The sequence below is a fragment of the Paenibacillus sp. MER 99-2 genome, from assembly GCF_023714095.1.
Taxonomy (GTDB): Bacteria; Bacillota; Bacilli; order Paenibacillales; family Paenibacillaceae; genus Paenibacillus.
Genome location: NZ_JAMAUZ010000006.1, coordinates 230,686 through 272,634, shown reverse-complemented (window position 1 = coordinate 272,634; position 41,949 = coordinate 230,686). Strand labels below are relative to the sequence as shown.

At 43.5% G+C, this 41,949-nt stretch carries 36 protein-coding genes (1 of these 36 only partly in view); 6 read left to right on the top strand and 30 right to left on the bottom strand.

Annotated features, from left to right (window positions below; all coding sequences use genetic code 11):
- From M3636_RS22630 to M3636_RS22560, 15 genes are all read right to left on the bottom strand, one after another.
- Positions 1–1,897 (bottom strand): Ig-like domain-containing protein (locus M3636_RS22630; RefSeq protein WP_251384109.1); only part of this gene is annotated, 1,897 nt, incomplete at its 3' end.
- Between the two features lie 64 nt (positions 1,898–1,961).
- A complete protein-coding gene (locus M3636_RS22625) occupies positions 1,962–2,489 on the bottom strand; it encodes a phage tail protein (protein ID WP_251384108.1) in 528 nt (175 codons plus the stop codon).
- A 14-nt stretch (positions 2,490–2,503) separates the two neighbouring features.
- The gene (locus M3636_RS22620) at positions 2,504–3,010 is read right to left on the bottom strand and encodes a phage tail protein (RefSeq protein WP_251384107.1); all 507 of its coding nucleotides are present in this window, start codon (positions 3,008–3,010) and stop codon (positions 2,504–2,506) included.
- Positions 3,011–3,035: 25 nt separating this feature from the next.
- Positions 3,036–3,566: a phage tail protein gene (locus tag M3636_RS22615; protein ID WP_251384106.1), complete on the bottom strand. Its 531-nt coding sequence runs from the start codon at positions 3,564–3,566 to the stop codon at positions 3,036–3,038.
- Positions 3,567–3,778: 212 nt separating this feature from the next.
- On the bottom strand, positions 3,779–6,883 hold the full coding sequence (locus tag M3636_RS22610) for a hypothetical protein (RefSeq protein ID WP_251384105.1): 3,105 nt from the start codon (positions 6,881–6,883) through the stop codon (positions 3,779–3,781).
- Positions 6,884–7,285: 402 nt separating this feature from the next.
- On the bottom strand, positions 7,286–7,813 hold the full coding sequence (locus M3636_RS22605) for a hypothetical protein (RefSeq protein WP_251384104.1): 528 nt from the start codon (positions 7,811–7,813) through the stop codon (positions 7,286–7,288).
- Between the two features lie 95 nt (positions 7,814–7,908).
- Positions 7,909–8,358 carry a hypothetical protein gene (locus M3636_RS22600; protein WP_251384103.1) on the bottom strand — a complete coding sequence of 150 codons (450 nt, stop codon included), beginning with the start codon at positions 8,356–8,358 and terminating at the stop codon, positions 7,909–7,911.
- Positions 8,359–8,717: 359 nt separating this feature from the next.
- Entirely contained in the window at positions 8,718–9,086 is a 369-nt protein-coding gene (locus tag M3636_RS22595) for a VOC family protein (protein WP_251384102.1), read from the bottom strand.
- A 350-nt stretch (positions 9,087–9,436) separates the two neighbouring features.
- A complete protein-coding gene (locus M3636_RS22590; protein WP_251384101.1) occupies positions 9,437–9,811 on the bottom strand; it encodes a hypothetical protein in 375 nt (124 codons plus the stop codon).
- Between the two features lie 92 nt (positions 9,812–9,903).
- Entirely contained in the window at positions 9,904–10,386 is a 483-nt protein-coding gene (locus M3636_RS22585; protein WP_251384100.1) for a hypothetical protein, read from the bottom strand.
- Between the two features lie 355 nt (positions 10,387–10,741).
- Complete coding sequence (locus M3636_RS22580; RefSeq protein ID WP_128100429.1) at positions 10,742–11,098, bottom strand: hypothetical protein; 357 nt, start codon at positions 11,096–11,098, stop codon at positions 10,742–10,744.
- A 23-nt stretch (positions 11,099–11,121) separates the two neighbouring features.
- A complete protein-coding gene (locus tag M3636_RS22575) occupies positions 11,122–12,474 on the bottom strand; it encodes a WXG100 family type VII secretion target (RefSeq protein ID WP_251384099.1) in 1,353 nt (450 codons plus the stop codon).
- A gap of 194 nt (positions 12,475–12,668) precedes the next feature.
- The gene (locus tag M3636_RS22570) at positions 12,669–13,058 is read right to left on the bottom strand and encodes a hypothetical protein (RefSeq protein ID WP_251384098.1); all 390 of its coding nucleotides are present in this window, start codon (positions 13,056–13,058) and stop codon (positions 12,669–12,671) included.
- 185 nt (positions 13,059–13,243) lie between these two features.
- Positions 13,244–14,542 (bottom strand): amino acid permease, encoded by a 1,299-nt coding sequence (locus M3636_RS22565; RefSeq protein ID WP_251384119.1) that lies wholly within the window; start codon positions 14,540–14,542, stop codon positions 13,244–13,246.
- Between the two features lie 575 nt (positions 14,543–15,117).
- Positions 15,118–15,573, bottom strand: a complete 456-nt coding sequence (locus M3636_RS22560) for a GNAT family N-acetyltransferase (RefSeq protein WP_128100426.1) — start codon at positions 15,571–15,573, stop codon at positions 15,118–15,120.
- A 256-nt stretch (positions 15,574–15,829) separates the two neighbouring features.
- On the opposite strand from M3636_RS22560, the gene M3636_RS22555 reads away from it, so the two are divergent.
- Positions 15,830–16,393 (top strand): GNAT family N-acetyltransferase, encoded by a 564-nt coding sequence (locus tag M3636_RS22555; protein WP_128100425.1) that lies wholly within the window; start codon positions 15,830–15,832, stop codon positions 16,391–16,393.
- 191 nt (positions 16,394–16,584) lie between these two features.
- Here the strand turns inward: M3636_RS22555 and M3636_RS22550 are convergent, their stop codons facing one another.
- From M3636_RS22550 to M3636_RS22515, 8 genes are all read right to left on the bottom strand, one after another.
- Entirely contained in the window at positions 16,585–17,889 is a 1,305-nt protein-coding gene (locus M3636_RS22550) for a DUF1963 domain-containing protein (RefSeq protein WP_251384097.1), read from the bottom strand.
- A gap of 29 nt (positions 17,890–17,918) precedes the next feature.
- On the bottom strand, positions 17,919–19,097 hold the full coding sequence (locus tag M3636_RS22545) for an alanyl-tRNA editing protein (protein WP_251384096.1): 1,179 nt from the start codon (positions 19,095–19,097) through the stop codon (positions 17,919–17,921).
- A gap of 171 nt (positions 19,098–19,268) precedes the next feature.
- Positions 19,269–20,021 carry an iron ABC transporter ATP-binding protein gene (locus M3636_RS22540; RefSeq protein ID WP_251384095.1) on the bottom strand — a complete coding sequence of 251 codons (753 nt, stop codon included), beginning with the start codon at positions 20,019–20,021 and terminating at the stop codon, positions 19,269–19,271.
- Positions 20,018–21,082 (bottom strand): iron chelate uptake ABC transporter family permease subunit, encoded by a 1,065-nt coding sequence (locus M3636_RS22535; protein WP_145409695.1) that lies wholly within the window; start codon positions 21,080–21,082, stop codon positions 20,018–20,020. Before M3636_RS22535 ends, M3636_RS22540 begins: the two co-directional genes overlap by 4 nt.
- Positions 21,079–22,089, bottom strand: a complete 1,011-nt coding sequence (locus tag M3636_RS22530; RefSeq protein WP_251384118.1) for an ABC transporter permease — start codon at positions 22,087–22,089, stop codon at positions 21,079–21,081. Before M3636_RS22530 ends, M3636_RS22535 begins: the two co-directional genes overlap by 4 nt.
- A gap of 33 nt (positions 22,090–22,122) precedes the next feature.
- Positions 22,123–23,172 carry a siderophore ABC transporter substrate-binding protein gene (locus M3636_RS22525; protein WP_251384094.1) on the bottom strand — a complete coding sequence of 350 codons (1,050 nt, stop codon included), beginning with the start codon at positions 23,170–23,172 and terminating at the stop codon, positions 22,123–22,125.
- A 343-nt stretch (positions 23,173–23,515) separates the two neighbouring features.
- On the bottom strand, positions 23,516–25,285 hold the full coding sequence (gene dhaK, locus M3636_RS22520) for a dihydroxyacetone kinase subunit DhaK (protein ID WP_251384093.1): 1,770 nt from the start codon (positions 25,283–25,285) through the stop codon (positions 23,516–23,518).
- Positions 25,285–26,424, bottom strand: a complete 1,140-nt coding sequence (locus M3636_RS22515) for a glycerol dehydrogenase (RefSeq protein WP_056695150.1) — start codon at positions 26,422–26,424, stop codon at positions 25,285–25,287. The genes dhaK and M3636_RS22515 overlap by 1 nt, the downstream gene beginning before the upstream one ends.
- A gap of 359 nt (positions 26,425–26,783) precedes the next feature.
- Here M3636_RS22515 and M3636_RS22510 point away from each other — a divergent pair, with 359 nt between their 5' ends.
- The gene (locus tag M3636_RS22510) at positions 26,784–27,815 is read left to right on the top strand and encodes a PocR ligand-binding domain-containing protein (protein WP_145409691.1); all 1,032 of its coding nucleotides are present in this window, start codon (positions 26,784–26,786) and stop codon (positions 27,813–27,815) included.
- A 101-nt stretch (positions 27,816–27,916) separates the two neighbouring features.
- Here the strand turns inward: M3636_RS22510 and M3636_RS22505 are convergent, their stop codons facing one another.
- The 3 genes from M3636_RS22505 to M3636_RS22495 all read right to left on the bottom strand — a co-directional run bounded on the left by M3636_RS22505 (position 27,917) and on the right by M3636_RS22495 (position 30,465).
- Positions 27,917–28,390, bottom strand: a complete 474-nt coding sequence (locus tag M3636_RS22505) for an SMI1/KNR4 family protein (protein ID WP_251384092.1) — start codon at positions 28,388–28,390, stop codon at positions 27,917–27,919.
- Positions 28,391–28,468: 78 nt separating this feature from the next.
- On the bottom strand, positions 28,469–29,566 hold the full coding sequence (locus tag M3636_RS22500) for a threonine aldolase family protein (RefSeq protein ID WP_251384091.1): 1,098 nt from the start codon (positions 29,564–29,566) through the stop codon (positions 28,469–28,471).
- Entirely contained in the window at positions 29,551–30,465 is a 915-nt protein-coding gene (locus M3636_RS22495; protein WP_251384090.1) for a LysR family transcriptional regulator, read from the bottom strand. The genes M3636_RS22500 and M3636_RS22495 overlap by 16 nt, the downstream gene beginning before the upstream one ends.
- A 138-nt stretch (positions 30,466–30,603) precedes the next feature.
- Here M3636_RS22495 and M3636_RS22490 point away from each other — a divergent pair, with 138 nt between their 5' ends.
- The 3 genes from M3636_RS22490 to M3636_RS22480 all read left to right on the top strand — a co-directional run bounded on the left by M3636_RS22490 (position 30,604) and on the right by M3636_RS22480 (position 32,303).
- Positions 30,604–31,593, top strand: coding sequence for a quinone oxidoreductase family protein (locus M3636_RS22490; RefSeq protein ID WP_251384089.1), 990 nt, complete (start codon positions 30,604–30,606; stop codon positions 31,591–31,593).
- A gap of 67 nt (positions 31,594–31,660) precedes the next feature.
- The gene (locus M3636_RS22485; protein WP_251384088.1) at positions 31,661–31,891 is read left to right on the top strand and encodes a hypothetical protein; all 231 of its coding nucleotides are present in this window, start codon (positions 31,661–31,663) and stop codon (positions 31,889–31,891) included.
- Positions 31,892–31,913: 22 nt separating this feature from the next.
- A complete protein-coding gene (locus tag M3636_RS22480; protein WP_128100411.1) occupies positions 31,914–32,303 on the top strand; it encodes a hypothetical protein in 390 nt (129 codons plus the stop codon).
- Between the two features lie 116 nt (positions 32,304–32,419).
- On the opposite strand, the gene M3636_RS22475 is transcribed toward M3636_RS22480, so the two are convergent.
- Together M3636_RS22475 and M3636_RS22470 are read right to left on the bottom strand one after the other, a co-directional pair.
- A complete protein-coding gene (locus tag M3636_RS22475; RefSeq protein ID WP_251384087.1) occupies positions 32,420–36,505 on the bottom strand; it encodes an S-layer homology domain-containing protein in 4,086 nt (1,361 codons plus the stop codon).
- 33 nt (positions 36,506–36,538) lie between these two features.
- Entirely contained in the window at positions 36,539–39,004 is a 2,466-nt protein-coding gene (locus M3636_RS22470) for an S-layer homology domain-containing protein (RefSeq protein WP_251384086.1), read from the bottom strand.
- Between the two features lie 318 nt (positions 39,005–39,322).
- Between M3636_RS22470 and M3636_RS22465 the strand changes: the two genes are divergently transcribed.
- Entirely contained in the window at positions 39,323–40,111 is a 789-nt protein-coding gene (locus M3636_RS22465) for a formate/nitrite transporter family protein (protein ID WP_128100408.1), read from the top strand.
- 161 nt (positions 40,112–40,272) lie between these two features.
- Here the strand turns inward: M3636_RS22465 and M3636_RS22460 are convergent, their stop codons facing one another.
- A complete protein-coding gene (locus M3636_RS22460; protein WP_251384085.1) occupies positions 40,273–40,713 on the bottom strand; it encodes an acetyltransferase in 441 nt (146 codons plus the stop codon).
- 110 nt (positions 40,714–40,823) lie between these two features.
- Positions 40,824–41,949, bottom strand: the 3' portion of a protein-coding gene (locus M3636_RS22455; protein WP_251384084.1) for a glycoside hydrolase family 30 protein. Its footprint extends 401 nt past the window's final position; the window shows 1,126 of its 1,527 coding nt (coding positions 402–1,527); its start codon lies beyond the right edge, outside the window; its stop codon occupies positions 40,824–40,826.

Genomic DNA, 41,949 nt, shown 5'->3' with positions numbered 1-41,949 from the left:
GCGTTACCTCGGCGCTACTTGGTGCTACCGTAACACTCGTAACTGCTGGCGTTACTGGGATTACTGGTGCTGCGGTTACCGTAATCGTCGCGGTATTGCTCTTCGTCTCATCTTCTGTCGAAGTCGCTGTGATCGTGTACACTTTCGGCTCAGCGTCCAACGCCACGCTCACTAGACCATTCTCATCCACCGTGACCTTGTTGGTTGTATCGTCGCTGCTCCAATCCACCGTTTGCGCGGCTCCACCCACAACTTCAACATCCGCCGTCAGCTGACGCTGTGTACCTTGCGTTACCTCGGCGCTACTTGGTGCTACCGTAACACTCGTAACTGCTGGCGTTACTGGGATTACTGGTGCTGCGGTTACCGTAATCGTCGCGGTATTGCTCTTCGTCTCATCTTCTGTCGAAGTCGCGGTGATTGTGTATGCTTTAGGTTCAGCATCCAACTCGACGCTCACTAGACCGTTCTGATCCACGGTGACCTTGTTGGTTGTATCGTCGCTGCTCCAATTCACCGTTTGCGCGGCTCCGCCCACCACGACAACATCGGCCGTCAGCTGACGTTGGGTGCCTTGCATTACATCAGCGCTACTTGGTGTTACCGTGACGCTCGTAACTGCTGGCGTTACTGGTGCTGCAGTTACCGTAATGGTCGCGTTGTTACTTTTTGTCACATCTTCTGTCGAAGTCGCTGTGATCGTGTACGCTTTCGGCTCAGCGTCCAACGCCACACTCACTAGACCATTCTCATCAACTGTGACCTTGTTAGTTGTATCGTTGCTGCTCCAATTCACCGTTTGCGCGGCTCCGCCCACCACGACAACATCGGCCGTCAGCTGACGTTGGGTGCCTTGCATTACATCAGCGCTACTTGGTGTTACCGTGACGCTCGTAACTGCTGGTGTTACTGGTGCTGCGGTTACCGTAATGGTCGCGGTGTTGCTTTTTGTCACATCTTCTGTCGAAGTCGCGGTGATCGTGTACGCTTTCGGCTCAGCGTCCAACGCCACACTCACTAGACCGTTCTCGTCCACTGTGACCTTGTTAGTTGTATCGTCGCTGCTCCAATTCACCGTTTGCGCGGCTCCGCCAATCACAGTTACATTTGCGGAAAGCTGTTGGTTCCCTCCCTGCATAACTTCTGCAGTAGTCGGAGTCACAGAAACACTTGTAACTGCTGGAACATCTGGATCGTTAATACCAACACTACCAGGACCATTTACATCAAAGTAAACACTACCTGTGTCTCCATTACCAAAACCGGTCATAACCATGTAATAAGTTACACCAACATCCAAATATACATCCTTTATATGAGATAAATAATTATCATTAACTGCTGAAATATCATCATTACTAACTAATAGATTGTGTAAAGGATGGATTGGATCAAAGCTACCTTTATATAAGTATAGTACCGTATCATCTAACGTTGTTTGAGGAGTAACTGTTATACTATATACTCCTGCCTTAGATGGAGTTATAGCTCTATAAAAATAGTTACGAACATAAGACTGTCCTGCGGGATCCTCAGCTCTAACCGTAGTCATATAAGGGTTACCTGTTCCCGTAAAAATCGGTGTATCAAACCAGATACCGCAATTAATGTAATTTCCTCCACCACAAGTTGCGCTATTTTCTCCTTCCTGGAAATACCATATTTTTTCTAATAACGCTTGATCATAACCATTCGTATCATTGTCATACGAAACATCACCAGGCATCTGAGGTCTAACAAATATTGAATTAACATCCAAAGTACCATTAAAGCTAGTAACTACACCTTCATTTGCTGCATAAACACGCATTGTTCCTGATAACAATGATCCAAAAGTAAGAGCAAAGACTAATAATATTATTCCGCTAAATTGGCTGTTACGATAGAGTTTCTGCATCTTTCCGATCCTTTCATGTTGGATTTCAAAGAAAGAATTGAAGATTTTAAATATTCTATACCTTTTATTGTTTTGCTGGATATACTCCTTGGAGTGCAATAATAAAATTAAGTTCTGTATAAGGCTGTATGTTGTTATGAGGCTGTGATCCCCCTGTAGCTTCAATGGCTAACAAATTCATAGATACAGATGGGGTTTTTGAATAAACACTTGGACCAAGCTTCTTTCCATCCTTGGGAGTTGTTGCCCAAATTGCTCCCTGAGGGTTTACTGTATTACCCGTGGACTGGGCACTTGTTGTATGTGTATGGTTAGGCATTTGAGTCTCTAATAACGCAACCTTATCTAGGCCGCCTGACTTCCCTAGTACCTGAGGAGTTAAGCCTGCACCCTCGCCCCAATGCATAGGAACGCGTCCACGTAAATCAGGAAGCTGAAAATTTAACTGTCCGTCCCCCCCATACTTATTCCCAATAACACTAAACAACAAGCTATTTTCAGTCACCATTAGCATCTGTCCGTGACAAAACGCCCAATCTAATGGGGCATATTTTCCTGCATATAAACGGATTTCACCTACATACGGATCCATATTAGTCCCCTCCTTTAGAGATTCATTTGTGGAAAGATACCCTCTACAGCTATACAATAATTAAGTACAAGATATGGTTGCATGTTGGAGTGTGCTGTACTTCCTCCTGCTTCATGCAAAGCGTTACTAGACATGGCTGCATTAGACACACTCTCATAGGAAGCTATACTAGTATTATTTCCCCAGATTGAATCTACAGGAATGTTAGTCGCTGCATCATTACCGCCAGTAGCATAATGTGTATGCTGTGGCATTTCGTTTATCGTTAGTGTGTGTGTTTCCTCACCACCATAAGGGGATGCGGATGCAGGATTTGTTGATCCTAAGGGAACACGACCTTGTAGATCGGGCAACGCAAATGTTGTTTTTCCATCTCCACCAAAACGATTTCCCAAAATTGCAAACAACGCATTATTTTGTTTAATTTGAAGTATTTGACCATTGCAGGCCGCCCAGCCTATTGGAGGGTTTCCATACGCGAATGCAAATAAACGAATTTCTCCAAGAAATGGTTCTGCCATCTTTTCGTCCTCCTAAAAAGAAAAATCAACCTTGTGAAGGGTACATGCCTTGAATAGCGATAATAAAGGTTAACGGGAGAAAAGGCATCATATTGGAATGCTCTTTACTTCCACCAACCGATGAAATTGCTTGATTATTCATAATTCCATTAGAATTAAGATTAGAGTACTGTTTAGCTGTGCTTGTCGCCCAAATATTATTTGCAGGAGTTGTAGAGGTTCCGGCGGCAGTATGGGCTTTAACAAGATGGGTATGCTTAGGAAGCTGCGCTTCTGTAAGGGTAACTGTTTCTGTTCCACCCGTTTGTCCTACAGTATAGGTTGAAATATTTTTTCCCTCACGATCCTTGCTTGTGCCGTAATGAAGTGGTAGACGCCCCCTTAAATCAGGCAGTTTAAAATTATCTGTTCCATTTCCTCCATACATTACTCCAATAACAGAATATAGTGCTTCATATCCGTTGATTTGGAGTGTCTGACCATTGCAAAATTCCCATCCTACAGGTGCATATTCTCCAGCAAACATACGAATCTCGCCAACATATTGATCACTCATGGATAAACCCCTTCCATCTTTGTTTCACATTACATCCTGCCTATCTTAGAGGTATAACCTTAAATTTTGTACACATCTTATAAATGGAAAAAAGAATAAGAATTATGCATAAGCGATATACTTGGAAACTCGCTCATGCTTCAGAGTGAATTCCCAAGTATGCCTACGGAAAATTACATATTTAGTCTAAGATGCTAAGAATAATTAGTCATCTAAAGCTCAATAACAATTGAATCTGCTTGAATCGTTTCGGATTCACCACTTGGCACCCCAAACATCTCATGATCTGCAAACTTCTCAGAAATAGATGCTTTGGCTGCAAATGCAGCAAGTTTCTGATTAGCTGGTGACTTAGCAGCATACGCCTCTGCCTTACCTTGCAGAGTCATAACAATCTTTTTGACCTGACTTAGATCTACACCCTCATTAAGGTTATATCCGCTTCGATCTGTTACTGGCACCTCAATTGACCAGACAGATAATAACCCGGGCATAATTCTACTGATTCCGTCACCTACAGCTCCACCCGATTCATTACGGATGCTCTCATTCGGCTCTAAATCTCCAACTGCACCTTGTTGAGGAGTTACTTCATACTCATAGAATCCAAGGCTTTTGTTATGGACAAAGTCATATCGTTCTCCGTACGTATCCAAGAACGTTGAATGTCCAGAATGCGAATATTCGATATGAATGTTACCTGCTGAATGACGAGCGCCTGGCAATTGAATGTGGCAGTCACTAACCATCATATGAGCTTTACCTGCAATTTTTTGCCGAATAAGATCGTTATTTAGTGTTAATGGAAAGAATGCAGTGCCATGTTCTCTTAATGCTTCAAATTGTTCAGGGAAAGTCGCTTCGTTAAAAATAAACGTGACATTCTTGAACGGCTGCATCGGATTCTCTGATGCGTTTAGTGCATCTTTCAATTTAATAGTTATCTCAGCATGAATGCGACTGAGTTCAGCAACATGACTGTCACGAACAAATGGGAAGAGCTCTTGACTAAGGATGATATAACGATAAGCTTGATATTCTTGGTATAAAAAATCGGTTAGAGCAAGCTTTAAACTGTTGTACAGATCAAACACATACGTATGGAAGAATGGTAAGCCTGCATCAATATCTTCTCCCATCATTTGCTTGATTCGTTCTTGATCTGCGCGACGCTGCTCCAATTCAGCTATTAATTTCACTTCTTCTAAATCTTTAGTAATCACCATTTGTTTTCTACTCTGGTATTCTTCTACAACATCAAGATACTGGGTAAATGCCTTGCGATATCCATTCACTTTATCCTTTGGCATGGTATCATAGACCGGGCTTAACATTTCTTTGAACTGTTCACGAGTCATCGCGAGCATAGATGTAGAACTTCCATAGGTATCGCGTGCTGAACTCATTTGGTCTAACAAATTATAAATTTCTATTCCATCTTTTATAATTGCAATACTAGATGAAGCGACTGTAGTCACACTTTTAATAGATTTAGATAGTTCTGCTTCTTTTTTCTTTTTTTCTTTTTCCACGGTTTCTTTATTCTTGAATGTATCGTCAATAACTATGGTTTTGCCTGAATCCAAATAGTTACTAACTGCTGAAGCTATAGCTCCACCTGTTTTAATCGCCGTTAGTGCAGGAGTGACATTTGTGACAAGTGCTACACCATTCACTACTAGATCGAAGGTTGCCTTCAGAGTTTTCATAGCGAGCTTTTGACGCAAAGCTTCTACAAACTCCTCTGCCACTTTTTGGAGCGATTTCTCTTTTGAAAGAATATCCTTGTATAACTTGTCCGCTTCCGATTCCAAGCGTGCCCGCTCTTTAATGGACTTTTGTCTTTGTTCTTCTGCATCGTTAATTCGATTCACTTGAACCGAAATAGCATCTTTTAACACCCTTAAACGACCTTGCTGATCATTTGCGGCGTTAATATAATTATGATATAGTGTCTCCGCTTGTTGAGCCGCGTTAATAAGATTGCTACCTAAATCCTGATACTTGTCTAACGGCATCAGTGGCACCCAGTTCCAAGGATGTCCAAAAAAATCTAGTCCTTGCCCCAACTGTGAAATGAGGACTATAGACTTGTTGCGAAGTGTTATCCACTGTATTGAAGTATCTAACATTTCATTTTGAAATTCAGAACTGGAACTCTGAGCCCGTAATTGATCAAACCAGGATTCATCTGGTGTTGTCAGTTGTAGCCAGTTCAATAGATGGGCAGCTTCTTCGAGTTTTTCTATACTTCCTGCCCGATAGGCTAGTCCCGCTTTATGTAATGTTAACGTCTGACGTTCGAGCGAGGCACTTAGAGCTGATTGCAAGACAACCGGACTAAATCTGTCGTATAGTTCTGAACTGAGCGTTTTGGATCCATAAAATTGTTCGAAAGAAATTTGCACCATTGTAGATTGAGCAGGCTTTCCGTCAACAGGATCGATAGCACTACGTCCAATCTCGCCATCTTTGCCATCCTTACCATTATCTGCTCTTTTTGTTCTACTACGCATAGTAACAACATTCCTAGGCCCAACCACACGCGTTTCTAGCTGAAATCCACCAATCCCCCCCGGTGTTCCCAGTCCGGCTTTTCCGGGTGAAGTAGCATCTGCTCCTAGGCCTGCTTGATTTTGTATAACGATTCTATGCTCTCCACTAGGAACTACATATCCGACGAAAATATGTCCAGCATCTCCCCCATTACCGGAACGCCCAGCATCACCACCATTACCTCCGTCGCCTCCATCGCTACCTTTTGTCGCTTGATCATTCGAATAGAAAAAATGTGTTTCCCCATCTCTTCCATCTTCTCCCTTCCGACCATCCGCACCGTTTCCTCCGTCCTGACCCCGACCACCATTGCTACCATTTGCTGAGAGTCTGAGCTCCCCTTTTAGATCAAATCTTTCCGCAGCCAGCACCAAATGTCCAGCTGACATTCCATCATCTCCACTTAAACCATCCTTGCCATCTCCACCACGGTCGCCACTTTTAATTGCTTGTATGCCTGTACCGGCCTTAGGTTCCTGTGAGTAGTCATTTTCCTTAGGAACTTGTGCCCCGGATGTGCTAATAGACAAGTCACCATCTGAAAAAATCACTCTGGCATTAAGCGTAAGATTACGCCCTGGCAAACTAAGAGATTCAGTAAGATGAACCGTATCTGCTTGAATCCAATAATGTAACGTTGGATCTGAAAAATAATCCTGATTCAAAACTAAATCAATTGCTGTGATATAGATGTGGCCTTCCTTCTTGCCTTGCTGAACATCAGTATACAAAGATCGCTTAGTACTTTCCGTTACTCCCATCCGCGGCCCCTCCTTAGGTCTTATGAAAATAGTGACAAACACTATAAAGTAATCCAAAAGTTCTATTTCAAATGACTTCAAGTGTGATATTTGTCACTTTATTCCTGATTATAAGACAATTTTATCCAATAATACAGTCTTTTTTTGAGGTTTTCCGACAATATTTTCTTCGCATTTGCGCAATCATTTATACGAACAAGGATTGAGTGGGTTGATTTGAAACTTTGGTCATATTTAGTATTTATTTTTAATATAGAAAATTGTTAAGTCTACGACTAACTAACTGAATGAGCATAAAAAAAGCCGCTTAATTAAGCGACTCTGTACAACATTTTTTTTGTATGTGTGCTTCATTGGCCCTATCTTTAGAGGGAGTTGTCATTAACAAGGTTTACCGACACCCTACTTTTTAACTTTAGATAAGGCTGTACCATCAAAACTGTTGCCCCAACCTCTATTTTCATTTATGGAGTATTTCAGGAAGGAATCCACATCTGGCAATGGGAATCTATGTTGCAGCATGTAATTAGCTATTCTATTTACCAGTACTAAACTCCGCTCTCCATGTCCTTCGATGACAGAATACGCATGACTGATGCCCAGTTCATAAATATCTCGAAGTAAGATACCAATAGATTCCTCCGTCGATTGATATAGTTGAGATAGAGAAACAAATTCGTCACGGCTCAGTCTTTCAAACTCCTGCTCTTCGTATGTATTGAACTCCATTAGATTTTCCGGTATTAGTTCAACGATAAGCTCATTCCAATCATCTAAATATGGAATACTAGTAAATTGCCATAGGTAGTTCAGAACGTTTCTCCAATCATTCAGATCATATTCTAAGGTAATCAGCACATTCTCAAAACAACAGATCCCATATGCAACTCTACCTCTAAGGGAAATCTGTTTCATCTGTTCTAATTTCATTAATAACTACCTCCTTTATAACTACACTGAAATACCCATTAATCTCTACAATCTCATTATTTTTGATTGGGTTAATTATTGAGCTACTTAGCCAATTATCCATTATATCTTGGATCTTTGTAGCACCAATTGTAATTATCCATATCCGTAGTCTCTAAGTCTTCGAAAGTGTAAAACCATTCGTCCTCAACCCATAACTTGGATTTAGGATAGATCCTAAGTATTGCGCGAAAAAATCGAAATAATAGATCTTCATTATCGTAAAAGTCATCAGATACCACCGCTTTAAAATATTCATGATTGGTATCATCCCATTCAAAACTAACCACCTGAGATTCGTATGGTTCATCATAGATGCTAAAACAAAGGGTTCTTGAATAGTTCTCTCTAAATGGGACGTCACTAACATATATTCTTGTGTATATTAGTTTCTCTCCAATAAAAGCTTTCTCATCACAATCAAAGTAAAGCTTCTCCTTTTTACATATTTTATTAATACGCATCAATATATCAATTGCTGGAATGCTCTCTTCACGTTTAAACAATAAAATAGATTACGTTCCCACGATCTCAATACTCCCCTTAACTCTTCTCACAGTTTCATATATATATAAATCCTTTACATATTCTTAGTATAAACATACAGACATTATTAGAAGATTTTCCGTCTTCATTTTATGCTCAATTGGATGGGAAGAAATGTTTCCAATCAGTTCAAGTTACACTTTACTGGACAATTTACTGATAAGAAAAAATCCCCTCATAGTAACAGGATCTACTATTTCACCTGTATACCATATGGGGAGTATATCACTTTTATTAAACAGCCTTGAAAAGGTAACCACTCAGCCTGCTCGACTGAATGAAGTTAACATTACCCTCACTAAGCTGACCTAATTACGGTTTAGGCTTTACTGTGAAGGGTAACTAAGTAACCGTCTGGATCAGCAAATGTAAAGGTTCGCCCAAATGGTCCATCGATTGGTGAAGATGTGATCTTTACGCCTGCAGCAACAAGTTTGTCGTGGATTTCTTGCGCATCAGGGGCTTGAAGCCACAGAGCAACACCAAGTCCAGGCTGACTAGCCGAGCTGAGCTCTACTCCCGGGAGTAAGTCACGAAGAGCAAATGCAATAGGCTTCGTATCAAAGACCACAGCATGAGGTGGACCTGCCTGTGAGCGAACCAATCCTAAATAGTTTTGATAGAATTCTGCAGAGCTTTCCAGATTGCTTACTTGAAGTGAAATGAAGTCGGGTCCGATTACTGACATAATGTTATGTCCTCCTTAGTATATGGGTGGTTGTGTTATATGCTTGATTATATAAGCCCCCTATTGCCAACAGTATGTCAGTAGCGTTTTTCGTTTTTTTCTTTTACTGAGATCAAAAGCTACTTCATTTCAGAACCAGCACATCACGCTAGACCATTCTTATATTTTCTCTGAGAAGTCTGCTAATTTCGATTGAATTTGAGAACAATAAAAAAACAGGTAATTACGGCTCTTTCTGACAATAATCGACCTGTTCAAAGTATTAGTTCAGCTTTATTAGTTAGTTACAGTACGATTAAATAATGAATTCCTCATACGGATGTGGATGGGTCATTTTCCTTTTAAAATTTTTAACCTCTTATCAAGTCATTTAATATTACAATTGCCTTTTCTATCCTTTGTATATCTACTTCTTTTAGATTCTCTAGGGTTACATGATATGCTTTAAAAGAATCAGAGGTATTCAAGATTGATAATGTTGCCATTGCAAAATGTCCAACTCCAATCCCCTCTGCAAATGTATAGCGTGCGCCCATATATTGAGTTAAATATTGAAGCTTTTCAATCACTAATATATTTTTTATTTTTAGTTCTACGACTCTAATCATCGTATTACTGATGATATATATTTGTTTTGAATCCAGAAATTCAATTAATTCTCGTATGGATAATTCATTTTGCCTAATATGGCGAACTTTATCATTGAGTTCATTTTTGCTATTCATATAAATCACTCCATGAACCATACTTTTTAATCACGTAAATACGCTCGAGTTTATGTAAGTAACATACCAATCAGCGAAAACTATTTTTAGATTTATAAGTTTTCTATATCGTACGATGGCTTATTCAAAAATCTCTCATACCATCCTCCTAGAGGGAAATGACCAACCCCAATTATCTCTAGTTCATTCACTCTAAATACAAATGCCCCTTTCCGTTCTAGTATTCTTAACAACGGTTCATATACATGAATATACTCAGAGTATTCCGGATGATCATCTATATAGCTAGCTAATTTCAGATAAAAATTACAAAACAATTCTATACCAGAAAACTTATTCATGTATTCTATGGTTTCTTGACTATAAATCGTTGTAATATCTACTAGCTCTTTTTCACCACCTAATAAACGAGCAATATCAGCAAATTTAGGTGAAACAGGTACTAGATTTTCTTTTTGAAGAAATGAAGCCATTCTCCTAAAAAACTCATATGCCAATCTCTCATTCTCTGGTGAGACTACCGTCCCTACTAAACTCCAATCAATATTATTGCTTCGAGATACCGCTTCTCTCAAGTACATTACCTTCACCTCAACCTGGAAGCTATTTTGTTATTAAACAGATCCTTTACGACAAATTCGAGAATGGGTACAGAGTATTTGAATCGGGCGGAGCACCTTTCTATGGTTCATTCGAAACCCTTGATCTTGTCAAAGAAACAATGGGGTCTGTGGATAGGCAGACACATAGCCTCTTTTTAATTTCCCAAATTATTCCTAAACTTTTGTCCTTTAATCGCAATAAAAAAAACAAAATGCCTCCTAAAATTTCATTGGAAAAACCCTAGGTTTAGCCAATGTCTACTTTATGGGGTGCATTTTATATAAGTAGTGTTCCTTCATTTTTTTTATTTACTGGTAAGCCCTAGCTCTATATTTTATAAGATTCTGATTTGATAAAATTATCTACTAAATATTTATCATTATCACTCAGTCTCTCAAAAAGTTCGTTAAACTTAATTTTTGCATCCTCATTTTCTAGAAGAGATAGCGTAGCTATAGCAACATGTCCGAATTGCCATGGTCCAATAAATTTATTATCTGTTAAAAGTTCTCCAAGTTCAGATAGTCTATCTACAATGCTAATATTACAGTAATTTCTTTCAATTAACTTGAACATTGCCATAGCAACAACCCTTAAATTTCTTGCTTCTAAACATACTATTAAATCTTCGTTTTTTATCTTATCAGTTTTAATCTCTTCTGCTAATTCAGCTATTGAAGCCATAGTAAATCTTCCCTTTCCAATTTTTATTCGATTATAGGACCGTATCTATCTAGAATGTACTGCTTCTCCGCTTCAAAGTTCTTTTGAAGTTGTTCTGCAATATTATCTAATCCTAACCTTTTTGCTTCTTTAATTTCAATTGTGTATGCTTTGAGCTCATCTGCAATTCTCCCTTCCCAATTTTGATATGATTCAGCAGCTGATGGGAAACCATTTGATTTAGCTTCCACATAATGACTATACTCATGTCTTAAAGAACTCATGGATGCTTCAGGATCTATCAAAATCTGACCCGGTTCTCCTTTTCTCAACGGTCCATACCCCAATGCACCTTCTCGATAGACCACCTCAACTCCATTTTCCTCCATAACCTTGATTAGTTTATGCCATTCTTCTGGATGCGATTTTAAACCAGCACCAAATGCATCTCTAAATGGGTCTGCTGGGTTATCAAAATGAGTAATTTTTTTTGCGTTTTCTATAGCGATATTATTTTCAGCTTTTGGGGTGCCCTTCCCAATCTCCTTTTCCTTCTCCACAAACTCAGAGAATTTAGAAGACTCTCTCGCCTTTTTACTTTCGGCAATGTTCTCGGTGACTCGCATGCGTTGGTCTTGAAAACCGTTAAAGCCACCTGTCATATTGCCTGTACCAGGACGAGTTGACGGATTGATCTTGGGGCCACCGCCTGTAAATAGATTGTGAGGCTTCATCATCGAAGACGCATACCCACCGCCCAGCATCAATCCACCTACGCCAAAAATATTCGCCCAGTGCTCACTAGACCAGGCATTCGTTGGAAACGTGGCTTCACGAATCGTACCATGTATACCGAATGTAATCCAATTGGCTGCATCATTAGGTGAGTTAAACGCTTTTTCTGCACGATCCACGTATCCAGAAACAAGACCACTTGGGATACCGAACGTCCAATAATCCAAAAAACCGCCAACGCTATCATAACGCTTCTGGTATCGATCATCAGCTGATTGCAAAAAGGCTTGTCCTAACTCGACTATACTATCGGCAGACTTCTGAAAGGCATTCCGTTTATCATCAGCAGGTGCTTTAGCATCATTTGACTCAGGAGGGCCATAGGTTTCTAAGGTTTGATTGTCAGCATTCTTGAATTTCTCAGCATGCCTTTCCAGTTCTTTTGAAATCGTTATGGATCCATCCAAAAATTTATCCATCGCCTGCTGCGCATAAATGAAATTGGCATAGAAGTTTTCCTTCGTACTACCATCCCACAGTTGCTCAATCTCAACGATCCGTTGTTTCAAGCGGTTAGTCATTTGAGAAACCTGATAATGAGCCTCTTCGAATTGTTTTGATATGGCGAGCAGCTGTCCTGGTTTTACTTTGATAGTCGTCATGTCGTACCTCATATTATAGGTTTTCGTTGTTATACGAACATCTCATCGCAATTTCAATAGCATAAGAGTACGTTAAACCTTGTATAATGAACTTTCATTATAATGAGGCACCCCGAGATTAGATAGCGACTATCGAAGTATTTTCATAGTCCACATTAACCTAAATTAATCCATAATATAACAGTACCTGGAACCTATGCATCTTCCCGCTCCGCCAGAAATTCAACGCTAATGCGATCTACTTTCATCTCAACGTATGTACCTATTAAATAAGCATAGTCTCTGAACAACTCTTCATCGGTTAAGACGATCCCTGCATCCAAAGAATCTGCTTGGATCACACCTCGAACGTTATAGGCGAATCCTGAATCAATCCGTTCTAACTCTTTCTTAGGCTCGTGCAGCTCCTGAACAATGACATCATCTAATATTGTAATCCCAATGGATACGGGGTAAGCACACCCCACTTCAATAGGATATGGACAGATATTAGCAAACCCTGTAAATTCAACTCCGTTCATTTCAAGAGTTACCTCTTCTTCTATGTGGGGATCTAACCTTCTAACGACAGCCCAATTCTTCATTGTGCAATCCTCTCTTCTTTCTTCTCATCTGAACCTATATATGCAAGTATACCTCCAAGTACCAAAAAACACCCCAGCATGAGCACTGAGATGTCTTCTTCTTCTTAATTAAACAATATTTTATTCTGCTAATTCTCAAACCCTTTTCTCTATCCGATCTACATGCGACCTATAGATGCAGTCCGTTATTTCGCCTGTTTCCCATCTGCCTTACGGAATCGAACCAAAGACCAGATGATAAGAAACGCCAGCACGGAGAGACACACACTAATACTGAAACGATTGCCTGCATCGAAAATGAACATCACTGCAATTACGGTCAGACAAAGAGTTGTCGCACCTGTGATGTATGGGAATCCCCACACCTTGAAGGAAGGTTGCACGGGATACTGCTTACGCAACTTCAACTGTGATGAAGAAATGCAGATCCACACCAGAATCACCACAAATCCAGGAACTGCTAGCAGTACACTGAATAGCTGATCTTGTGCAAACAGCCCGAGCAATGATCCAGCTAACAAAATGACACTGCATACAAGTAGTGTGTTAATCGGGCTGCCGTTCGCATTGGTCTTCGCTAAAGCTTTGGGAGCCTCACCGCCGACCGCCATCGAATACATCATCCGGGATGCACCATAGATCCCCGAGTTCGCAGCCGATAAGACAGCCGTAACCAGAATGAAGTTCATAATATGAGCTGCGCCTGGTAACCCAGTCGAAGCGAGCACCTGTACAAACGGGCTACTCTCTGGTCCAAGCTCATTCCAAGGAATTAACCCACAGATGATGAGAATAGGCAAGGTGAAGAACAGAATAATTCTTAACATGAAATTGCCCACCACCTTGGGCAGTACACGATCTGCATTTTCCGTTTCCGTCAACGTTAGACCGATCAGCTCAGAGCCTCCATAGGAGAACATAACAACAAGCAGAGCGGAGAAGATTGAGCCCCACCCATTAGGGAAGAAGCCACCCGATTGCGTATAATTTTGCAAATAAGGGGTGTTATCACTCGGAATAATCCCGAAGATTAGCGCAGTACCCAGGAAAATAAATGCAATAATCATCGCAATTTTGATCCCTGCTAACCAGAATTCAAATTCTCCGAACACGCCTACACTCAGCAAATTCACGGATATAATAAACGCAGCACATGCCAGACTCATAAGCCATAAAGGCACGTCTGGGAACCAATATTGCAGGAAACTGCCCGCTGCGATCACTTCAATTACACATACAGACAACCACAGGAAGCAATACATCCACCCCATAACAAATGACACTCTGCTGCCAAACGCCTCTTGCACAAAGTCTTTCATATTCCGATTCTTATAGACGGTAGCCATCTCCGCCATAGCTGCCATGACAACGAGCAGTAACAATCCGGCGAAAATGTAGGTCACGATGACCCCAGGTCCTGCCAGTCCAATCGTTTCGGTACTACCTTTGAAAATTCCGGTTCCAATAACACCACCCATCGCCATTAGGCTAATGTGTCTTGGTTTGAGTTTCTTCTGTAATGTTCCTTCTGTCTGAGCCAATTCCAGTCCTCCTGATGTAAAACACGTCTGTGATTATTTGGTTCAAGTCTATCTAAATACATAATTTTCAGTATACCCTATAGTTCGTACCTCAGAACAGAACATCTGCATGGGAATTTCATTCAATTCTTTATAACGTGTAATCCTTTATATATCAATAACGTGATTAAGCTGTATCCAACACCGTACACGATCCCTATGCCCGCAAAAGCAAACGACACCAAGCATTAGTGCAATGATCGGACTCATTATAAAAACTGCAAATAACGGATTCATATCACCAAATACCCAATAGATCACGTTGGCTCTCCTCTCTGGGGAACATTAGTTACGTGTGTATACTGTCATCTTAATCTAGTTTGCAATCCAACTATGTGTCTTTTGATACATTCTCACCATGACTAGCACTTGCCGCACTTTCGCTTCCTTTCACTGTAGAGACGGTGCCTTATACACGCCAAAGAACAGCATTCTCTGCAACTACAGAATGCTGTTCTTCAAGTGTTTTTATAGTTATACTACAGTTCCTTCGTCATAAATGTACTATTCGGATCCAGAATATAATCTGCAAAAGGCTCACAATACGTGAAGCCGAAATCCTCATACAGCTTGCGAGCTGGGATGAATGAATCCATAGAGCCAGTCTCTAGACTGATCCGTTTATATCCACGACTTATGGCAACTTCAATAATATGAGCAAGAATATTTCGAGCTACACCTTTGCGTAAATGATTCTTAGCTGTCCGCATCGATTTGAGTTCTGCATGCTCTTTGTCCAGTTCCTTGATTGCCCCACAGCCGAGAAGCTCTTGATCTTCCCATGCGCACCAAAATGTAATCTCCGGCTTCTTCAAGCCGTCTAGATTAAGGGCATGAATGCTTTCTGGTGGAGAATCCTCTGCCATTCCTTGCAAATGTTCTGCAATTAATCCAATCACTTGTGCCCCGCTCAAATCATCTACACGAATCTCCACTGCAACCACTCCTACGCTAATGTTAAGTATGATCTATACTCGTTAATCTTCTGTATTTCATATTACTCCTATGGCAGGTTTCCTGACAAGGCTATTATGAAGGTTCTCTAGATCGAGTGTTGTATCACCCTGTAATTTTCCATTATGATGAGCCTATCTGATCTCTAAAGGGGCGAGGCATATTGCGTACAATACATATGGCTAACGGTTGTTCTGAGGTGAAGCGAACTTAAATTGGGATCTGAAGGAGATTAACATGACACTATCAACAGAAAATCTATTTTACAGCCAGCGTTTAAAAATGACCCCTCCCCGCACAGAAGACGTGCAGACGATGTTATTGTGGAACGAAGATCCTGAATATCTGCGTAACGTGGATACGGATATTGCGATTCCCTATTCGGAGAAACAGCTAGAGGACGAGGGCGAAACGAAGGATAAGGAAGTATATTTCCGGCTACGCACCCAAGAGGATGAACAGTTAATCGGCTTTGTCGTTATTCATAGTATTGAATGGAATAACCGCTGTGGTCAGCTTGCGATTGGCATTGGACTTGCTGAACATCGCAACAAAGGCTATGGTACAGAAGCGTTGAAGCTGATTCTCCGGTATGCATTCCATGAATTAAATTTGGATCGCGTAGGTCTTGATGTCATCTCCTACAACGCCCGAGGCATTCGCGCTTATGAAAAGGTAGGCTTTCAACTGGAGGGTCGCATCCGCTCAGCAGTATATCGGGATGGCAAGCGATATGATCGTCTAATGATGGGCATTCTGAGATCCGAGTGGGAAGCCGTCTCAGCAGAGCTTACACCTTAATTACTGATCCATATCAATACACAACACCTACCAAAAAACGTTCAGGGCTCAATGCCTGAACGTTTTTTTACGATTTAATTCTGTTGCTCATACAACCTTTATCTACAGGTTCCGTACCCCTTTATCTATAATCGATAATCTTCAACTCAAGATATGACGATGATGGATTTATACCGATGCAGACGGGCACTCTAGCTCTGCTGATACGTTACCGCCGTCATCTGACACGGCTCACATAGCAGCATATAATACATGCCTTCCCCATACTCCGCCAGTTCCTCACCATTCACCTGTCCAACCGCCTTCATGCGGGTAGAACAGGACGGACAAGTTGCATACTCCGCATCCTGTACCCATCCCGGATGTCCGCCTATTTGCGACAGTGAAGGTTCGTTGGCCCACTCACTGCCGTGATAAGGGTTTCGCGGTTTGGTCGCAATGTGGTAATGAGGAGTTGTATCTGGCGTAAACACATCGCAGTCTTCTTGATCTAACTCATCCACGCCCATCGGCATGACGTTATACGTGCTCCAGACAGGTTCACCTTCAGCGTTCAGCTCCATGTAAACTACCCCATAACAGCTGCAACTCATACAGGTCTGGACTTGAAGTTTCTCTGCCTTCCATGACACCTCACCTAGTGCCGGATGATGAGCATCTAAACTTACCAGTATGGTTAATTCTCGACTGCACCAAGGACAACAATCTGAGCTGTTAACTAACATGGAGATCGGTTCTCCGCCTGAAGCAGTGGCAGCAGACTCTTTTTCATCCACCACAAATAAGGAATAACTCGGTGTTGTGAACAACATTCTTCGCTTACCTTCTGTTGTCAGTTCCCAACCGGCCTCTGTCGCATACTGCTCAGCAGCTACATACAGTTGATCCGCCCACGGAGGGGGAGATTGCTTCCATTGCTGAAATTGCTGTACAACGATATCATCCCCAATATACGCAAGCATCAGCAACAGAAGATTACGATTCTCATCATCTATATTCACCTGCTGTAGCAATTGATCTCGCACTTCCGGGCTCGCACTCTTATACAGAATTGCAGGGTAATAGATCTCATGAGCCAACAGCTCTGGAATCTGTTCGGATAACGAAATCCCATGATAACAGACAAGCGCTACCAGAATATCTTTGCCTGTATCCACATCTTCTGTACGAATGAGATCCATCGCGTACTCTACCATCACAGCCTGCTGCTCTGCTGACAAAGACAGAAACACTTGCTCTTTGGACTGCCCGTATGGAATATAATGGATTAATTCGTCGCGGACATGATGTGTATGCATGATTTTCAGGATCTCAACAGGATCAGTCACACCCTCATACAAGTTCACATCACGCCGATTCGCCTCGATGTATTTGCGGTGCTCCTCCCGTGCAATCTCTTGTTTACATGGCATACAGATGCCACCTGTTTTGGCTGCTGTTGCGGGCAAAATGGTGTTACTGCACCCCTCTCGACGACAAGGAATACGTTCTGTCATTAGACCTCTCTCCCCATTCCAAGCTTCACTTAGTGGTGACCCAGTTGCTCCTTCGTGAATTCGTAAAAAGCAAGCGCATCTTCGCTGTTCGCAAAGCCCGCCTGAGCCATTTTATCACTGCCGCCACCTTTGCCTTGATACGCACCAAGATTGCCTTTGAAGAATGGGCCACATGCCCATTCCGGCGGTTGTCCATTCTGCGCTAGAACCACCTTAGCTTCTGAAATACTGGCGAAGAGCACCAAGCCCTCATGTTCTGCTGTAAGCTTGGTCGCAAGACTTTGCAGATCCTTAAGCGGTTTGTCCTCAAATACCTGAGCGATGACCAGCCCTTCTCGCGCTGCGAGCAGTTCCTGTGCATAATAATCATCATTCGTTGCTTTTACCACATTCAGCTCGCTTTGCAGCAGCTTCTGCTCCTGTTCCATCTTCTCAATGCGCTCTAACAGCTCGTCCCTGCTTGTCTTCAATTTCGTCGTTAAGCCATTCAGGACTTGCTGTGTTGCGATGAATTCGTTCAATGCTCTAGATCCACATTTAAAATAAATCCGGGTACCACCTTTCACCTTCTCGGTTTTCAGCAGCTTAATTAATCCAATCTCCCCCGTTGCCGATACATGTGTGCCACCACAAGCGTTATATTCCACACCCTCAATCTCAACGATCCGAATATCTTCAGTTACGCTCGGCTGCTTCACCAAGGGTAGACGTGCTGCCTCTTCTGCAGTTACCCATGATGTATGGATTGGAGCGTTACGATAAATCTGCTGATTCACCTCGTACTCGATGGCTGCAAGCTGCTCTGCACTTACTGACTCTGCCGCCACATCAATCGTGGCATAGTCCGTTCCCAGATGGAAGCTGAGCGTCATCGCATCCGCGAGCTTCAGCGTGATTGCTGACAGTAAATGCTGTCCGGTGTGATGCTGCATATGATCGAATCGACGCTGCCAGTCCAGTTTACATTCTACGTCCACTTGTTCAGGTGAGTGCTCCAGCTTATGCCACACCTCTCCATCTTCAAGATTGACATCAAGAACAGCAATGCCGCCAATCTGCCCCAGATCACACGGCTGTCCGCCACCATGCGGATAAAAAGCAGTCTCCGCTAATGTGACGTAGATGCCGTCCTCCTTGTCTGCTCTATTTGTAATCTGTGTATGCCATTCATGTGTATATGCTGAGTTGTAATAAAGTTTATCTGTCATTGTATAGTTCCGTTCCCTTCTCGTTCAAAGTGGGTTATCTGTTCTCCAGATTACACTATTTGGCATAAGCAAGCCAAGTTTCGCCCTCTTTATACAAAAAAAGTAGAGTGAAGTGATCACTCTACTTTCTAAGAACCCTTTTAACCTATAACTCTTAAATACATCCTGCACTTAATAAATTGCTATCGGTCCATATGGGCCCTCGATAATTTCGATTTTTGTCTCAAAAATATCGGTTAAAATCTCAGGATTCATAACCTCATCTACTGTTCCAAACGCAGCAATCTGCCCATGCTTCATTGCACAGATTCGATCCGAATATTTGGCGGCAAAATTAATATCATGCATAACCGTTAGAATGGTTCGTCCAAATTCATTAGCTGCATATCTCAGATGCTCCATCATTCGAACAGAGCGAGCCACGTCCAGATTGTTCAACGGCTCGTCCAAGAGCACGTATTCTGTCTCCTGACACAAAACCATAGCTACATATGCTCTCTGTCGTTGACCACCGGAAAGCTCGTCTAAATATCTATTTTCCAGATCAGTTAAGTCTAGAAAATCAATATATTTAGAGATAATCGCTTCATCTTCATCCGTTAATCTTCCCTTGGAATGAGGAAAACGTCCAAATCCAGCAAGCTGTCTAACCGTGAGTCTTGTGACAAAATGATTTTCCTGCCGTAGCACTGTTACAATTTTGGCTAAGTCTTTGGACTTGGATTTGGAAACATCCATATTGGCAATCTTAATCTGGCCTTCGTCCAAATTCAGAAGCCTACCAATCATCAGAAGCGTTGTAGACTTCCCTGCTCCGTTAGGCCCAATTAATGAAGTAAGACCGGCTTTGGGGATACTAATATTCAAAGGACCAATTTCTACCTCGGCTGCATAGGACTTTTTGACATTATCGATCTGTATCATAACGAACCCTTCCTTAAAATAACAATTAAGAATGTTAGTCCACCAATCAATTCAATAAGAATGGAGACAACACCTTGCGCATGGAAAATATGATTCATAATAAAGTACGCACTCGTTAAGATTACAAATCCTATAGCAAGAGCCATCGGGAACACGTACCTGTGATCATAGGTTTGCGCTGCTTGATAACTCAACGTAGCAACCAAAAATCCATAGAATGTAAGTGGGCCAACCAGAGCGGTTGAAACGGCCATCAAAATCGAAATGAGAACAAGCGTATAAATGACACTTACTTGATGTTTGGAGCCAAGAACCGTTGAGACATCTTTACCCAGCGACAATACATTAAGCCGCTTGGCATTCGCAAGCAAAAGAATGGCTACAACGATAACAATGGGTATGGCAATCGGGAAATAGGCAGCATCTGCATTATTGACGGAGGCAAACATTCTTGCTTGCAAAATATCAAATTCAGACGGTGACAGAAGTCTTCTCATAAAAGAAGATACAGACCGTAATCCCGTTCCAATAATAATCCCGACCAAAAGCAGGAGTTGTAAATTGCCGTACTTGCCAGAGAGCAACCATCCATAGAGGATTAAACACATCAAGACCATAGCAGCAATCTGATATAAAAAGGAATCTACACCACTAAAATTCACAAACGCCGCAGCACCAAGGAAAAAGATCGTGCTTGTATGAATGGTCGAGTAAATGGCTTCAAAACCTAAGAGTGACGGAGTGATAATTCGGTTATTCGTAATCGACTGAAAAGCAACCGTTGCTAAGCTTTGACAAATTACAGCCATAAGCATGGCAACAAGGGCTACCACCCTTCTTGTAACAACAGGTATGAATGATGGGGAGGTTACCGGAACCGGATTGTTATACACCAGTAGTCCGAACGATGATAAAAGACCCACAACAATCAATGTTATCAGCAAAATCCAATAACGCTTTTCTTCCTTCTTGGTACGAAAGGCTCTAGCTGATCTTTTTCGGGGAGGTCGGCTAGAGTCGATGTCGACATTTAGTGGATTACTACTTGTTAATTCGCTCATCTTAGCCTCCTTTTTGACCTCCTTTGTCTTAGCAGAATAGCGATAAATACAACGGCTCCCACCGTTCCAAGGATCATAGAAACAGGTATTTCAAACGGCATAATAATGATGCGAGACAGGATATCACATACAATGATGGTAGCCATCCCTAACACACACACCCATGGCAGATTACTCCTAAGGTCATCCCCTCTAAACATGGAAACGATATTGGGAACAATTAACCCTAGGAAAGGTAAGTTTCCAATAACAGCCGCAACAACGCCAACAGCTAGAGAAATGAGACCTGTGCCAATAAGAATAATTCTGTTGTAGTTTACGCCGAGACTGGTAGCGACATCTTCCCCGAGTCCAGCCAGAGTCAACCGATCTGCAAATATAAAAATAAGTACAGTAACCAAAATAATGATCCACAGATACTCATAACGACCAATCTGAACAGGCGAAAAAGAGCCTACAAACCAGCTCTCGATATTTTGCGTTACTTGAAAGACAAGTCCGATAAACGTTGAAAATGCCGAAATGACTGCTCCAAGCATCATCCCGATAATAGGCACAACTAAAGACGAACGGAGTTTAACTTTTCTCAGAAAAACAAAAAAAATCATCGTTCCCACAAAAGAAAAAATGATTGCACCTGTCATTCTGAGCACTAGCGTTGGAGCAGGAAAGACCAGATAAACAAATAAAAGTCCGAGACCTGACCATTCCATCGTTCCTGTAGTGGTAGGTTCTACTAAACGGTTCTGTGTAATCAGCTGCATCACCAATCCTGCCATGGCCATTGCGGCTCCCGTAAGCATCAATGCAATAGTTCTAGGGACACGAGTGATGAAGAACATCTCCATGCCATCCGCTTGTCCTCTGATGTCATATACGCCAGTAAACAGCGATAGGATCGCTAGAAGAGCCGTCACTGTAATGGCGATGATAAAAGGAATCGTCCAGAGCTTCTTACGGTTATGACGCTGGGGTTGAGAATTCTCAACCCCAGCTAGTTTTGGTATGAAATTTTTCAGCACTGCGTCATACTCCTTTGACTACTTCGCTAAAGTTTCTGATAGGTTATTGAAAATTTTAATGAAAGTTTCGATGGATTCATTGGTATACGTGTCGTTCGGAGCGTACATAATCTGTCCTTTAGTGATCGCCGTTGTGTTTTTGAGAGCAGGTGCATTATCAATAACATTCTGGGCAGGAACAGAAGCTTCATCGGAAGAAATAGCTGCATCACGATCCAGTACGAAAATCCAATCCGGGTTGCTTTGAGCAATAGCTTCAACGGAAATATCATCACCTTGGTGATCAGCAGAAGACTTGTCAACTTCTAGCGCTGGTACCCAATTAAAGATTTCATACAATGGTCCCCATACACGACCGGAGTGAGGAGCTGAGAAACCGATATCGCCAGCAGAAACAATCACACTCATCACTGTATCTGTGCCGTTATAAGCCGCTTTTGCTGCTTCAATAGATTTATCGAATTCAGCATTCAGTTGGCTAGCTTCTTCTTCTTTATCGAAAATTTTACCTAAGCTCGTTGTTGTATCTTTAAATCCGTTAACCAAGTTTTCCCCAGGTGTTCCGGCTTCTTCAGAAACATCAAATGTAAGGTCAACTACTGCCGCATTAGGCACTAATTTTTTGATATCTTCATAGAATCCCGAAAATCTCTGACCAACAATAACAAGGTCAGGCTGGATCGATGCCAACAACTCCAGATTTGGTTCGCGATGATTACCGATATTCTGTACAGCTTCATCAGCTACATATGGTGAATTCGCAGGCATAACATCCTTCGGAACAGCCGCTAATTTAACATCCCAGTTTGCCAATGTCTCAAACGTTCTGTTATCTAGAGCAACTACATTCGTAGGGTTTACAGGAACCGTTACCGTTCCATGTGCATCTGTAATTTCAACTGTCGAAGGCGTAGCAGGAGTAGCTGCACTCGTAGAAGTACTCGTGTCTGTTGCATTCGTGCTTGTTGCATTTGAATTCGCAGCTTCATTACTGGAACATGCCGCGAGCACCAACGCCAAAGCTGTCACCATCATAAACATGAATTTTCTAGAAATAGATTTTCTCATTTGTATCCCCCTAGGTTAGATATGTATGACCCATAAGCAGAGTCTTTTCGATGAAATCATTATCATGTTAAAACCAACAAATGATAGTGATTATCAATATCAATAGAACCCATTATACCAACTTAGCGAGCATTTTCAACAGCACAACACCTGTATTTTATGGCGAAATTATGAATACAAATTTATAATCTTCTTTTTAATTTTTATGATGTGTACCCGTTAATTTCTTAAAAGAACGGTACTTCAATACCACAAGGGAGTATCACGATTGTGATACTCCCTTGTGGTTAAACGCTTCAGAAACTCATATTATTTTTTTATTCATCTTACTTTTTGAACATTTTTATTTCATTGAATCCGACAATTCGGTGAAAATAACACCCAATGCATACGCGCCAGCATCAGGATATCCTAGACTACGATCACCAACCGTACCTGCACGCCCCATGCGAGCCACGATGTCTTCCGTTTTCTTCGCACCTTCCACCGCTGCTGCTGCACCTTTGGCAAATGCCGTTTTGAAGTCGTCTCCTGACTCAGCACTTTGTGTCCAAGAATCAGCACAAGGTACAAGTGCATCAATCAAGGTTTTGTCACCGACAACTGCACCACGTCCGAAGGAACGCTCACCAGTGGACTGAATGCCTTGAACCGCAGCTTGCATCATCTCAGCAAATTCAGCAACACTCAATTGCTGCTTCTCGCCTACAGCTTTGCCAGCTGCACGGAATGCTGAACCCCAGATCGGGCCGGATGCCCCGCCGCAATATTCCATAATAACCAGTGAACATGCATCAAGGAATGAACCGATATCTTTTTTCTCTTCGTTAATGATGTGGTTCCATTCACGTTTCAACTGACGGAAGCCTTTGGCCACGCTCATCCCGAAGTCGCCATCGCCCGCATGAGAATCAAGCTCACAGAACGGTACTTCATTCTTGATGATGATCTCACCCATTTTATCGATCAGGTAGACGACATTATCGAGCGAGAACTGATTATCGTTAATGACCGCAGACGTTGCAGGCGTCTCTACCTCGAAGGATACCGGAGCATCCTCACTAACAACTGCTTCAAGTGCTTCAGAATAGGCTACTTGGGCAACCGGCGCACCGGAGACCTTGAATGCAGGCGTATCGCTTTCTTGGAACAACAATGTTTTCAGTTCATCATCCAGCTTCAGGATGGTTACTGAAGCACCTGCCATATCGATACTTGTCATGTAGTTGCCTACAAATGTTGTAGCAACCTTCAGACCTGTTTGTCCTGCAAGTTCACGTTGAACGGAGTTGTTCAGCAGGTACAATTCTTGTAGCGGTGTAGCGCCGAATCCGTTCACAAGCACAGCAATCTCCGCAGAAGCGTCATTGTCCAGCTTCATATCTGCCAGCAATGCTTCAACCATACGTCCTGCGAGTTCATCCGCAGACACAATTTTCTCCCGACGAATCCCTGGTTCACCGTGGATTCCCACGCCGAACTCCATTTCATCTTCCGCGATTTCGAACGTCGGAGTGCCTTTCGCTGGTACAGTACAGGATGTGAAGCCAAACCCGATACTACGTACGTTTTGTGCTGCTTTCTCAGCAACCTGTTTCACTTCTTCCAGAGTGCGGCCTTCTTCTGCCGCTGCTCCGGCAATTTTGTGAACCAGTACGGTTCCAGCAACACCACGGCGTCCTACCGTGTACAGGCTATCCTGTACAGCGATATCATCCTCAACGCGCACATATTGTACGTTGATGCCATCTTCCTCTGCCAGATGAGCCGCATTCTTGAAGTTCATCATATCGCCACTGTAGTTTTTGATAATCAACAGTGTACCTTTGTTGCTAGCTGTAGCTTTGATCGCCTGGTATACCTGAATCTGTGAAGGAGATGCGAATACATCTCCGCACACAGCGGCATCCAGCATACCTTTACCAACATACCCTGCGTGAGCCGGTTCATGTCCGCTTCCCCCGCCACTAATCAGGCTAACTTTATCCGCATTGATCTCTCTGCGTTTGATGACTTTGTATTTCTTCAGGAATTCAAGCTCCGGGTGCGCAAGCGCAATCCCGTTGCACATTTCCATTACAACATTCTCAGCCTGGTTAATAATTTTTTTCATTATTTTGCCTCCTGGCGAGCTTTGTACTCCCGTCCGATTCGGTCAGCTGCTGCGATGGCAGCTGCCACTTCAGGAACTGTGATTGGGAATGGCATTGCATGAATGGATTCTTCCGGAATACAAGCAATCTCTGCTACTTGGATCAGTTCTTCTTGCGTAATCGTTTCTACACCGATGTCCGCCAGGCTTACAGGCAGTCCAACGGCAAGGCAGAAGTCCATCACTTCATGCAGCTCTTCGGTTGGTGCATTCTCAAGCACGAGCTGGGCAATTGTACCGAAGGATACTTTTTCCCCATGGAAATAGTGGTGTGTACCTTCAAGCACAGTCAGACCGTTGTGGATCGCATGTGCTGCAGCCAGACCACCGCTCTCGAATCCAAGACCAGACAACAGAATGTTTGTCTCTACGATGTTCTCTAGCGCTTGAGTTACCACATTGCTGTCACTAGCTACTTTAGCTTTTGCACCGTCCGTAAGAAGCATCTCATAACATAGCTTCGCTAGAGCAAGTGCTGCATTGGTACCTACAGCAGAAGGTGTATATCCTTCACGTGATCCCATTGGCAGACTTGCGTTCACACGGGAGTAGGATTTAGCTGTTGCTCTTGCTTCAAAATACGTCGAAAGTGCATCTCCCATACCGGATACGAGGAAACGGGTTGGTGCATTGGCAATAACTGTTGTATCTACAAGCACAACACTTGGGCTTTGTTTGAAGTATGCATAATCATCGAATGCGCCTTCTGGTGTGTACAATACAGCAGAGTGACTTGTTGGTGCGTCTGTTGCCGCAATCGTTGGGCAGATGATCAAGGCTTCGCCTTCAGCTACACATTTGGCCGCATCAATCGCTTTACCACCACCAAGACCGATCGTAGAGTCGCATCCTTTTTCCTTTGCGATCTCTTGCAGACGAGCAACTTCCTCACGGGAACATTCGCCTTTAAAACCGCTTTCAACAAAGGTAATATTGAATTTCTCAGCTGTTGCATCCAGCTTTGCTTTTACACGTTGTACATCATCTGGGTGAGCGATCAAGAGCGCGGAGTCACCGAACGATTTTACAAAATACCCTAGGTTGAGCAGTTCATCTTCACCTTGTACATATTTCGTTGGGCTAATAAATGCTTTTCTCATATCTAAAAAACCTCCTATAGAATAGTTAATGAATAAATCCATTCAACATATTAAATTTTAAATGACTCACAATTAATATAAATATATATCAGTAATGTGAGGTTTACAGTGGATTTTGATAACAAATTATTATAATTTGCAATCGTAATTTTTTGCTTTTTACTACAATCATGGTATCTTATTGTCATGGGCTTTTTATACATTACCCATAGGCATTACATTTTAATATGTACAATTCGCTAACTTTTAGAGGTTGTTCAATAAGTGCATTTTTGATTCACAGCTTATAACCAATTCAAACAAGAACATAACCTAGGACGACATACCGTCTTGATCCAGCCTGCTATGGAGGTTTCACCATGATTAAGGAATACTTGCATATTAATAAAATTCTTGACCTCACCAAATGGAAGCGGCTACAGGACTCACTTGCCACCGTGACGAAACTAGCCATCTTAACCGTGGACTATAAAGGGATTCCCGTGACCAGTCACAGCAGTTGTCAGGCGTTCTGCCAAAGTGTACGCAAAGATCCCGAGCTGCTTCCCTATTGCCAAAAATGTGACTCACGCGGCGGTCTGGAAGCTGTGCGACTGAATGAACCTTATGTGTATCTATGTCATTTCAACATTGTAGATATTGCGATTCCCATCACGATAGACGGTAAGTATATCGGGGCTGTCATGGCAGGACAAGTTAAGCTGGCTGACCCGGAAAAGGGCACCGATCTGGAACAGATCGTGACCTCCAAGAATGTACCGTTGCACGCCGAGAAGCTGAATGAGTTACAGGAAGAGTACGACCAGTTGCCGGTCATGACGTATGAAGAGGTTGTAAAAATTTCAAATATGCTGTCTCTGCTCTGCAACTATATTGTAGAGGAAGCGTTGAACAAAAATCTGCTCGTGGAAATGTTCGAGAAGGCTTCTGGCAATCAGCAATCACTGAACCTCGCGACCATCCTGCCAGGGTATTCCATCCGTAATATCGAATCCATCAAGAAAGAAATGACCAATGCAATTGCGGATGCTTATCTGAAAACGAGTCCTAATGAAGCCGAATCTGCCAATCCGGTGTTACAGCCTGCCTTTGAATACATTCATAGTCACAAAAGCGAGCAGGTCTCGTTGAAGCATATGGCTGAGCTCTGTCACCTGAGTCCAAGTTATTTCAGTCGCTTATTCGCCAAGGAAACGGGTGAAAACTTCACAACTTATCTCGCTAAACTCAAGATTAAATGGGCCAAGCAATTACTTGAGGTGACCGACATGCCTGTCTCTCAGATTAGTGACGAACTGGGATTCAACGAATCAGGTTATTTTATCAAAATCTTCAAGAAGTTCGAGGAAATTACCCCTGCCCTTTATCGTAAATACATTCAGAAGCAATAAGCCCCAGATCCGAATGAATTCCAAACAGGAAAGAGGTGATGCTCCATCACCTCTACATTAGTCCGCACTTCGCCGGAATCCATCACTTCTCTCCCGCTCACCTATGATTTCATCTGTTCCTCAACCCATATTGCTGATTCCGCCAGCATCGTCATTAATTCATTAAAATCAACAGCAATGTTCTCAAGGGGAAGCTCGTACGCATCATGAACCAGCATCAACACTCTGCCAGAGGTTCGATCCAGTATAGCGATACTCCCCTCACCAAACCCGCCAATTGGAAACGGCTCAAGTTCGGCTGGAAGATCGTATTCAAGCTTGTACTCGCGGTACACATCCAAGAACTCTGGATACGCCCAGTCTAACTCTTTTACCGAATACAAGGCAGGATCACCGAAGTTGCAAGCACCGAATTCGAGCAAAAGCGCGCGATAAGCTGCGGGAATATTCACGTTATGCTTTTGCTCAAAAGCCCGCATGTCCTGCTCTGTATCAGGTTTGCATCCCTTACCCATCGTGGTCTGATAGGCTTGTACCAACAGCTCCCGAATGGAATCCAATTCAGTTGATGCCATACGAACTCCTCCTCGAATGAAAAAGATAATAAGATGAGAAACCATTCCACTCTTTACGGTTTATAACTCATCCTTAGTTTACAACGACTGCTTCTGCATCTCTTCGTTCAACCATGTCAGCGCTGCTCGCAGCTTATCCTGTGGTATGTGCTCATAACGATCACCCATAGAGAGTTCGAAGGCACAACTGTTTCCGCTTGTTTTGTTCAAATATGACGTAATGCCTATCCCGTAATGCTGCGTCATCTGCACAAGCAGAGGTTCTACCTCCGAAGCTGCAAGTGCAATGTGAACATGGAACATATTCGATACCGGAACTTCAGGTAATGTACGTATGCCGTGACATGCGTTGAATAATGCAGCCAGCTCTTTAGCCTGCTCGTAATATAGCTGCATTTTGCCAATTCGTTCATTGTAGTAGTATTGCGAACTTAGAATATATGGATATAGGCCAATTAGATCGCCACCGTGACGCCGTTTCCATACCTTAGACTCCTCCATCACATCCACGTCTCCAGCAAGGATTGCCCCTGCAATCCCACCAAGACCTTTATAAAAGGATACGTATACACTATCAAATAGACTGCATATCTCAGCAGGTGTCTTCTGATAATAAGGTGTAATCTCGAACAGGCGCGCGCCGTCCAGATGCAGCTTGATTCCACGTTCACGACAATACGCTGAGATGGACTCCAGTTCTTCGTAACTTGGCAATTGCCCACCAATCTCCCGCTGCGGCAGCTCCAGTAAGAGACAAGCAATCTCCTGCTCCAATCCTTGTACATCTTCTAATCGAATGAGCCGATCCTGATCTGCCAGTAAAATAGTTTCAATCTGGTGCAGCTCCTTCAGCCCATCTTCTTCATGGATCTCCAGATGAGCCAGCGGGTGATAAGCAACTCGTTTCAGCCCTTGGCGATCACACCAGATCCGTAATGCAATCTGCTGTGCCATCGTTCCACTCGGGAAAAATACAGCCGCTTCCTTACCTAGCACATCAGCCATCTGCTGTTGAAAATTATTGATGACTGCACCATTGCCATAGTGGTCACTCGTCAGCTCTCCATCCACATGCATGAACGCTTCTTGAAGAACTCTAATCTTCCGGCTTCCGTGACCGCCAATAATATACTCCGCATTCTGAAATGCTTCAGCTAACGTTAGGGATGATTCCATCCATTATTCACTCCTTCTATTGAATAGGTGCCCTTCTCGTCTGTCTTCAACAATGATAACCACGCACGCATAGCCCCCGACAAATGCTCACTATGGGAATAGATGAATCCCACTTCCAGTCTGCAGTAAGGCTCAGGCAATGAGTAGATCTGCACTTCGCCTCTGGATTGCGCTTGAACCACAGTGGAGCGTGGCAGAAGAGATACACCTAGCCCAGCAGAGACGCCATGTATAATATTGTCTAACGTCCCATACTCGGTAACTTGTATGGTTTGCACACCTTGATCCCTGAGTAATGCCTCTGCCTGCTCTCGGTGCGTACAGCCTACTTCGAAGAACAGCATCGGTTGGCTCAACCATTCTTGGAGTCCATATGATTCCTGTGCTCTAGGCTCTGCGATCAGTACCAATTCTTCTTCAAGTACCTTCATATAGTTCAGATCGGGAATATTCTGTGGACCATAGATGAATGCGCCGTGCACCTCATGCCGAATGACCTTTTGCATCAATTCATGGGTTCCACCCGTCGCCAGTGCGAGTTGCACATCCGGATAGCGTGAACGATACGCTGCCAATAGCGGAGTTAACAACTTCGATGCTGCCGTCTCAATCGATCCCAGACGAAGTGAACCTACAGGTTTATCCCCTATTAACACCGATTGCTCCGCTTCATAGATCAGACTGACAATTTTGTCTGCGTACAAAAGCAGATTCTCACCCGCAGGTGTGAGCGACATCCCCCGATTAGACCGTCGAAATAGAGGGGCCTGCAGCTGTTCTTCGAGCTGTCTGATCCGTGTTGTCACATTGGACTGCACATAATTCAGTGCTATTGCAGCTTTGCTGATACTGCCTTCGCGGGCAACCGCCTGAAATATTTTCAAATCTCCTGCATCCATGCCCTAATCACCTGCTTATTATCTATCATCGTTTTTGATATTCACCTTCATTTTTGTTCATTTTACGTGAATCTCTCCCATCTGTACAATGAGGCTCAATACGCAACGTTATACCACACACAAGGAGGAAAAAGAGAGATGAAAGCTATGATGCATGCTGAGCATACCGGACGTCAAGGTCTTCAATTCACATCAACAACAGCCCAAGCACCAGGGGAGGGCGAGGTACAGATCCAATTGAGATCCGCTGGAATTAACCACCGTGATCTGTTTATTATGGCAGCACGTACCGGTCAGGATGAGCCGCTCATTCTTGGATCGGATGGGGCAGGAATCATTGTCGAGATCGGAACAGGTGTGCACGATATATCTGTAGGCGACGAAGTTGTAATCCATCCAACCCTTCATTGGGAGCACACTGTTGATGTGCCCACTGTCCCGGATATTGTAGGTGGCCCTACCCATGGAACTCTCGCACAATATATTACGCTACCTGCTAGAAATGCCTTGCCCAAACCCTCTCATCTATTATGGGAGGAAGCAGGTGTGTTATCCCTTTCAGCCTTGACCGCGTACCGCGCCTTATTTACTCGTGGTGTGCTTCAGCCGGGCGAACATATTCTTATTCCGGGGATCGGCGGAGGTGTAGCAACCTATGCCCTGCTCATGGCTATTGCCGCAGGTGCCAAGGTAACGGTTACTTCAAGGAGCGAGGCTAAGAGAAAACAGGCTCTACACTTGGGTGCCTCCCAAGCACTCGATAGTCATGACGATTGGCATCTCTATAGCGATCTTGAACCGGTTGACATGATTTTGGATAGCATCGGACAAGCGATGTTCCCAAAATATTTTGATATAATTAGACCAGGTGGACGCATCGTCATGTACGGAGCAAGCTCAGGAGATGATCTGACGGTGCCAATCCGTTCGATCTTTTTCCCACAAGTGAGCCTGATCGGAACCTCTATGGGTAGCCGTGAAGAATTTGCGCAGATGCTGCAATGGCTGGAGAAACATGACATTCATCCGGTGATCGATCGGATCTATTCGTTACAGGACACCGCTGAGGCGTTTGAACGTATGGCTAATGGAGAGCAGTTCGGCAATCTCGCCATCCTTGTGGATTGAAGTCTGAGTTGGTGGAGCTTCATTAATGAATGACCATGACAAGAATAAATCTTATGGGGGTGTACATATGACTGAAGTTACTCGTATAGAGCTGATCGAATGGGTTCGTAAGCTGATGAACGCGGAAGGAACAGAGGCAGAGTTAGATGATATGTTAAATGAGCTACAGCAACAGTTGCCTTATGCAGAGATCAGCAATCTTATTTACTGGGATGATCGAGCCCTGTCTCCTGAGCAGATCGTAGAAGAAGCACTCGCTGCCCGTCCTATCCAGCTTCCGCCCCCGTCCCAATCATAAGGATAAGGAGGAGACGCCTACAATGACGGATGTATCCAATAACAGTAACCATGAACGAGACAACCATAATGAACTTGGCGAGCATTCAACCCGCCCAATTCACCTTACCCAAGGGGAGATCAACGCGCTGGAGAAAGCGATTATGTATCTCAAGTTTGAATGCAACGAGACGGATTCGCTCCTTTACGCAGGTAGCCCCTTACTGAACAGCGTATTGGAAAAGGCGCGTGATGCAAGTCAATTCGGAGAGTTTGCGAAGGACTTCCACTCACGTCCTAATGCATATGCGGAGACATTCATGCGTGACAAGTTAGAACGCTCCTATGCAGAAGAATTAGCGCCGCGGGAGCGATCCACAGCACAACAAGCTGAAATTCTTCGCTCATGTATGTTTCCATATCCGGTGAAATAAAGAAATCTCTATACTCGTAGGTTGAGTATAGAGATTTCTTCATGTTTAGGTTAAGAAGACGTTTGATTCAATTCGTTAGAACGACTGGTCACGGGTTCTTGTGGTTGATTACAATCCTACGGATTGTGGTAACCGATGTACTGTATAGTTCCTTTCGGAAACTCGTTCCATTCACCCGTTAACGAGAACTGTTGTGAACCTGTATAGATACCACCTTTACGAACAATGGTTCCGCCAGCAGGCATAAATCTCTCATGTGAATTAGGGTCACCTAATACATCTACAACTCGTCCATCCTTTTTGAGAACCAATGCAACGACATTGTACTCATTCGGATTAACAGGATTATATAAAGGTAGCTCGCTATTATAATAGCCAAAATGGGTATCATCCATAAAATCATAATACGCAAAATTAATATAAATCCCAGGCATATTAGCAGGAATATCATATAAATTTTCTGTCACTATTCTCTTCGTGGAGGCTTGGTTCATCCATTGATGCACTTCCAATTGATACCCTGACGCTTTGAGGGACGGATCGCCACCTCCCGTGTAATGCACTTGCACAACAACTTTCTCGGCGCCTGCATCCACATATTGCGAGAAGAATAGCTCTGGCGTTCCTTGAGCTGTCGAATTCACCTGAACCACTACAGCTCGGCCATCATTACCGATAATCCAGAACAATAGCGGAGATACGGTTAAAGGAATTTGAGAAGAAGGAATAATATCTGGCCCTGTAAAGGTCGAATATGCCGTGCCGCTGTAAAGTTGGAAACTCGATTGACCAGGAAACCAATTGGATGCTGCAAAGGTCAGCGGATCTCTTACACCGGACTTGGTTCTAACCTGTATGACACCACTGTTTACCAGAGTAGCGGTACGAACATTAAAGGTGTAGTCCACCTTCCCACCTTTTCCATCATCCGCAGTCACTGTCAAGGGAGCAACCGCGTTCCCTGTTCCTGGTTTCAGCGTCAGCATACTACCATTAATACTAGCATCCACCGCTTCATTCGAACTGTTGCTAATCGTGAATTGTAATGAATCCCCGTCTGGATCACTGAACAACTGCCCCAGATCAAATGTGCGATCATTCGTTACATTCGGTGTTAGAACTTGGTCGTAAATGGTACTTACAACCTCAGGTACCGTGTTAGAGCTAGCGTGTTCCCCTTGTACGACCAGTCCTACGAGTGCTTGTTCACTTCGCCCGCTCTGATCATGCAGCATGAACACTACCTTCGTATTCCCTTCTGCAACAGGGGTGATTTTCACCTGTAAACCGTCAGTAGATACAGTAGCAATATTTTCATTTAGTGTTATAGCATTGACTGACAAGGTACTTGTATCAAAACCCGATAAGTATGGAGCAAGATCCATATCCAGCGTAGTCCAAGGCCATGTTATGGTTTGATCTGGAATCGTAGCAATCGTTCCAGCTTCGACCACCGTTACGTCTATATACGTTACCGTCTCTTGCCCTTGAGGATCACTTGCAACGACCTTAATCTTCGTTGTCCCTGTCTGAATCGCATGTAGAGTCAACTCATTGTCCGCTACGCTCGGTTCCAACATCGATACATCATCGGGATTGTCCAAGGATGCAACGTAGTTCAACTCTTCGCCTTCTGGATCCCAGAAATAGTTCGATAAGTTAATGATCCGATCGCTTTTTCCAAGAACAACGAATTGCTTGGGCGGGCTATCTGTCAGAACTGGAGGCTGATTCGGCATGGACAACACCTCTACCTCAAATGATTCACTCACGATACCGCCGTTGCCATCGTTAACTGTGTATGCAACGGTGTATGTTCCGAGTTGGAGAGCAGATAGAGTCAGTACTCCTGCATCCTCTTCAACGGCAAGACCAGCTGGGTTGGAGGACGATGCGGTATAGGATAAAGGATCACCGTCTGGGTCAGTATAATGCTCATTTAAGTTTGTTCCAGGAATTACATCCCCTAGGTATACATCAACTTTTGCAGGAATTGCACCTACAGGTACACGGTTAACATGTGGCAGAACAACAATTCTCAGCTCCACTTCTGTCACACCTGTACTACCATCATCGGCAACCTGCTGATCATCCACTTTAACTTTAAGTACAGTTTCCCCTACCTTTTTGGGTGTTAATTTCAATATCGTGCCGTTCACTTCTGTACCAACGATGTCCGAGTCCGTGTTGGTTACACTATATAGCAGCTCTGATTCATACTTCTCATCATCCATGAAATAGATGCTAAGATCCACGTTCTTGCTGTCTGATCCCGCGTGAATTTCTTGATCTGGAATAGGTGATGCCAAAGGTGATGCGTTTACGTTAACCTCAAATGTGGATCTTAATCTTTTGCCTCGACCATCATTTGAAGCAATCGTAATTGTAGCCATGCCGTGCTCTAATGGAACAATATTTAATTGAGTTCCTGTAAGCACTACCTTGGCAACGGACGATTTGGATGAGCTAACAGTGTAGGATATCACGTCACCATCCGGGTCGGTCACATATTCGTTCAGGTTTAACGATGCCGCCTGTCCATTGGCCGTCAATTTGCGATTTTTGAATGGCTTGATTAGTTCAGGCGAACGATTCGCCACAACCGGTGGCGCTTCACTGCCACCACCACCGCTGCTACTGCCAGTGCCAGCTCCACTTGCTCCTCCAGAAGAAGATGTCGGTGTTGTACTTGTTGTAGTCGTGCCTGTATTTCCACTTATTGCGGATGAGGCTACTCCCGCAGCCAAAGAAACATCAGACACCTTTACATTACCAGCTACATTAATTTGGGAAGCAGGATTGTTAACTTGAAGCTGTTGGACGGTACCTGCAGCATTCAAGCTTATTGCACCCGTTCCCTCTACTTTAAGTTGCTGGATCGCAACGTTACCATTCAGTTGCAAAGGCTTCGTTGAATCCAGAATAACCGTACCGATAGCTCCTTTCAGCTCTACCTGGCTCGGCCCTTCAACAATCGTTAAGAGTGGAAGCGTTGCGGTTGCTGCAATATCAACTGTACTATTAGATTCCACACTCACCTCTTGAGCGCTGGTATTCCCCGTAAGCGCAACATGCACATCGGTTTTGTTGATACCTACAGTGTTCAGAACGGAGTTATCAAATACAACCGTATTGGGATCACCACCATGAACCAACACGGACTGTTCTACTTTAATATTCTGGGCGTAAAAATCATGCTCCAGCTCAGGGGCAATTCTCAGCTTGCCTTTCACTGTAAGTCCCTGTACAGAAGTGAAATCTGCCTTAATCGTCAAATCTCCATTCAATACGGCTCCGTTACCATTCAATAACAAATTATTACTGAATTCCGGTTTACCTTCGGCCGCTTCTAAGCCACCCGTTCTGATCTCCAATTCATTAATTTCAGTAATGGTTCGATTATGGCTCATGAACTTTATTCCTGCTTGGTTCAATATCGCCTTATTACCTTCATTCAGAAGACCGGCCACTTGCTCAGAGGCTTGATAGGTGACTCCATTGATCTGAATCTGATTTCCATGAATGGACTGAACCACAGATAGGCGTGTTTCTGGAAACATAGCCGACAGCAACATTCCGACAGCTTCGCTTCGAACAAGTCCTTGTTTAACTTTAAGTTCTCCTTGATACTCGCTTAGAAGTTCCGCCTTCTCCGCCGTTTCAATATACGAAGTCGCCCATGAACTTGCCCCTTTCCAATCCGAGGAAAGAGAACCTTTCTGAGCTTCTTGTTTGGCAAAGGAAGTTGCTCTTACCAAAACCGTCACAAGTTCCTGCCCTGTAATCGGTGCATGAGGGCGGTAACTCCCTTGAGCATCCCCCTGTAACAGTCCAGCCTGCTTAACCGCTTGAATGTACGGTGCTGACCAGCTATTAGATGGGACATCGGCAAAAGGAGCTGATGCTTGTTTATTTACCGTTAACCCAAGCGATTGAGCCAATATAACCGCCAATTCTTGGCGAGTAATCCGATCGTTCGCCCGAACATCTCCGTTAGGGTCACCTTTAACGATTCCCATTGATACTGCCCTACTCATTGCATCGTTCAACTTCGTGTTGTTGGAATCTTGCGCAACCGATGATACGCCAGACGCAGACATAGCCTGCGCCCCTGACTTATCATATTGTGCAGATACGGGTACAGCATTGGAAAGTAGTAATGCGATTAAGGTGAGCTGTACAGTTCTGCTTATTTTGGACATAGAGGTGCTCCTTCAAAATGTAATCATTCCATATTATGGCGTAGGATTGATGGATGTATAGTTGCCTAGACCGTCATAGTGGTTAGCACCTTGTTCAATCCATGAGGTTGCATCATAGGATGTATCTCCATGCACAATGCCGGTTGTTCTCGTAATCGATTGAGCTGGCTTCATCATGGCAGTATCCAGAGGGTTATCCTGACCATTTTGATAGAGTTGTAAGATAAACTCTTGAGGGTTCAACTGATCCACGTTAAAAGAGATATAGTATTGATCGTCTTCGTCTATCGGGAAACCTGTAGAGTTATCTGCAATAACCAATGTGTTATAAGGTTGAATCGTCGTCCCACTTGCAAATTCAATTGGATCTCCACCATCACTACGTTTAATAGAATAACTGGATAGGTCAATTTCTTTCGAAGTCGGATTGTATAGTTCAATGGCTTGAGTTTCCTCATCTCCCCATACAACCTCTGAAATAAACAGCCCCTTACCCGCATCCGGATCTGCCACATTAACCGTAAATGTAGTCTGCGTGCTTAGAAGAGTAGGGTCGGTAGCTTTCACTGTAATCGTCGCTGAACCAGCTTTATCCTTGAAATTTAACGTCAACGTATCGGCTTGCACACTTGTCTCTACTACTGACGGGTCAGAAGAAACTGCCGTATACGTGAGGGAGTCTCCGTTTATATCACCAAACACACCTGTCAATTGAACCGGTTTACTCACTGTGCCCATATCAACATTCACTGTGTCCAGTGTTTTTAACACATAAGGAGGCAATGGTATATTGATCGGTGGAATAATAATTGGCGGAATGGTGATTGGTGGGATCGGCGGTACTGGTGGTAAGAGAACTGGCATAACCACGTAATTAAAAGATGCCGTTACACTACCTCCTTTGCCATCCGTAGCTTCTACATTAACCGCTGTAGTCCCCACTGATATAGGTGAAATTCCTAATGTTGAGCCCTGGATACTTGCACTAGCGATGCCCTGATTGATCTCCGTAATCTCATAACTCAATTCATCCTCATCCGGATCGGAAAATACAGTTGTAAGATCAATTTGTTGGACAAGACTTCCCACAATCACCGTTCTATTCATAATAGTGGCTTTGACAACAGGCGCTTGATTTTCCGGAATCGGAGGTACAACAACAGGCGGCTCTGGTTGTGGTTCTGGTTGTGGTTCTGGCTGCGGTTCCGGTTGTGGTTGCGGCTGTGGTTCCGGTTGTGGTTGCGGCTGTGGTACTGGTGATGGCGATGACGATCCACCAGATGAACCTGCACTCGCAGTGCTTGTACCCTGATTACTGGATGGTGCACTCGCAGAAGGCGTATTGCGAATGATCTGTGAGGCTACTCCGCCTTGTGGAAGCGTAACTTTGTCTGTTTTTACACTCGTAGGCAGTTGAATAAGAGACTTCACATCTTTCAGCACAATTTCTTTCCACGTGCCAGTTCCGAGAACAGTCACCTTGTCCATTGTATCTACCGTTACAGAGTTGATATCGCCATCAATCGTGATTGAGGCTACACCTGGTTTCAAAATAACCCGGGACAATGTATCGGCTTTCAAAACAACGTGATCTGCTGACACGGAAACAGTCCCTTGATAGAAGGTTCCTTTCAGATCCAAAGTGACGGAATCTTTAGCCGTACCTGTCTGGGTAACCTGAATTTCTGACACAGAAGATAAATTACGTGTGCGTGCGTCATACGTGATAACAGCGTTCTGTAGTGCTGCTTGGTTTTTGTCATTCAAAATGCTTTGCAATTCCTTGCTAATGACGAAAGGACGTCCATCAACGTAGGCAACATCGCCGTCTAATTTTGTTAACGAGGCTGTCCGCTCTCCCGTCTGAAATACGTCTACCAAAACTTTGGCAATATCTTGCCGTTCCACATAGGCCTTGGATTCAAACTTGCCCTCACTTGAATCCAACAAGCCCAGCTTCAATGCTGTATGTACCTGTTCTTTGGCCCAACCACTCACTGTAGCTTCGTCCGAAAGCGTCTGTTCTTGGCCGCCTTTGGCACCTTGTGTTCCTGTGACTCTTACCAATATCGATGCAAGCTCTTCCCTACGAATCGGATCATTGGCACGGAAGTTCCCGGATTTATCTCCAGTCATCCATCCTGCTTTTTGGATGGCTTCAATATAAGGCGTAGCCCAATCTGAATTTTTGACCCCAGTATTCAATGTTTCTTGAATGGTTAACTGTGATGCTTTGGCTAACAATACAGCCATCTCTCTGCGAGTCAAATGCTGGCGTGGATGAAATGATCCATCCGGGTAGCCTGAAATTAACCCTTGATTAACCGCTTCCTGCACCGCTTGCAGCGAAGTGGAACGAATCTCCGTTTGATCGGTAAAAACCGATGTTGTCTGACCCTGTGCTCCCCCTGCTAGATCTGCTGCATTAGCGAGTTGAGTACTCGACAGCATGCCCACTATAACCGAAGTCAGCAACACTTTTTTCCAATCCTGATTCATGTACGTTTCCTCCCAAAGAAACTCGTTTTCGGCACATAGCTTATCAGGATGTTCTGAACAAATTCTGAACAGAAATGCTAACAGTAGTTCCAATTTAAAGGAGCTTCTCCAACGTGATTTTTCGAAATCTCATTTAACATTGAAGATGGATGCAGGGTTTATTTTTTTTATTAATAATGGGTCTGAAATAAATTTAATTTTAGAGATATTCTTTTTTTGAAATAACGTGCCTCTATCTAAAAATTCGTTATAATGGAAAGAACTTGGCGAGATTGGTAAGTTTATGAATTCACACAACTTAGTCACTGGAGGATGATTATGGAAACGGAAGGTTTGCGGAATGTTGAGAGTTTAGCCTTGAAGAAACACAAGATTTTCAAACAAAGCGTAATGCGCTATATCGCACGCTCGATGTTGGCGAGTATGTTCATCGGGTTTGGGGTAATCGTTGCATTTAAGACAGGGAACTTCTTCTATATGGAACAATCCCCGTTTACATACCCAATGGCGGCAATAACGTTTGGAGCAGCCATCATCCTGATTGCCTACGGTGGCGGTGACCTGTTTACAGGCAATACGTTCTATTATACGTATGCTGCACTACGCAAGAAGCTGCGCTGGCTTGAAGTGGTGAAGCTATGGATTGCAAGCTACAGCGGGAACCTCATGGGTGCTGCAGTATTTGCCCTATTGATCTATCTCACCGGTTTGTTTGATTCAGCTCAAGTCAATGGCTTCCTGCTTAGTGTGGTTGAACATAAAATGGAAGCTCCTACGATGCAACTGTTTTTCCGAGGAATTCTATGTAACTGGCTGGTATGTCTAGCATTCTTCGTTCCAATGTTCATGAAAGAAAACGGCGCCAAAATGTTCGCCATGATGCTCTTTGTCTTCTGTTTCTTCATCTCGGGCTATGAACATAGCATAGCTAATATGTGTACCTTTGCGATTGCTCTGGTGCTGAATCATCCGGGGACTATTTCGTTTGGAGGCGTACTCCACAATCTGGTTCCAGTCACACTGGGCAATCTGGTCGGCGGTGTATTCTTAATGGGCTTTATGTATTACACCGTGAACAAACCATTCTTAGATGAGGAAACTCACTAACACACTGACCTAAACTGCGAAATAGATTGCTTCCTCAAGTCAGCAGACAAGCATCCAAGGACGTGTACAATTATTAAGCACGGAATTTAAAAATAGCAAAAACCATCTCATAAGTTGTTTGAGATGGTTTTTTGCTATTTTTGAGTTTTTATATCGTGCATTTATGAAATCTCCAGATGCAGCAGCGGGAACGGATTGCCGGATCCATCAAGTTCAGAGCGACCGATCTGTACAAATCCCATTTTTTCATAAAATTGCGCTGCTCCAGCATTCTGTTCATTCACATCCACCTTGAGATGGTGCCCTTTGAGTTTGATGGTATGCTCGATCAGCAGACGCCCTACTCCCTGTCCATGCTGACTTGGATCGACGAATAACATCTCAATAAAAGTATTGTGTAACCCGATAAAGCCGATAGGTTGTTGCTCCTTATCTAGCACTTCCCATATCTCAACTTGCCGTTGCTCTAGTATTTCACCTACCATGTCTCGATAGAACTGAATGTGATACTCTTCCAAAAACGTATGCGTTGCTTGAACAGCGCTCTCCCAGATCCGAACCAACTGCTCATGATCTTGTTCACGATATGAAACGATAAGCATCTTGAATGCACCCCATTACGAAAGAAACTGTTGAACTGACTATTATTGTAACATGCCGAGCCTACAACCAGTACCTGAGTACAACATTTAAGGCAACTATTCGCCGACGTTTAGACCGCTTTCCAGCGGAAGGTTACGGCTGACTTTGCAGGCAAGCTGTAGTGAAATTCCTTTCCATTTATCACCACTTTGAACGAGACATCTTCTTCTCCCGTAGTAGCTGCAACCAGTACCATCGTTCCATCCGGATTGCGAAAAGCAACATTCTCCAGCTTGCCTTTCTCCTGATTGGAATCCACTCTTACCGCTCCAGGGCGCACATACTTACTGATATGTCCTAGTGCATAATACTCCACATTTTGATCTACCTTGCCACTCTCTGGATCAATGGTGACGACCCCACGGCAATTCTCACAGCCACCATTGGTTGGTCCACCTTGTGGATCTAATGCGATGTTCCAGAGCAACACACTTTGCGCCCAGTTTCGCGGTGCACCAATCATAAGGTTGGACATTTGCCAGCTCAGATTTTCGCCAAAATCAGGGCTCCACGCTCCTCCACTACATTCCGTGAAATAAATAGACTTGTCCGGAAAACGATCATGTACCTCCGACATGGCAGAAGGATCACCAGCGTAACAATGAAAAGCCGAGCCATCAATATAGGTGGCAGCCTGTTTATCCCCTAGAACCTGATCGGTATATTCTACACCTTCATCCCAATTGTGATCATACGCAAGGATTCGGGTGTCTAGCTCTGCCTTTCGTAGCGCCGGAGCGAGGTAATCACGTATAAAATGTGCCTGTTCTTCAGCCCCCATACTCATACTGGGATAATTCGGAGAGGTGAATCCCGGTTCATTCTGGAGCGTAACTCCATAGATGGGCAGCCCTTTGTCTTGGTAGGCTTGAATATATCTCACAAAATATTGTGCGTAAGCTTCATATACCTGCGGATCTTCATAATTCAAATACCAACCGTGTAAGGTTTTCTCGCCATATTTCATCCATGCTGGTGCTGTCCATGGTGTGCCCATGATTTTCATATGTGGCTTCAATCCGATCACCTGTTGCAACATACCTACAACCTCCTGATCCTGATCAATCGAGAAATGTTCCATTGCGTAATCTGTTCCTGATTCCACATCATCATAGGTATAGCTTGCAGGTGCACCAGACGCATCCACCGAATAATCGGAAGCCCCGATGGTATGCCTGACCATATCCATATTTAGT

Excerpts from the sequence above, each read along its gene's own strand:
- M3636_RS22625 (WP_251384108.1), bottom strand. The coding sequence starts at position 2,489 with ATGGATCCGTATGTAGGTGAAATCCGTTTATATGCAGGAAAATATGCC.
- M3636_RS22620 (WP_251384107.1), bottom strand. The coding sequence starts at position 3,010 with ATGGCAGAACCATTTCTTGGAGAAATTCGTTTATTTGCATTCGCGTAT.
- M3636_RS22615 (WP_251384106.1), bottom strand. The coding sequence starts at position 3,566 with ATGAGTGATCAATATGTTGGCGAGATTCGTATGTTTGCTGGAGAATAT.
- M3636_RS22610 (WP_251384105.1), bottom strand. The coding sequence starts at position 6,883 with ATGGGAGTAACGGAAAGTACTAAGCGATCTTTGTATACTGATGTTCAG.
- M3636_RS22605 (WP_251384104.1), bottom strand. The coding sequence starts at position 7,813 with ATGAAATTAGAACAGATGAAACAGATTTCCCTTAGAGGTAGAGTTGCA.
- M3636_RS22595 (WP_251384102.1), bottom strand. The coding sequence starts at position 9,086 with ATGTCAGTAATCGGACCCGACTTCATTTCACTTCAAGTAAGCAATCTG.
- M3636_RS22590 (WP_251384101.1), bottom strand. The coding sequence starts at position 9,811 with ATGAATAGCAAAAATGAACTCAATGATAAAGTTCGCCATATTAGGCAA.
- M3636_RS22580 (WP_128100429.1), bottom strand. The coding sequence starts at position 11,098 with ATGGCTTCAATAGCTGAATTAGCAGAAGAGATTAAAACTGATAAGATA.
- M3636_RS22575 (WP_251384099.1), bottom strand. The coding sequence starts at position 12,474 with ATGACGACTATCAAAGTAAAACCAGGACAGCTGCTCGCCATATCAAAA.
- M3636_RS22570 (WP_251384098.1), bottom strand. The coding sequence starts at position 13,058 with ATGAAGAATTGGGCTGTCGTTAGAAGGTTAGATCCCCACATAGAAGAA.
- M3636_RS22565 (WP_251384119.1), bottom strand. The coding sequence starts at position 14,542 with ATGGCGATGGGTGGTGTTATTGGAACCGGAATTTTCAAAGGTAGTACC.
- M3636_RS22555 (WP_128100425.1), top strand. The coding sequence starts at position 15,830 with ATGACACTATCAACAGAAAATCTATTTTACAGCCAGCGTTTAAAAATG.
- M3636_RS22550 (WP_251384097.1), bottom strand. The coding sequence starts at position 17,889 with ATGACAGAACGTATTCCTTGTCGTCGAGAGGGGTGCAGTAACACCATT.
- M3636_RS22545 (WP_251384096.1), bottom strand. The coding sequence starts at position 19,097 with ATGACAGATAAACTTTATTACAACTCAGCATATACACATGAATGGCAT.
- M3636_RS22540 (WP_251384095.1), bottom strand. The coding sequence starts at position 20,021 with ATGATACAGATCGATAATGTCAAAAAGTCCTATGCAGCCGAGGTAGAA.
- M3636_RS22535 (WP_145409695.1), bottom strand. The coding sequence starts at position 21,082 with ATGAGCGAATTAACAAGTAGTAATCCACTAAATGTCGACATCGACTCT.
- M3636_RS22525 (WP_251384094.1), bottom strand. The coding sequence starts at position 23,172 with ATGAGAAAATCTATTTCTAGAAAATTCATGTTTATGATGGTGACAGCT.
- dhaK (WP_251384093.1), bottom strand. The coding sequence starts at position 25,285 with ATGAAAAAAATTATTAACCAGGCTGAGAATGTTGTAATGGAAATGTGC.
- M3636_RS22515 (WP_056695150.1), bottom strand. The coding sequence starts at position 26,424 with ATGAGAAAAGCATTTATTAGCCCAACGAAATATGTACAAGGTGAAGAT.
- M3636_RS22510 (WP_145409691.1), top strand. The coding sequence starts at position 26,784 with ATGATTAAGGAATACTTGCATATTAATAAAATTCTTGACCTCACCAAA.
- M3636_RS22505 (WP_251384092.1), bottom strand. The coding sequence starts at position 28,390 with ATGGCATCAACTGAATTGGATTCCATTCGGGAGCTGTTGGTACAAGCC.
- M3636_RS22500 (WP_251384091.1), bottom strand. The coding sequence starts at position 29,566 with ATGGAATCATCCCTAACGTTAGCTGAAGCATTTCAGAATGCGGAGTAT.
- M3636_RS22495 (WP_251384090.1), bottom strand. The coding sequence starts at position 30,465 with ATGGATGCAGGAGATTTGAAAATATTTCAGGCGGTTGCCCGCGAAGGC.
- M3636_RS22490 (WP_251384089.1), top strand. The coding sequence starts at position 30,604 with ATGAAAGCTATGATGCATGCTGAGCATACCGGACGTCAAGGTCTTCAA.
- M3636_RS22485 (WP_251384088.1), top strand. The coding sequence starts at position 31,661 with ATGACTGAAGTTACTCGTATAGAGCTGATCGAATGGGTTCGTAAGCTG.
- M3636_RS22480 (WP_128100411.1), top strand. The coding sequence starts at position 31,914 with ATGACGGATGTATCCAATAACAGTAACCATGAACGAGACAACCATAAT.
- M3636_RS22475 (WP_251384087.1), bottom strand. The coding sequence starts at position 36,505 with ATGTCCAAAATAAGCAGAACTGTACAGCTCACCTTAATCGCATTACTA.
- M3636_RS22470 (WP_251384086.1), bottom strand. The coding sequence starts at position 39,004 with ATGAATCAGGATTGGAAAAAAGTGTTGCTGACTTCGGTTATAGTGGGC.
- M3636_RS22465 (WP_128100408.1), top strand. The coding sequence starts at position 39,323 with ATGGAAACGGAAGGTTTGCGGAATGTTGAGAGTTTAGCCTTGAAGAAA.
- M3636_RS22460 (WP_251384085.1), bottom strand. The coding sequence starts at position 40,713 with ATGCTTATCGTTTCATATCGTGAACAAGATCATGAGCAGTTGGTTCGG.